This is a genomic window from Deltaproteobacteria bacterium, assembly GCA_018668695.1.
GTDB lineage: Bacteria > Myxococcota > XYA12-FULL-58-9 > XYA12-FULL-58-9 > JABJBS01 > JABJBS01.
In genome coordinates this window covers 1-46,418 of record JABJBS010000368.1, presented here as the reverse complement: position 1 = coordinate 46,418, position 46,418 = coordinate 1, and the positions used below count along the sequence as shown (strand labels likewise).

Genomic DNA, 46,418 nt, shown 5'->3' with positions numbered 1-46,418 from the left:
TTTTGAATATTTCGTATGTTTGTACGCCTGCTCCAGGGCTTAATAGTCTTGTTGAAATCGAAGACATCGAAAGCAGTGAAACGGGTGATTGCGGGCTTGCTGGCGGTCACAAGATTACCACAGGTTTGGATACAGACCCTTACGGTACTCTGAGTGATGAATCTGCCGAAACACTCATTGTTCGTAATGTTTGTAATGGTGGTCAAGGGGTGGACGGCTCCAATGGCCTCACGGCCTTGGTCACTTCAGCAATACTGGAACCAGGGGAACTGTGTCCTTACGGTGGTTACGAATTATTAACAGGATTTGATAGCGACGAGGACGGTGAACTTACGCAGGCAGACGAACCTGCGCCATCGGCCAGTCATATTTGCAACGGTGCGCCCGGCGTGAATGGTTATGCTGGCCTTGGTGTTCCGTCGGAGCTTTTACCCGGCGAAGAAGACTGTGCAAACGGCGGTTACCGCGTGGATTACGGCTGGGATGTAGACAATGACCGCGACCTTGATGAGAGCGATATTACGATTGGTTTCTATACACTGTGTAACGGCGTGGACGCCCTCGACGGCGAAGATGGACTTTCCGCAGTGGTGGAAACTGAAAACCTAGGTCCAGGTGAATCTGAAAATTGCACAACTTTTGGCGGCGTCGAGATTCGCATTGGATACGATGAAGATGGTGACCAAGTGATGGACGGTGACCCAACTCAGGTGCAAATGATTTGTCACGGTGAGAAGGGCGACGCGTCGCTTTTAGAGACGCAGACACTGGACCCTGGCGAGGCCTGTGCCAACGGCGGACATGTCGTCTACTCGGGTTTAGACACAAACGGTGAGGCCGGCTTGCAGCCAGCTGAATACCAGCATTCTTGGAACGTCTGTCACGGCGTTGATGGTATTTCCATTTTGGCCGAAATATCTGTGGAGCTCGCAGGAGATAATTGTTCCTTTGGCGGCCACAAGCTGATTTTGGCCGGTGATAATAATGGCAACGAGATTATCGATGCAGGTGAAGAGTTTGATATCTCGTATGTGTGCAATGGCGCAGATGGATTAAACGTCCTCGTGGAAACAGGTTCAATCACCAACTCTGTTCAGTGCCCACAGGGCGGCGTCGAAATCAAGACGGGTCAAGATGACAATGCTTCTGGAGATTTATCCGAAGATGAAGTCGATTCTTCCCAGTGGATTTGTGAAGGACATGACTCCCTAATCACGGCGACGCCACTTGGGGAAGATCCCGCAGTATGTTCTGCTGGCGGTGTCTTGGTTCAAGTTGGGCGCGATACAAATGGTTCTGGTTTACTAGAAAACAGCGAAATTACCGGTGAGCAGGCAATTTGTAACGGGCCTGTAGGTGTTGCGGGTTTATCGAGCCTGATTAAAACAACCCCCGTAAACGCTGAGCCGTGTTCTGTGGCCGGCTTTAAGATTGAGACCGGCTTGGATGTGAACGGAGACGGGACCTTGAACGCGGATGAGGTTTCGACCACGGACCACATTTGTCAGGGCGATGATGGTTCAAGTGCTTTGGTTAGCAATGCACCGGTGGGGCCTTCTGAACAATGTCCGCTAGGTGGTATTGAGATCACCACGGGTGTTGACGCTAACGGCAACGGTGTTGCCGATGGGGGTGAAACTCAGTCGTTTACGATTTGTAATGCTGCGCAGGGTACTCCTGGTTTGAACAGTCTAATTTTCGTGACCGAAGAGAGTCCTGGGGATCAATGTTTGACGGGCGGTCAAAAGGTTGAGACGGGTTTGGACGCCAACGGTAACGGTATCTTAGAGCAAGATGAGAACCCGACTGTGACCTATATCTGCAATGGCGCTACGGGAACGAGTACCATTGTGGATGTGGTTGAAGCTGGCGACGAATGCACGACCGGTGGCTCGAATATTTACTACGGTGTTGATGCAGATGGTAACGGAACCCTGGATGAGGCTGAATGGTCAGTCGCCACGGTTTGTAATGGCGTTCAGGGCGACACCGGAGCAGCCAGCTTGATTGTGCTTGAGGTAGACAGTCAAAACTGTGCAACCGGTGGAGTGGTCGTTCACAGTGGTGTGGATACGAATGCGAACGGCACTTTAGAGGTACCTGGTGAAGTGGTGAGTTCTCAGACCGTCTGTAATGGACCTGCGGGCATCAGTTCGTTGATGAACACCGCAGCTGAAGCTGAAGGTGCCAACTGTGCTTATGGCGGATATGCCATTTCCATCGGGCTTGACGATGGAGCCGGGGGAGCGACTGCAGGCGATGGGGCTTTGGACGCTGGCGAAGTGGATCAGGTTTTCTATGTGTGTCACGGCGAAAGCTATGACGATACTGGTGCGGGTCCTGTGATCACAATGATCACACCGTCCTCGGTTCCCTCTCAAATGGGCGGCGTCATTGTGCTCAAGGGTTCAAACTTTGCTCCGAATGCAGGCGATGCATCCTCGGTGGTGACGGCGAACGGTACGCCGTTGGTGATTCAGCAAGCCTACTCGTCTTCAACGCAGCTCTCAGTGATTGTTCCACCGATAACCTTACCAGCAGTAAGTGATCGGCAAGCAGGCGATGCCATTGGCGGCGTTCCGTTGATTGTAACCGTTGAGAATGACGACGGACAATCTGACTCTGGAGTGGCTTATTATGCTGAGGCGGAATGCTTTGATGACGGCAGTAATTTTTGTGCAGAGGGTTATGTTTGTTCAGAGAATGTCTCAATTGACAACAGCAATGGTGGGCAACCAACTGAGGGAAATTGTGTGTGGGCATGCGATTCCGATTTTATTTTGGAAGAAACCGAAACTTGTTTGAATGTTAGCAAAGGTTGGGATCTTAACTGCGGCCTCGGAACCAGTTGCTTGGGTGTAAGCCGTGCTCATGCGAGATTTACCTTTGGTTATCAAGGATTGTTGATGAGCGGCGGTGATGGTGGTGGGGACGACCTCATTTTCATTACTTATTCTAATGATGGTGACTTTTTAAGGCGCTCAGTTTGTACTTCAAGCACTTGTCTGAACTCGGCGCCTGATAGACGCAGAGGCCACGGTTTTGGGAGCAGTAACAATCTCTCAGGGTATCTACTTTTCGGTGGTCAGGCTGTGGAATCAGGAAGTCTCTCTGACGAACTTTGGACACTCGATACCGACTATACGCAGTGGACACAGCTATGTGGCGGCAACAGCGGCTGCAGTGGTCCTTCGGCGAGAAAAGACTTTGTATTTGTTTCGTTCATCCCGGAGCCGCGAGAGAACATGATCTTTGCTGGGCCAACGACTCCTGAGCCAGTGAATGCGATGGTCTTCGGCGGTGAAGACGCCAATGGCAACAAACTCAGTGACCATTGGCTTTGGACGCGACCTCTCGATGCCAACGCGGCGTCATGGCAACAACTGGAATGCCAAGGAACCTGCCCGAGTGCTCGTGCAGGGGCAGCATTTTTCGGAATGAATTCATCAACCTTTTATATGTTTGGTGGCCAGCTTGAGGATGGCTCCTACAGTGATGAGTTCTGGAATTACAGTGAGGACGGCTGGCAACTACTTTGCGGTGGTAACTCTGGTTGCACGGGTGCTCCCGGTGTACGCGATGCCGGCATGTCAGCAGGTAGCTCAGAATCAGGAGCCCCGCTCTTTTATATCATGGGCGGCCAAGGTACCAACGGCCCATCAGATGCTCTTTGGCGCTTGGAGATGAACCCATCCACAGAAGCTTGGCTCTGGTCTCACGAGTGTGGGAGCGGCACGGGTTGCTCCGGGCCAAGCGCGAATGTTGGCAATATGCTTCTGGGGTCTGGCGACGGCGGAATATTCATGTTCGGCGGTGAAACCGGTGGTGAAGTGACGGATAGGGTCTGGGTTTATAACGCAGACCGGGTAGACGGTAGAGACCATACCTGCGCCAGCTTTGGCTATGTCGGTGGTACCCTCGGCTGCACCAGCGGCTGCGTATTTGATGATTCTCAATGTGTGCCTCAGCCTTCTTGCGGAGATGGTATGGTTCAGGCTTCAGCCGGTGAGGAGTGCGACGGAGGTGTGTCGCCCAACGCTGACCAGTGCCAAAACTTCGGTTTGGGAAGCGGCTCCGTGACGTGTGGAAACGATTGTCGTTTTGATTATTCGCAATGTGCTTATGGGTACCGTTGCGGCAATCATGAAAAAGACCATCCGGAGGAAGCCTGTGATGGCTCCGAGGATATGATCAGTTGCCGGTCTGTATGGGAGGGCATCGCAGGTGGTGCTCGCTTGGGTATGGACAACATGAGCAATTCGCCAGGCTGTGAGGATAACTGCCGGCTTCGTATGGACTTCTGCCAGCAAAATCCTTGTGGCAATGGTAACATCGATACCTCCTATATTTCGGGTAATCATAGCGTGCCTCAAGTTGTTTATTCTGAAGCTTGCGACCCGGGTATTCCCCTTTCGCCTTCGCCCAATTTCCGTGGTATGACGTGCGAGGATTTTGGCATGGCGGGCTCGACTCTCAGCTGCACCTCTCAGTGTGAAATCGATTTAAAAAATTGCCTACCATACGCCTCAAGTTGCTTGAACGGTTCGACGGATGCAGGGTCTGAAACAGATACAGATTGCGGTGGAAGTTGCGTCTCTTGTATCAATGGAAAAACCTGTAGCGGTGACTCTGATTGCCAGTCTGGACGTTGTGCTGAAAACATTTGTACAGCGAACACGTGCAACGATAGTTTGAAAAATGGCAAGGAGACCGATGTAGACTGCGGTGGCCCGGATTGCGGCGGCTGTATTAAGAGTCAGGCTTGCTGGATTGATGAAGATTGCAGTGTGTGCACGACAGCTGCTTGTACAGCCACTTACTCAAATCAGAACAACTTCCGTGCGACGCTTTGCGAAGAGCAGGTTTGTAAACTGAGTAACGAAACATCAACCTGTAGCTCCAACGGGGATTGCGTGTCTGGAATCTGTGATCTTCAGAATTCAGGTCGGTGTCTTGCCTATATACAAGACGATATGTGTGAATCAGGTGACCATGAAATCAGCCTTGGCGATGGTATGTATGAATGTGCCGATCCAAGTGCTGATGTATGCAACGGTCAGCCAGATACAAGCCATTGTTTCTTTGTTTCGGGTGACAGCGGTTTAAATGGTAAATGTTATGACGGCTCCTGTCTTGCAACCTGCGACGAGTCGGCAAACTGTGAAAACGCGAATTCTGTCTGTCTGCCAACGGGTAATATTGGCGCGGAGTCAACGGCTTATGTGTGTGTCGCCAACGATACATTTCCGATTGATAACCAATGCCCTACAGGCAGTCATGAAGTCGACCTCGGTGAAGAAGGTTACCGTTGTGTGCCGCCAAGTAACTACTCATGCGGCGGCTCGAATGATGGAGAAGGCTGCAGTTATGATTGGGCTGGGATGTTCTTGAACGGTATCTGTGTAAATGGAGGCTGCATGGCAACTTGTGGTAGCCAGGGTCTAGAGAACTTCTACAGTGCTGGTAACAGAGAGGTGTGCACGAATGCCAACAGCGTTTGCCAGCCATTTGGTATCATCGCTGATACACAAACAATTGGTGTATGTTTGCCTACACCGCTTACATGTTCCGTTGTAGGAGCAACCACTTCTCCGGATGCATCCTGCCCAGCCACTAGCTTTGGATGTGGTAGCGCCGGCCAATGTATGGTGCCATCTAAGAGTGCTTGCGAGACCATTGAGGAAGGGCAGCAAGTATTTGCCCCTACGGGTACTGCATGTACCGTGGATTCCGATTTAGATGGGGTTGAAGATGCAAATGAGGCTGGTCGTTGTGTGAATAATGGGGACGGCTCGATTTGTTTGCCAGATTGTTCAAGCAACAGTTGTGTTGCTTCGGATTCGACCGATAGCAACATGTCTTTTTGCCAGCATCTCGATTTGGTTGGAATGGGTGCATATACGCAATACATGACAACCGGAAGCACAGATGGTGCCCGGGCAGATTACAAGGCTTGTTTAAACCCGGACGCTGGCTGCTCGTCTGATTCAGATTGCTCGGTCTATTCTTTTGTCGGCTGTGATAGCGCTTCCAATGTTTGTTTAACTCCGAGTCTTTCGGCTTGTTCATCCGGTGATGTACCGGGTACAGCAATGCAGGGAACTCAATGTGTGCCAACCAACGAAAACGGCGCGCTGGGTTATTGTAAAGAGATGGCTGGGCCTAACGGAAACAGTGGTACCATTTGTTTACCTTCCTGTACGAATGCAGAGGGGAGTGCCGATGTGTCGATGTGCACCACGCAGAACTCTACTTGTGCAGGGATCAGTTCAGAAACAGGCACAGTTTATGTCTGTACTGCAGAAGGTGCTTAAGCTTCAAGCTGAGGCAATGGCATCGAGTTCAGACCACCGCTCGTAGACGTCTTCTAGCTCTTTTTCAAGAGATGAGAGTCTTTGGGTCACTGCGGTGACCTCGTCCGCTGGTTGCTGATAAAATGCAGGGTCTGCAATTTTCTCGTGCAGTTGTGCTTGTTCATTTTCGAGATTTTCAATTTGAACAGGCAATGCTTCCAGCTCTTTCTTCTCTTTGAAGTTAAGCTTACGGGCTTTTTCTTGTTGCGGTTTTTCCTGAGGTTTGTTCTCGGTTTTGACAACCTTTTTTTCAGATTCGACGGGTCGCTGACGAAGCCAGTCATCATAGCCGCCAACGTAATTTCGTACTTCGCCATCGTGGTCAAATACGATGGTGCTCGTGACAACGTTGTTTAAAAACTCTCGGTCGTGACTGACTAATAATAGAGTGCCTTTGAAGTTGAGCAAGAGTACTTCGAGAAGCTCCAAGGTTTCGCTATCAAGGTCATTGGTAGGCTCATCCATGACCAGCATATTGGCAGGTTGTGTAAAGAGTTTGGCGAGTAGCAAACGGTTGCGTTCACCACCAGAGAGTACGCGAACCGGTTGGCGGGCTCGGTCTGCGGAGAATAGAAAGTCTTTTAAATAGCCAATGACGTGGCGTCGTTCTCCGTCCACACCCACGGTATCGCCGCCATCACACAAGTTGTCTTGTACGGTTTTGTTCTCGTCGAGCTGGCCTCGTAGCTGATCAAAGTAGCAGACTTCGAGTTTTGTCCCTTGATGCACCTCACCTTTTTGGGGTTCTAATGACCCAAGAAGGAGTTTAATAAGTGTGGTTTTACCGCAGCCGTTGGGTCCGATGATTCCAATACGGTCACCTCGGGTGACATTCAGGGAGAAGTCTCGAACGACTTTTTGGTTATCCCATTCAAAGCTCAAGTCGACTGCTTCGATGACTTCGTGACCTGATTTCTTTTTGTCTTGAATTTTTAAATTGACATTGCCCACACGTTCTCGCCGGGCTTTACGCTCTACGCGCAGTTGCTTCAAAGCTCTAACGCGCCCTTCATTGCGAGTGCGCCTTGCTTTGATACCTTGACGAATCCAAGTTTCTTCCTTCGCGAGGACTTTGTCTTCGTTTTCCCAGGCTTTGTCTTCAGCGTGCAGGTCTGCAGCCTTTTTCTCGAGGTAGTTTTCCCAAGTTCCTTGATAGCTTTTGAGTTGTCCGCGGTCCAAATCGATGATCCGAGTGGCGAGGCTACGAAGAAAAGCTCTATCGTGAGTGACGAAGAGTAGGGATCCAGCGGCATGCATCAATTCTTTTTCTAGCCAGGTGATGGTGGATATATCGAGATGGTTGGTTGGCTCATCTAGAATAAGTAGATCTGGTTTACCCACCAGAGCCTGAGCGAGAAGGGTGCGTCTTTTTTGCCCGCCGCTCAATGTATCGAATGTGATGTCGCCTGGAAGCTGGAGTTTACCCAGTACATCTTCAACCTGCTGTTGAAGCGTCCAACCATTACATGCATCGAGAGCTTGTTGAAGGGATTCAAATTCCTCAAGTGTCTCATCACTTTGGCAGTCGGCAAGTTTATCAGTGAGCTCTTGATAGCGCGCGAGGAGGTTTGCGGTATTACCGAGGCCCTGTGCAACCACTTCATAAATGGTACCGGCGATTCCTTGCGGCACATCTTGGGGCAGGTAAGCTATCTTGGCCCCATCTTCTACTGCAATTTGGCCAGAGTCTTGAGTGAGGGTACCCGTGATGACTTTCATCAGAGTACTTTTCCCTTGGCCGTTACGCCCCACCATACTGACTCGTTCGCCTCGCTCGATGGTGAGCTCGACATCGTCTAGCACTGGAGGACCGCTGAAACCGACTGTGATATTACGTAAAGAAATAAGCGCCATAAGCCGCTCATATGGGAATTTCGGAGATTGGGGAAGTTCAACCAGGGCAGGGGGTACGATTTAGCCTAAAATAGGTAAAGTTCGTTCAGTTGCCATATCATCCATGGCGATTTGCATGGCAGTGGTCACTTTGTCGTAGATCTCATCAAGCGCTTGTGGGTTGTCCACATCCTCGGGGCTGTAGTTTTCCAGGCTGATGGGCTCGAGGTAGCGGGTCTTACACTTCGTCGGCAGTGGCATGTGCATCCAAGGTCCAAGGGTTAAGCCCCAGGGCATCGCAAACATAAGAGGCCACGTATCTGTTCGCAAAATGCGATCTAGCTTAAGAAGCTTAGCGATGAACTGACCATCGTGAAGGATAAAAAAGCCTTCGTGCCCGCCGATATAGACCACGGGGATGATGGGTACACTGTGCTTGAGAGCAAGGCGGATAAAGCCTCGGCGGTCTCCGAAGGCGATTTTATGCCGCTCTTTATAGGGCCGGAAAGCTTCACGGTTGCCACCTGGGAAGACCATCACTTTGCGGCCGGCGGCAAAGAGAGCGTTGGCGTTTTCATGGGAGGCGCGAACAATGCCCATGCGAACAGCGATACGGCTTAAGTAGGGTGTACTTACCACTGCATCGTGACCGAGTCCGTGCATGATATCCTTGCGGCCCCGGTTCAGATACCAGTGGGCGCCCACCCCGAGTGCTTCGAAAAATCCAACACCTGAGTTATGGTTTCCAACCACCAATGCAGGACCATGAGGCACTTGCTCAAGGCCCTCGACTTCCAACCGAAAGTAATAATTGGTGAAGCTCTGCATAAGGGGAGCCATCACGTCACAGAAATCCCAATCGATACTGTCGATGTTGTCAGGATCTGCAGGCGTTTTCATTACGCGGCGGAAAGCTTCGATTTGTTTTTGGGCAATCACAATGTTCAGGGCCTTAAATTTTCTCTAAATTAGCGTGTCAGATGAACTACTCCTTGTTATTCTATGCCAAGATTCACCACTTATGTGAAATGTGTTTGTAAGGATCTGTGAAAATGGCAAAAGCCTCCCTAGAATTAATTTATGCTCTACGAAAAACTGCCGTGCGTTTACGTTCAGGAGCTCCTTATCAGTGGGGGCACCTTGGATCGTGTAACTGCGGGCACTTAGCTCAAACGCTTACTCTGAAAAGCAAAGGCGAGATTCACGCCGAGGCTCTAAAGAGAGTTGGTGATTGGGGAGATGTGTCGGCCCAGTACTGCGAAACCAGCGGTCTGCCCATTGATGATATCATCGGAGCCATGCTCGATGTTGGGCTTAACCTCAATGATATTGAAAGCTTAGAGAACCTAACCGACCGTAAAGTCCTGGCGCAGCTACCTGCTCAGCAACGCAGCCTGAAGCACAACAATCGCGACGATGTGATCACATACCTCACTGTATGGGCGGACTTACTGGAGTCGCAGCTCGAAGAGCCGCCGGCGGGTGAGCCCAAAACTCAAAAGGCTCAAGTATCCAAAGAAGAAGCTGCTTAAGGCAAATGGGGGTCGACGCGAAGGCGCTTCGGGTGCTATGCGCGGTCTGTAATTTCCAATACCCATGGATTTTGCCAGATGCATGCTAATAAGCCGGAAGAGAATATGAGCGACACCACGACCCCACACTGGATCCAGAGGCTTCGAGCACGCTGGGGACTTGAAAGTGTTTTTCAGGTCTTAATGGTGCTCTTGGTATTCAGTCTGACCGGCATGAGCGTTGTTGTAGTCAAAGAACCATTCTTTCAACTCATTGGTTTAACTCAAGAAACCAGCACGTGGGTCAAGTGGACCGTCTACATCTTGGCGATCTTCCCGATTTATCAGGTCCTACTCCTGGTTTACGCTCTGCTGCTCGGGCAATTTAGCTTCTTTTGGGCTTACGAGAAGAAGACTCTCGGAAGACTCGCTCGTTTATTCAGCCGTAAATCTTAATCATTCCAAAATTCAGACGACCTTAACTGACCGTATACTTGGTTAGGCACTCACGTGTTGTCACATGGCTCTCGCGGGATTGATAGCTGTTCAAGTGATGCGGTTCAGCAGATTGTCTAACCTAAACCTGACTTAACCTGGATTTGGCAGCTGCCTTTGATTTCGCCGAAAGCTGCCGAGAGCCGAAGAAGGTAAAAACCACCAAGTGAGCCGGTACCGGACCTCTTACTTTAAAAGAACATTTGATTACGAGGGTTTATGCCTCTCGTTGGATAATTGTGCGAGCGGGGCAGTGGGCAGCGCTAAGCTTTCTTATCGCGAGTGACGCGGCTACGTGATGGTCCAAGATTTGTTCATAAACATGCCAACTGAGGCGGTGGACAATTGGTTGTATCCCCTATAGACCGGCCTTCCAAAGAGATGGACGGCGGCAATACATGTTTGCGTTGGCCGCTAAATGCGTTATCAAGAGCGCAGAAACGATGACCCTTGGGTTATGTGAATAATGTCCGGGCGAAACCCGAGATAAAGAAGGCGAGTATTATGGCCAAAGACGAAGGCAACAATGCTGAAGAAGAGCAGTCAGGATCCAGTGAAGACGCAATTGAAGTTGAAGGGCATGTTATAGAGCAGCTTCGGAACGCAACATTTCGCGTTGATCTTGGCAACGGCCACATGGCTTTGGCTCATACTTCAGGAAAGATGCGAAAGTTTCGCATCCGTATTATGCCTGGTGACCGCGTCGTGGTTGCATTGTCTCCTTACGATCTGACCCGTGGTCGAATCGTATACCGTCACAAATAGTCTATCAGTTAGGCGGTGCGGCCTTTGCCCCGTCACTTGATAAATAAGCTGTCATAAATTCGGGGTCGCTAAGACCTCGCTCAATTCCTTGGAGATTGTCATGCGGGTATTTGTTACCGGTGGTCATGGGTTCATTGGTTCCAGTGTTGTGCGCCAATTATTGGACCAAGATTACTCTGTTCGTTGTTTGGTTCGTCCTACCAGCGATACTTCCCGAATCGATGGATTGTCATGGGAGCGATTCGAGGGCGATGTTCGAGATGTTGAGTGTCTCAAAAAAGGAATGCAAGGTTGCGATGGCGTGTTACACCTAGCAAGCCCTTCATCATGGGACGACATCAACTCACCGGTGATGGAAGAAGTTGTTGTTAAGGGAACGGCCAATGTACTGGAAGCAGCCAAGCAGGCTGGTGTGAAGCGTATTGTGTTCTGTTCAAGCATCATTGCAGTAAACGGCTCTATGCAGCCGGAAATTTTCGACGAGAAAACGGCATTTCAGCTTACCGACGAGCGGTTGGTTTATGCACAATGTAAGCACCGAGCTGAGAACTTGTGCCTGGAGGCTTCTGCTGCCGGCCAAGAGGTTGTCATTGTGAACCCGGCTGAAGTGTATGGACCCAAGGATGAGGCAATGGTCACGGCCGGTAACCTCATCGATTTCGCGCAGAGCAACCCAGTCTTGGTTTGTAACGGCGGTACGAGTGTTGTCTTTGTCGATGATGTTGCTTTGGGCATCATTCGAGCACTGGAAAAGGGTCGCAGCGGCGAGCGCTATATCCTCGGCGGCGATAACCTAACAGTGCGTGAGCTGGCTGAGCTCTCTCTGCGTCTGCTTGAGAAGAAAAACAGCATCATCACGGTCCCCAACCCAGTCCTGAAGGCCATAACTTCCGTGGCCACAACTTTGAAGATTCCGCTTCCCTACAACCCCTTGGTCATTCCATATGCTACCCGTTATTGGTTCGTGGATAATCGCAAGGCTAGGGAAGAATTGGGCGTTGAATTTCGCAGCGCCGCCGATGCGCTGGTGCCGACCCTTGAGTGGCTCCGTGAGACCGGCCGACTAAGCCCAAATTGATCCTTTAGGCCTATTCCGTACTTAAGATAGCCTCCGGTGATGTAAGTCAGGACCAATTGCGCGCGACATTCGCAGTTTTTGGTCAATAAAATCATACCAGTAGACCAATTTGTCCCTCCAAAAGTTAATTGGGCATAAATCCAATACCAATCGGCTTTGATATTGACACATTGCGTGCACTGAGTTGATAGTCCGGCCTTAAGCCCGAAGACCACTATGTCTTCTGGGCACCCTTTTTGAGGGAGTTCCAACGAGAACTGGGGAGACTCAAGGATGCCAAAATCCAAGTGCGTACGTAAGGAATTTGAGCCAAATTGGACCGTAGGCCGAGCCCTGGACGAGGTGGTTTCACTCTCGAAAGGCACGGACCGCGGCTTTACCTTTATTCAGCCAGATCGTACTGAAAAGTTCTACAGTTTTAAGGACATACAGGCTGAAGCAAAGCGGCGAGCAAATCATTTACAAGCCTTGGGACTAAGCAAGGGCGATAAGCTGGCGCTTGTCATTCCTGATCCTGAAGAATTCATTCTCACATTCGTCGCAGCAACCACCGTCGGTATTGTACCAGTGCCAATGTATCCACCGCTGGGGTTCGGCAAGCTCGATAGCTACGTTGATACTGCCGAAAACATTCTAGGCGCTTCGGATGCTACTGTATTACTTACCGATAACCGAGTTCAGACCATTTTGTGGAGTTTGGTGGACAAGGTTCCAACTCTCGAGCGAATTCTTACGATTGATAAGCTAGAAGGCCCAGCTCGGAAGGATTTCCCTGAAGCCAAAGTTGAGGCGGATGACACTGTCTTTCTTCAGTTTACTTCAGGATCCACAGCGCTGCCCAAAGGCGTGGTGGTGACACACAAAACACTCGCCGCTAACCTTTATTCCATTATGGGACCGGGTCTAGAAATGGTGCCTGGTAAAGATGTCACCGTTAGCTGGCTGCCGCTTTATCACGACATGGGTTTAATAGGTATGATGCTCGCACCTCTGATTTGGGGTTGCAGTGGTGTTTTTATTCCTACTCTGACATTTGTGAAACATCCTTCAATTTGGCTAGAGACAGTGACCAAATACAAGGGAACCACTACGTTTGCACCCAACTTTGCTTACGCCATTGCGGTTCGCCGAACGACCGAGAAAAAGCTCGCAAAGCTAGACCTCAGTTCGTTGCGAATTGTGGGCTGTGGTGCTGAACCCAATCATCCCGAAACCCTCGAGAAATTTGTTAATCATTTTGCACCTGCAGGGCTCAAGCCAGAGGCAATGCTCCCTGTTTACGGCATGGCTGAGGCTACGTTGGCGATGAGCTTCTCACGTCTTCAGGACCCCATTCGAGTCGACCAAGTTGATAGCCAGCTTTACGCAGATGAGGGTCGTGCCGTAACGGTTGCTCATGCACCGGGTTCAACCATGGACTCTCCAAGCGGACAGCTTGACTATGTTACCTGTGGTTGGGCTTTAGACGGACACACCGTGAAGATTTGTTCTGAGGATGGAACTGTACTTCCGGACCGAACATTAGGCGAAGTGGTATTTGACGGACCCAGTATTGCGGCAGGTTATTATAAAAATCCAGAAGCAACAGCAGACGTCTTTAAGCCGTGGGGTCTTCGGACCGGTGATTTGGGCTACACTGTTGCGGGTGAACTTTACGTCACGGGTCGCAAAAAAGACATCATCATTCTAAACGGTCGCAACTACGATCCACAAACCATTGAGTGGGCTGTGGCAGATCTTGAGGGAATCCGAAAAGGTAACGTCATCGCGTTTTCTATTTTGGGTGAGCAGAGTGAAGACTTAATCGTTGTGGCTGAATGCCGCCCTGGGCTCGACGAAGAGAGCCTGAAACAGCAAGTTAAAGATGCGGTGCGCGGCGAATTATTTTTGAATGTTGAGGATGTTGTCCTCTTGGTTCCCGGTGGTCTATCAAAGACTTCCAGCGGAAAATTACAGCGTTCCAAAACAAGACAACATTACATCGACAAAACAATCGCCACTGGCGGCTCCCGAGCAATGGGTAGTCGAGGTGAAACAATAACCGTAGCGAGACATATGGTCCGTTCGCTTATGAGCCGCGTTAAGTACACGGTGAAAGAGCGTGCTGTAGCCATACCGGTCGTTGGCCGGATTCAAGACTCAATCACAAAAAGAATTCGACCACGCGTTTAAGCGTGGTGTAACCAAGGAAGAGACATGTCGACACAGGCAGAAGTTCAGGTTTCATATGATGTAGGTAACGAGTTTTTCCGGCTTTGGCTGGATAAGCGCATGAATTACACTTGCGGTATTTACGATGAAACCGATGACTTGGATGAAGCACAGATTGCAAAGCTTAATTTCCTTCACGACCAATCCAAAATTACGCCTGAGGGCTCAATTTTAGATATCGGTTGCGGATGGGGTGCCAATATTGAATTTTTGGCTCAGGACAAAGGCGTTAAGGACGTTCATGGAATTACGCTTAGTCCAGCACAGTTTGAAGAAATTAATGCTCGGAAGATTCCAAATGTCACTGCACATTGTGTGAACTACCTGGATTATAAGCCGGACCGCCTTTTTGACGCAGTTATCTCAATCTGCATGATTGAGCATGTGGTCACTCCTGAGCAGGCACGCGCTGGAGAGCATATCGATCTCTATCGAAATTATTTTCGTCTAGCGCATGAATGGACAAAGCCTGGGGCACACTTTGCGCTCCAGACTATTTTGCGAAACCGAGCACCTCGTAACCGTAAGGATATCCAAGACATTGGCTGGATGACTTATGAAATTTTCCCAGGAGGCATCACACCGCGTCTCGAAGATATCGTTATTGCGGTTAATCCATACTGGGAAGTGAAGCAAGTGACTACGCGACGCGTCGACTATCAGAAGACGTGTGCACATTGGCTTGAAGGCCTTAAGCGAAGCGAAGATTTCATTCGTGAAAAGTGGGGCTCGCAAGTGTTTGAAGATTACGACCGTTATCTCAGCACATGTGTTCGCGCATTCGAAATGCACTATCAGTCTCTCGCTCAGTGGCAATTGAAGCGAATCGACTAAATACCTGACGACTTGTTTAACAAATACGAACAAACGAAAAATGGAGTATCCAATGACAGCAGAAGCAAAAGTAGTATCTCTTTTTGAAAAGGCAGCCTGGGAAGTGGCGCGCAAAAAGTATGATAGCCTCAACGTTGAGCAAAAAATCAGTGAACTTGGTATTGACTCAGTGGCGATGTTGGAAGTGATTGGCTTTATTGAAGAGGAATTAGAAATTCACCTTCCAGATGAAAAGATTGCACGCGTTCAAACACTGGCAGACTTGTCAAATGTGATTCAGTCGGTAGCGCCGGATGCTTTGGTATCCGAAGCGCGAGCGAGCGCGTAAGCGTTTCAGCGAATGATTTAGAAGGCGGCCGTTGGCCGCCTTCTTCGTTTTTGCTGAGTTTATGTTTTCCAGCGAATTCCAAATAATCAACTGCATATGCATTTTGAGAGCGGTAAAATGGCGAATTCATACCCCCACGATTTAGAGAACTCGAGCGACTTAAACCCAGACCAAGATATTGCTATCGTTGGTATGGCCTGTCGCTTTGCCCAGGCGCCTAATGTGGATGCTTTTTGGCAAAATATTGTTGCGGGTAAAGAGTGTTTTAGCGAGATTCCAAAAGACCGTTGGGACAATGATGCCTTTTATTCTCCGGTGCCACGGAACCTAGATAAAACTTACGTTCAAAAAGGAGCGTTTATCGAAAACGTTCGTGACTTCGCTGCTATGCACTATGGGATTGCTCCCAAGCGTGTACAGGGAATGGACCCACAGCACCGGCTTTTGATGGATACGGCACGAGCCGCTCTACAAGACGCTGGCCTTGAACGTTTCGATTTCGAAACGGGTTTTGAAAACGGCGCGGGTTTTAATCCAGACCGAATGGGAACCTTTCTCGGTCTAAGTTCATCGGAATATCGGGATATCCTCGGTATGCGAACGATGGCCTTGGGCATGGCTTCGGGCATCTGGGGTAATAAACCAGACCAAGCGGCCTTAAAGCCACTTTTAGACTCTGTTGAAAATTTGGCGCCTCTATCTGCCTTCTCGATGCCAGGCACGCTTCTCAATATGGCAGCAGCCAGTATAGCTCATCAGTGGGGACTTGGTGGTCCCGCCTTTAGTATTGATGCTGCTTGTGCTTCTGCATTGGTCGCCGTTACCGATGCTGTGACGTATCTTCGGGCAGGTCTTTGCGATAGCGCGGTTGCAGGTGGTGCTTATCTCAATTTGACACCACTCAATCTCGTTTGTTTTTCGCGGATCGGTGCAATTTCAAAACAAGGTCGGTGCAGGCCGTTTGATGCACAAGCTGATGGATTCCTACAGGGTGATGGCTCCGGGATTATTGTTTTAAAACGCCTCTCCACCGCTCTTGAAGATGGTGACCGTGTTCATGCTGTGATTCGAGGAGTGGGCATCAATAACGATGGTAATGGGAGTCCCGGCCCTATGGCGCCGAGCCCAGCAGGGCAGCTCTCGGCCATTCAAAAAGCACACGAAGATGCGGGTTTCGATCCTGCTACGATTGAATTTGTCGAATGCCACGGTACAGCAACCCCGGTCGGTGATCCCGTCGAAGTGGGAGCACTTGAGCAGGCAATGTGCAAAGACGCGTCAGCTCCAGAGAAGGTATGGCTGTCTTCAGTTAAGGCAAATATCGGTCATACTATGAGCGCGGCAGGCATCGCAGGTTTGATTAAAGCGGTGATGGTGATGAAACACGGGGTGATACCACCTCAAGCCGCTTTTGAGAATCCTCATCCTAAGCTTGGGCTAGATGATACTCCATTCGATATCGCTCGTGAACAGACACCTTGGGTGCGCGGGAATACGCCGCGCCGCGCCGCTGTGAGTTCGTTCGGCTTTGGTGGCACCAACTGCCACGTCGTTCTGGAAGAAGCTACGCCCGCGAAGAGTCGCCCTGCTGTTTATGTCTCAGGATGGACACAAGACGTTTCGCCGGCGCATGCACTCGTTGTGACGGGACCTTCATTAGATCTTCTGGGTCAGCACGCACTTGAATTGGCGGAGGCGGTTCAGGTGGGGTTCGCTAAGCATGGGTCAATCGAAGATATCGCGGGCACGTTGAACACGACACGAAAGTTTGAACGATTTCGAGCTGTGATCGTGGCAGCAAACCGAGATGAGTTTGTTACGCAGTTACAAGAACTTTCAGCGCATGCAAGCAATGGCGTGGTTCCTGGGATTCTAGGCCCGGACCTCGTGCTGGTTGACCATGAAGCCCAAAAGAAAACTCCGAGACTTGCATGGATGTTCCCGGGACAAGGGGCTCAGCGCGTAGGCTTATTGCGTGGCCTGTATGAGCGCTCGGCTCAATTTAAAGAAACACTCGATTCATTGGCACAAGCGGTAGAGAGCATTCTGCCCAAGCCACTTCTGACTTACCTTTATCCCGAGCTAGATGGCACAAAGGAATCTTTAGAGGCAGCCGAGGATGCGCTGAAAGCCACTCAGGTTTGCCAGCCCACGATGGCGGCACTGGGTCTCGCTTTGGGACAGTTTCTAGAAAGTCTTGGCATCGATGCTGAGATCACGCTGGGTCATAGCCTTGGTGAATTTGTCGCTGCAGCATCCGGGGGAATTCTTAGTGAGAGCCAAACTCTTCAGTTTGTTGCTAAACGCGGCAAACTTATGGCTGAACTTGAGCTTAATGATTTCGGCGCGATGGCCGCTTCGATGGCTGGCCGGAGCGAGACTGAAGCAGTCATTGCTAAAATTGACGGCGTTGAGGTTGCGAATATTAATCATCCAAGACAAACGGTCATCTCTGGGACCACTGCGGCTGTGGAACGTGCGGTTGAGGAACTCAAGGCTGCCAAGATTGCGGCGAAGCTTTTACGAGTATCCCATGCATTTCATTCCCCCGTGGTTGAGGGCGTAACCGGTGATGTAGATCAGTTGATCGAGGAGCTTGAAATCCTCGGTGCGGACAAGGTTGTAGTCTCCGCGATTACTGCAAACCCCTATAATGCGGCTCAGGGTGAGGACTCCATTCAAAGTGTCTTCAGTCGGCACGCGACTGCGCCCGTAGATTTTGTAGGCTGTTTAGAAACCGCTCTTGAAGAAGGTGCGAATGTTTTTCTCGAAGTCGGCGCAGGTAAAACTCTCACATCATTTGCGAAGGGTACCCTAAGCGACCGAGCCCATGTGGTTCAACTTCATCATTCTAAACACGATGGCGAAAGAACGCTCATGCGAGCGCTGGGCCAACTTTTTAGTTTGGGTTGTGATATTCAGTGGGAGGCGTTGTATCCAAGCGAAACGAACACATTGGTGACGCTGCCCGAGACGCTTCTCGAAAAAGAACCCTATTGGGTGGTTCAGGAAAAGGTCATCGCGCTTCGCCCAGCCAATGTGACCGAAGACGATCTGGCTGCTCCGGCTGCTGAATCTAAGGCAACGGGAGAACAGGCGCAGCTTGTCGAATTGTTTCGGGAGCAAGCAAGTATCTTAGCGACGCATGCCGAAATTCTAGCACAGCAAACAGCGATTCTTTCCGGCGGTACCGGCGAAGTTGATTTCGCAGCTGCACGGCAGAACCTAAACAAGGTTGCGGTAACGCCTAACCAGGAATCAATCGTTGAAACCGAGCCAGTTGCCAAGCAAGCTGCGCCGGTAACAACGGAGCTTAACGAGTGGGCCTTGGATGCAGTGCTTAAGATTGTCTCTGAGCTGGTGTCGGATGTAAGCGCATTTCCTGCGAGCGCTCTTAAACCAACGCAACGTTTGTCTGCAGACCTTGGTTTTGATTCACTGATGTTCGTGGAGTTGAGTTCGAAAGTCGATGCACGGTTTAAGGAGCTAGAAGGCGGTATTCCGCAGTCACTGATGAGTGAGCAGACCTCGATTGAAGACATTGCAGCGCATCTTACTCAGGTTCTGAATCAATCAGATTCAGCGGGTGATGAAGTGATCAACGATGTGTTGATGCGGTATCAACCCGTGTTGTCTGCACGCCCAATTAGTTTGTTGCCGGCATCTCCAGAACGTTTGGGAGATTTGGTACTACTCACCCGCGACAGTGGTGGTGTTGCGGACGCAACAGCGCTGGTTCTTAAGGATTTTGGGTTACAGGTAGTATTGATTGATTCCATGGGAACGCCAGGGGATGCTGAAGGACCACTTAGTGAAGATATTCTTCATTGGCAGCTTAACCCGACGAGTGTTGATGCACTTTTTGAGACGCTCGGTAAGCACCAATTACTGCCCGATTCTGTGCTTCACTTTGCGGGTCTTGATGCCTGCGCGAAGCTGCTGGAGTCAGGCGGTTCTAAGTCTGATCTGAGCTCATCTATTGAAGTGGCTTATAAGCTGGCTTCAGGCTTGCACAAAACTGCGCCCAATTCTGCAAAGGCATTTGTTTGCCTAACCGGGTTGGGTGGTCACTTCGGCCTTGAACCAGGCGATTACGCTGAACGTGTTTTGCAGCAATCTGGACTCGTCGGTTTTACCAAGGCGCTGGCTAAGGAATGGCCGCACGCGTTGGTTAAAGCTATCGATATTGATCCTTCCGATGCAGGTTTAGCCGAGCAAATCACTGCAGAGCTTTTTTGTGCAGATCGTGAAGTTGAGGTTGGGTTTACGGGTGGCAGAAGGCAAGTGGTTTCACTTGAGCCAGTGGCGGATGTCTCGGCAGATGGTCATACGATTGGCAAAGATGATGTCATTGTTATTACCGGTGGCGGACGCGGCCTTGGTGCGAAGACGGCTCTTCACTTCGCGAAAAAATACCAGTGCGGTTTGGTACTCACAGGGCGCTCTGATTCGAACGATGCTCAGGATATCACCAAGACATTGGCAGACATTGAATCCTTGGGTTCACGCGCTACTTATATTCGCTGGGATGTTCAGGCAGTGATGAGCGCGGATCAGCTAGACGCCGTGAAGTCGTTGGGGCCGGTGACAGGAGTGATTCATTGTGCCGGTGTCATCCGGGATAAGCGCATCGAAGATAAGACGATTTCAGATTTGCGGACGGTTTTTAACACCAAAGCTTTGGGCCTTTTGAATACGATGCAGGCCCTCGAACATGAACCTTTGCGGTTTATGGTGGGTTACTCATCATGGTCGGGACGTTTTGGGAATGTTGGACAAACTGATTACAGCGCTGCAAACGAGTGGCTGAACCGTGCTCTTACCTTTGTCGGGCGTGAACGAAAAGACCTCTGTGTGACGTCGGTGATGTGGCCGCCTTGGGAAGATTCGTCGATGGCTCAGACGATTCCCTCGCCGGTCCGTAAAGCCATGGAAAGCCAGGGCGTTCGGTTTCTACAAGACGATGAAGGATTTGAATTACTAGACGAAGTGTTGTCCAGCGGGACAAGAGGGGAAGTTCTGGTTGGGGGACGGGTGGCGTTGGAGACCAGCTCTTTGGCTACTTCGGAAGTGCTTTCCACGCTTACGCACCCATACTTGGAAGACCACCGCTTAAAAGGTGAGCCGGTCATGCCTCTTGCAGTAGCGTTAGACCAGGTTTGTCAGGTTGCTCTCGAGCTATGTGATAATGGCGTGCACGAGGTTCGAGATCTTAAACTCTACCAAGGGGTGGTGGCCAATTCTCCGGTTTTATTGGAAGGTGAAACATCCTCATCACGTCACGATGTTGATGGTGTACTGAAGGCGACGTGGGAGCTTAAGCAGACGGTAGAGGATGGTAAGAAGGCGCTCGCATATAAGGCGCAAATCGAGTCTATGGCCGATTGGCAAGAGGAGGGTGAAACCTTTGCGGTTCAACCATCGGTTCTTCCTGAATTGCCGCTCGCGCTCGAAGACTTTTATGCTGAGCATACTTTTCATGGACCGCTCTTACATGGCGTTGAGTCGATTACGGCCATGGACCAACACGGGGTGAAGGGCTTGGTGAAAACATCAAAGCCATCTGACTGGGTACCGATGTCTATACGCAGCGCCTGGGCTGTAGACCCCTTGGTTGTTGATGGGAGTTTTCAGTTGGTTGCCTATTGGATGTGGCACTTTCATAAGAAGGCAGCGTTTCCAGTAGGATTCGGACGGTTCATTCATGTAAAGCCTTTCTCGGGTGATACGATTTATTGCCACGTGGTCTCTGTTGAAGTCGGAGATTCGTCTTTCACCGGTTCGATTCGATACACCGATGCTAACGGTGATTTGTTCGCGATATTAGAAAATGTAGAAGCGCAGGTTTTTGAGTCTGCCTCCCAAGAGAGTACTTCAGAGGCCGACGACTCGGTGAGTGAAGTTCAGGATCAGCATTATAAGGTAGAAGCTTTTCCCGAGGTTCAAGCATTTGCGGAACGCCTCAAGATGACCGAAGCCATGGGCCTCCAAAACCCATTCTTCAGTGTACATGAGGGCACGGCGCGGGATGTTTCGGTTGTAGCGGGCCATGAAATGGTGAACTTTTCAAGCTACAATTATCTTGGTTACTCAGGCCACCCTCAAGTGGTGCAGGCAGCCCAAGATGCGATTGCAAGATATGGCACATCGGTATCTGCAAGCCGCGTAGCATCGGGCGAAAGACCTTTACACGGTCAGCTTGAAGAAGAACTTGCGAAACTCTTGCAGGTAGAATCGGCGCTTATTTTCTCCAGCGGACACCACACCAATGAATCGGTGATTGGTCATTTGTTTGGCGAGAAGGATTTGATTGTTCACGATTCGCTGGCCCACAACTCGATCATGCAAGGCGCGCTCTTAAGCGGTGCCAAGCGCCGGCCATTCCATCACGATGATTGGGAAGAACTCGATAAGATTCTCTCACAGCTTCGTCCCCACTTTGAAAAGTGTGTGATTGCCATCGAGGGTGTTTACTCTATGGATGGTGATATCGCGAACCTGCCGAGGTTCATTGAGATGCGTGATAAGTACAAGTGTCTTCTCTTCGTAGATGAAGCGCACAGTGCTGGTGTTCTCGGCGGGACCGGAGGCGGTATTCGTGAGCATTTTGGAACACGCGGCGATCAGGTGGATATCTGGATGGGTACGCTCTCGAAGTCTTTTGCTAGTTGCGGTGGTTATATCGGCGCAAGCGCAGCGTTGGTTGAGTACTTAAAATATACCACGCCAGGCTTTGTGTTCTCGGCGGGGATTAGCCCGGCCAACTCAGCCGCGGCTTTGGAAGCAATTCGCTTGATGAATCAGGAACCCGAGAATGTGAAGCGCTTGCAGCACAATTCGGAGTTCTTCCTGAAGGCACTTAAGGCACACGGTATCGACACGGGCTTTAGTGAAGGCTCTGCGGTTGTTCCGTGTATCGTAGGCAATTCTATGAAGTCTTTGCAGCTCTCAGAGAGCCTAAGAGTGAAGGGCATCAACGTGCAGCCAATTGTTTACCCTGCGGTGGATGAAGATGCGGCACGCTTGCGGTTTTTCCTAAGCTCTCTACACACTGAAGATCAGCTGCGGTTTACGGCCGACACCTTGGCACAAGAGCTTCGAGCCCTTGAGGTACTTGAGCCCTCAATGAGTGAGAGTCCGCGAGTCTAGTGTGTTTGATTCAGTTTGAAAAAAGAATGGAGTCGGCGTCTACGGATAACCGACCATTTTACCTTGCTTGGGATCCCAAAGCTTGAGCTTGAAGCACTCAATCATAGACTTTAACGTGAGTTGAACCCGAACAGGGTTTTGCGTTTCCGGCATATCGCGCATTACCTCAGGTAAGCGGTAAAACGGAATCGATGGGTTTAAGTGATGGATATGGTGGTAGCCGATGTTTCCGGTAAACCAGTGCATCATTGGACTTAAGTCAAAGAAGCTCGATGACTCTAAGGCAGCGCGCGTGTATTCCCAGTCTTTTCGTTCCACGATGTGGATTCCTGGGAAATTGTGCTGGGTGTAAAAGAGGTATGCTCCGCTTGCGCAGGTAATTGCCAATGGCAAGAAGATGCCGAAGAAGTATGCATTCCAGCCAAAGAAGTAGGGTACAGCAGTTGCCAAGCAGGTATGCAGAATAAGTGAGGCGAAGGAGTCCCAATTTTTCTTCGGATCCCGCACAAGTGAACTGACAAGCATGCCAAGGACAAACACCGTAAAAATACCAAAGAGAATCGTCAGAGGATGGCGGCTGAATTTGTACTTCAGCTTTTGCATCGGCGTCATCATGTTCCACATGCGTGTGGTGACCATCATGTAGGAACCGATATGCGAACCGGCAATCTTAGCGGTATGCGCGTGATGATAGTTATGCGTCTCTTTCCAAACAGTCCGGGGCGTCATTTGGTAGAGGCCGTGCAGAGAGAAGAGGAGCTTCGCGCTTTTACTACGGCTCAAAAGAGCTCCGTGAACATGGTCATGGTAGAGAATAAATGCGCGTACGAAAATCATCCCAGCAATAATGGCGGCAGCTGTTTGGGCCGGCCAAGTCGGTAGAATCGCTGCGAGTAGGCTGCAAGTCGCCCAGAGCCCAAAAGTGGATAAGGTATACCACCAGCTCTTAGCTTTATCTTCTTTCGCGTATTTTCGGGTAGCGCTGATCAGGTCCCGCCCTGTTCTGGTTTCGCCGCTCATCCGGAAACTGTCCTCGTTAAATCGGTTGCAACAAAGGGCAAGAATGGCCCCTTCGAATGCTCGGCTTATAGCCTAGGGGTCTTGAATTGGAAAGTAGATAGCAGACCAATTTTAATTGATTGCTGACAACTGGGACACTTGATGATACCACCTCGGCCAGTATGATCCTGGACACAATGGAGAGAGACCATGGGTAACCTCGAGTGGAGTTTGATTGGATTGGTTTTGGTTTGGCTATTGGCCAATGCGAAATCTTCGCGACCAGATGGTGACGTGGTCACCAAGATTCATCCCTACCGTAAAATGCTGGGTTACATCATGCCGTCACGAAACGGATCCGTGGTGTATTATGATGAATACGTCAACGTGGAGGATCTTCTTGGCTACCTCGAAAAAGCCAAAGGCAAATTCAACGCCAACATGACTCATTGTTTGGTTGCTGCCTGCGCGGTGGCGATGGCTGAAAACCCGAAGATGAATCAGTTTGTTTCGGGGCGTCGCCTTTACAAGCGAAAAGGGGCTTACCTTACCTTCAGTATGAAGCGTGAGAAGCTGAATAAAGAAGCGAAGCTGTCGGCCGTTAAGATGAAGATGGACCAAGGCGAGACTTTTAAAGATCTGTGTGATCGGGTGAACGGCCAAATCAAGGTCGAGCGCTCAGGCAAGAAAACTTACGCTGATAAAGAACTTGGTTTGTTTGCACTGATTCCGCGCGCGGTTCTTGAGGCGGCGGTACGAATGTTTTTCAAGCTCGACTATTACAACCTTTTGCCAAAGAGCTTCATTGAAAACGATGGCATGTTTACGAGTATTTTTATTGCCAACTTAGGCAGTCTGAATATGCGTGCAGGTTTTCACCACTTGTTTGAGTGGGGCAATTGCCCGCTCTTTATGATGGTTGGCCGCGTTGAAGAGAAGCCAGTGGTTGTAGACGGTGAAGTGAAGGTACAAAAGCAACTTCATATTCGCTGGACTTACGACGAGCGAATTGATGATGGCCTTACGGCGAGTTACGGAATGGCAACAGTGAATCGTGTGCTTGAGAACCCATATGAATGGCTTGGCTGTTTGGCTGACGACGGTTCAGATGAGCGTCGTTTAAAGCCACGCTCGGCGTAGATTCAAACAAGTTTGACCGGTTTAGGGTACTTCCACTTCCTCAGGTGAACGCGTTCTAAAGCGCGCATCGACCACATCCACCAATTCGTAAAAATCAGTGTAGAAACGCTCATCCGATTTCCCGCTTGCGAAGTCGACCCAGAAGTTTCCTTTGTCGCAAATACCGGACTCACACTTTCCGTCTGGAAAGATAGTGATGAATTTAGCCCATTTTGAGACGCCCACACTTTGCGACTCCACCATGTTGGATAGCATGATGAGTGACGCTCCTAGAAGATCCCTGTGTTTTTGACCTTGCCCGTGAAGAAAGAAAAATACGGGGTATGTCTCGTCTGCATTTTCTGGGTCGAAGTATCCTGGTGGCAAGAGATAGCTAAATTCCTTCGTTTTGCCGAGTGTGGCGCTTTCGTAGCTATCGCTATTTGCGTAGGCCGGATCGCCAATTGGGTTGGACGGTTTCGTGGAGAGGTTGGCGTTGGGCCACTGCTGCTGAGCAATACTCATGGCAGACAACATCCGGTCGATGACCTGGTTCGCTGTGCCAACATGGTTACCATCACCTTGCGCGATATCGAATGCAGAAGCTTCAAGATTTCCGTACCGGATATAAGTGTACTGGTTCACTTTTTCTGCTGGGACCATAGATGGGTCAAAGTCTTCGCCGTCTTGAGCCAGCTCGCTGAACTCGTTGTAGGTGCTTGAGTAGTCTTGGGGAACTTTGGTTTTTAAATGTGCAAAAAACGCGTTGCTGCCGACAGCCGTATTGAGAAAATCGCGAATGCCCGCATCCATATAAATATTGAGTCTTCCAAGTTCATCGGCAGTGAGCTGGTTTAGAAGGTGGCGCGGGTCGTAAGCGATGGAGTGCTCGACTGCCTGTGATTGACTAAAGGCATCATCGTCTTCGCCGTGGTCACCGGTATCTGCAACGCCGTCGAGACCAAAGTCAGCAAAGGGTTCGCCGCCATCATACTGGTAATTATTTTCGGTTCCGCTGGGGTTACGAAAGTAGTCGTAGTTGTCGCCTGCAGGATCAGGGTTGGTAATGGCGTCGTAGCCTTCTTCTAGATCGTCTGGAAGTGCGTCTGTGCCAAAGTCGTCGAAACGCTCACGGGCGTTCACAATAACGGGTTCGCTGTAATCACGGACACCGTTACCGTTGTAGTCTACAGCCAGTAGACCTGGCATGGAGTACCAGCGATTGCTTTCTGGAGTGATGCGACCAAGTTTACCCTCAAGCGTTGCGTTGTCGTCGCTCTCTTCACCTTCACAAAAAGTGATAACGGGGAAGGTGCCTTCTGGATTGAATTCGGCATTGAAGTAGTTTTCTAGAACGACTGGATTTGCGCATTTTTCTTCATGGGATTGCGCGAGCCATTCTTCAGTGACACCGGGAGCTGCCCAGGCCACATCGGCATTGGTTTCGTAGAGTGTGTTGCCAAAGCCTTTTTGAATATCCAAGAGCGCCTGCATCAAGCTAATGCGGTTAAACGAACCACCTCGGCCGCCGTTGGGACCACGCCACCAATTGTTGTAGTCCGAAATAAATTCCATGGGTCTGTCCATGTCTTGGGTGACGATGTCTGCTGGCACCATGGCTCGCTCTGCGAGGAGGTTGGCTCCCGGCTGCTCCGAGTAGATTCCACAGTAGGTCTCTTCGCTGTTGAGGCTTTTACCCGCCTCGAGAAACTCGGTCATGGTTTCGTAGCTGCAAAATCCGCCCAACCAGCTTCTCTGAATCATTCGGTTCATGGAAGTCTGGTCGATAAGGGGTGCGCCAAGGATACCGATGGAGTCCCATTTCTCGGGTTGGGAGAGGGCGAGGTAAGCTGCTGCTCCGCCGCCCATGCTGACTCCAGCAATCGATTTATAAGTGTAATGACGGGTGTTGGTGATTTCTGGTGTCTGAATTTCTTCAGCAGAACAGCCCATAAGCATTGCGAACGCAACTAAAGTCGATACGGTTTTCATATATGTCCCCCCGGACAATCTGGCAGTCGATGTAAGCCCAGGTACCCCCGGAGCCCACATTGGTCTTTTGAAAGCGTACCTTAAGCGCCCGGTTCACGATCCGACAAGTGTAAAATGAGGTAAGCGGGGTTTTTTCAGGCGTCTTCGGCCCCAAGATCGCCTGGATTGATGGACTCACCGAGTTTGGGGAACCAATCCTGGTCTTTTTCTGATTTTGGTATGACCAAAGCCTCGCCATCGAAGCGGGTACGGCGGCCAGGCAGAATGAAGGCGTGAAAGCTATATTGAAATATAGAGGCTTGATTGAGGGACGGGTGCATATGGGGCACAACATCACGGTCATGAATCTCGCGCAGTAAGCTCCAATGGAGGCCTGGCTTGATATGGTGGATGGTGTGAAAACCATTGTTGAAGGTAAACCAGCCGAAGGTTTTTCCAACAAAGTTGCGGCTGTGGTTGAACTCTGAATCTTCGTCGCAACCATCGTGCTGCAAAAAGTTAATACTGACGATTCCCCAGGCAGCCCAAATATGTGGAACGAACCAGTAGACGAGGAATTTACGCCAATCTAAGACGAGCAGGGTAGCCGATACGGTGTAGAAGACGGCGCTCTCCAGCATGAACTGACGGTACCAGCGTGGCCGGCGATTCTTCATCATCTTTGAGAATTGGAAGTCGTTGGAGACAATTGCGGGGATAACCGCGGGAAAAAAGAACAAGAGATTCAGAAAATTCCAAGAGAACCGAACCTTGGTTGTTCTCATGATGTCTTTAGGCTTTTGCGTATAGCGGTGGTGGCTCAAATTATGCCCCGAAACATAAGAGCTTACAGGGTTGCCGTAGGTTAAACTCAGGATGATTTGAAACCAGCTATTCATTTTCTTGTTCTTGAAAATGGGGCAGTGAATCGTGTTGTGGGTGATGATTGCGCAAAACCACGACCAGATGCAGGTGGCGATAAAGAGGGGAACGGCTATCCAGGGATTGGTGGGCACCGTGATCCATTGGAAAATCAGTAGGAAGAAATAAAAGCCTACAAACCCCAGCGTGCGGCGGTCCGCTTTATAACGCAGCTTAAACATATTTTACCCCGGATTAAATTGGTCCTGAATATTAGACCACGACTTAACACGGTGCATTGTCATCGGTAAAGTGAAAGAAGTGGGTTCTTTTCTGAAAGATGGGGCAGTGGTTCCACTCTAAGAAACATGACATGATATCTCTCAAAATAGTCATCGATGGTTCTACCCTCGAAGAAAGGAACAGTTTAAATGAAAAAAATTGGAGTCTTATTGGGGGTGTTGTTCTTAAGTGCGTGTGCTACGGCCACCTATCCGACCAATGTACCAATTACCCAAGCAGTGACCGTCTTTGGTAATATTGGGCCTCTGGCGTCGCAAGAGGGTTACCAGGTTCAGTCCAATGGAGATCGGCTGCACATTGCTTTCGATACGGCCACAGAGATTCAATACGTGGCGGATCCAGAGTTTACGGGAGGGCCGAATATTCTAATTGGTGTCATGGTTCAGGATGGCAAGGTTCCAGAGCATGAAGTAGGTGCACGCATGCAGGCTGCGTCTCAGAAGGCTTACGAATGGCTCAAAAAAGCAACAGCGGTTGCAGCTCCGGCTCCGGCTTCCGCTCCCGCGGTGAATGTGAATATTCAGGTTTCAGCGTCGCCAGTTGTTGTGGTGCCGGGCAGTTGTCAGAAGTTACTAGATTGCCACGCTGCACTTGCAACCGTTTTTTGTCAGGCAGGTGGAGCCACTTGTCAGTTTAAAATCGAGATTTCAGGCATGGACGATGCCGCCTGTGTGGAGGCTTTACCGATGGTTCGTATGACCGTAGAGCCACTTTCGATGGGGATGCCGGGATTTTCAATGCCAGTGGCCTGTCAGTAGAACTCAGTTTTTTTAATTAAATCAGGGGCTTATGGCCCCTTTTTTTTGTTTTTATTTTACGTGCATTTGGGTGTTGAGCCTAACTCCGCTTCCTTTTATTCTGCTTCGTATGACGAAAAAGAAAATTCTGGTGGTCGATGACCAGGAAATGATGCGCAACATCATGGCAGAAATCGTAAATGCAGATGATAATCTGGAAGTTTGTGGTTTCGCCAACGATGGTATGCAGGCGGTAAAGCAGGTTGATGCATTGTCTCCCGATTTGGTTCTTCTCGATTTAGAGATGCCCGAGTGGGATGGCATGGGTTTTCTGAGGCATTATCGTTCTAATTTCCAGGGCAAAGTTGTGGTGCTCTCTGGCAAGGTCGGCGGTGCGCTTCGTCCCATTGGCGATGCTGCGAGACGGCAAGGTGCTGATGAGGTTTTAGAAAAGCCTAAGGGCGAGGGCGGTAAGCCAACGGCTGATGATACTAAGATGATTATTGAAACCATCTACAAAGTGTTGGAACTTTAACCTCTTAATCATTCTCAAATTGAAAACAAAAAAAGGCCCTCTGTCGCGACGGAATGCGGACAGAGGGCCTTTTTTAATGTTCCTGGCAGGCTACAAGCAATCTGAGTGCAGCCCCGACAGCGGGTTGATTATTGGCCCGCAGTTGCGTCGCCCCAGGAGTACTCTACCAGCGCATTGCCGGCTTGGTAGCCATAGGCGCGCATGATGAGTTCACGGTTGGTGGTGCCGTTTACACGAATCCACTCGTTGCCTTTACCGTTTGACGTCTGGTCACCATTGTAACCGCTGTAGCAATACTCAACACCTTGATAGGTTGTGCATCCTTCAGTTGCGCCGCTCAGTAGGCCGTTTGGCCAGGCAATGATTTCAGTACCAGTTGCTTGGTCGATGATTTGAACATCAACGTCCTTGTCGCTGGTAAGCTTGATGTAAACATACTCTTTACCTGCAGGGATGTTACCCACAGTCACAGTTGCTTTATCAGCAATCGGTTGATTGAACTCGCCGCTGCCTTGGTCAACACAGTCTTCTGGTGCTTCCCAGCTGTAGTTAACCAGTGCATCACCGGCTTTGTAACCGTAAGCTTTCATGATGACGTTTCGGTTGGTGGTTCCGTTTACACGAATCCACTCATGTCCGAGGTTACTTCCGTCGCCATTGTAACCGCTGTAGCAGTACTCAACGCCTTGGTAAGTTGTGCAGGATTCACCAGCACCGTTGACGAGTCCGTTTGGCCAAGCAATGATTTCAGTTCCTGTTTCTTCATCGATGATTTGAACGTCAACGTCTTCGTCGCTCAATAGTTCGATGTAAACGTCAGCTTTATCAGCAGGAATGGTGCCTACAACCACTGTGTCTCGGAATGAGATAGGCTGGTTGAATTCGCCGCTACCGCTTTCGCAAGCGCTGCCCCAGTTGAAGCCGCCGTCGCCGTTGTCGCCGCCGTTACCATTGTCACCACCGTTGCCGTTGTCTCCGCCGTTACCATTGTCGCCGCCGTTGTTGTCAGGCTGGCAGGTAGGAGCTACTCCGTTATTGTTTACACAGGTTTCGCCGCTAGCACATCCGCCGTTGTTCGTTGCACACTCATTGATGTCTGTGCATGTTGCCGCAGTTCCAGCATTGTTTGTGCAAGTGATGTAAGTTGCGCTTCCGCATCCACCGTTGTTTGTTGCACACTCATTGATGTCTGTGCATGTTGCCGCAGCGCCAGTGTTGTTTGTGCAAGTTGTGTAAGTTGCGCTTCCACATCCACCGTTGTTTGTCGCACATTCGTTGATGTCAGTGCATGTAGCAGCAGCACCAGCGTTGTTTGTACAAGTTGTGTAAGCCGCGTTTCCGCATCCACCGTTGCTTGTTGCACACTCGTTGATGTCTGTGCATGTTACTGCAGCGCCTGAGTTGTTTGCGCAAGTTGTGAATGCTGAATCACCGCATCCACCGTTGTTGGTTAAACATTCGTTAACGTCTACACACTCAGCAACGCCATTGTTGTTGTTGCAAGTAAAGAAGTCAGCGTTACATCCGCCGTTGTCTGTTTCACATGGGTCAACATTAAGAGATGCTTCAAGCAATTCTTGAACTTCTGCCCAAGTAATGCCGGTACCAGCTGTTTGTGTATTTACACGAACTCGAACATCGCTGGTTTCAGCGACGCCCTTAACTTTCACATAAACTTTGTTCCAGCCGCTGCTCACTGTTCCAGCACATACCTGCTTGGACTTGAAGTCATCAGCAGTGTTGATTGTGCCGCTGCATGCGTTGTAGCTGTCAGATGGAGCACTTCCGATACCAACGTAAAGGTCAGCATCGCCGTCACCGTTGAGTGTGAAGCTGATTTTCTGACCTGCTTCTACATCGAAGCTACCATAATCTTTCCACTCACCAGCAGTTACGGTTACGTCTTCGTTAATGTGCCATTCTGGAACAGTCGCAACTTCAAATTCATTCTTGATGGTTGGTAGCCAGAGAAAGTCAGGGTGGTCTTTCTTGGATACGCCAAACCACTCGCCGCCGATGATTTCGCCGTCAGCATTGAGCTCAAGAACGTAGTTGTAAGTGTCAGTCTTGGTGTAGTTGTCAATTGTGTTGGCGAGGTTACCGTTGTCGCTGGCCTTGCTGGCGTATGCTTCAGTAATCCAGCTTACCTTCGTTTGGATTTTACGGAATGCAACCGCATCATCGTTGAACTTGTACTCAGTTGCCAATGCACCGCCAAGTCGAGTTGCAATCGTGTACTTGAGGTCTTCGTCTGCAGGTGTTGCGTATGCGAAGACGCTTACGAATACCTGAGTCTGACCCGCGGCTGCAGTAAGGTTGCAGTTTTCAGTGCTTCCATTTGCGTAAGGACGACAATCGTAGTCAGAAGTCGTTGGCTGGCTGCCAAACTTTACATAGAGGTCAGCATCGCCGTTACCGGTCATTTCAACCGCTACAGTTTCACCTTCGACTACTGTGTATGCATCGAAGTGTGCCCATGCATCCTTTACAAGGTCACCTTCTTCTTCTTCATTACGCTGGCCTTCATAAACCTGAATCAATTCATTGGCCTGAAGTTCAGTGATTTCCTCATTTACGAGCACTTCGTATCCGCGGATAGGCTGGTTCCACACCTGATAATCAATGGTGCGGTCTTCAACGAGTGTCTCGCCCTGAATACCAATCAAGTTAGCAAGTACGAGGTGAAGCGTTCCTGGGTTGGTATCTTCACAGCCGATTGGACGACCAAATTCGTCGAATTCGATGCTGTCTTCGTCGGTCGCACCTAAATCTTGGTTACAGCGAGTTCCTACGAACTTTGACTGTGAGCCTTTGTCATAAGCGAGAGTGATGAGACCTTTGATGTCCATAACCGTGAACTCAACGCCATTCTTCGTCACGCTGTGCTCAGGCTCACGCTCCAGGATGGCTGCCGGTGCCCATGCGTGGCAAATACCGGTCCAGGTTTCCATGCAATAACCAGTGTCTTTGCCGTCGCGTTTTGCACATACCTTAGCAACACCATTTACTGCTTCACAGTCATCGTTGCTGGTACACATATCCGCTGTTGGGCGAGCATCTACACCGTAGTTTACGGACACACCGTCTTCGAGGTTTTCTTTGCCGAATGCTGCGCCAAACTTAGCCGCAGGTGACAAAGTCTCACCAACAACCTTTTGGTTGATACTGTCCTTAAAAGTGCTCCAGTAATCACTGGCCCAAGGTACCTTAGTAGCTTCGCCTGTTGTTGGGAGCTCTGCGAACTTGTAGTTGTAGCTGTTATCCAGATCCACAATTTGTGGTCGGTCAGCGTTGCTCCAGGCCATCGCGCCGGTAGCAGTCATTTGAGCTTCGTCCAGCTGAACGTCACTGAAGTCTTTTGAGCATGCGCTGAGTGTAAGTGCGGATACAGCCACTGCGATTGTAAGAATCTTAGTCGATGTCATTTTAGGTTTCCCTCGTTGTCCCAGTGAGCCAGGGGCTGGCTCGTACTCGATTGATGTTTTGCCGGTATACTGTCCCTAGATACCGACTCAGCCGAGCCTGAAAGTTCGTCCGCTTATGTGCACTTTTCGTACCACTTTGCGTCATTTCCCTAAGTGGTTGAAATGATTCAGGGGCTCCATATTTATAAACGCGCCAGTAGGTTTATGTCGGTGTATGTAGGCAGGTGTAGGATAACATACTGGCGCACCAAATTAATTTTGGCGCGTCACATTATTAAGTTATCCGAGTAATATTCGGTAAAGTTGTAAGGTTTTAACCCTCATGTTCGGAAAATAGAGGGTGAAATCGATATAATCCGAAAAGGTAAGACCAATCGGATAAGATCGGCGCCAAAATTTTAGGGTGAAAAACAAGTCGCTTAATTAACCAAGAGCGCCACCCCCGCGTAGGTAAACGCTTCCCTCCAACGCATCATTGGCGACTTAAAAGATAACGCCTTACTTCTGCCATGCCTTGAGTGAAGCTAACGCTTGGTCTCACACCTAATTCATCGCGTGCGCGCTTGCCGGGTATTCGGTGGTCACTGCCAATGAGGTTCAGGGCCTCGTGGGTCAGTAGAGGGCGGGACTTAAATCTGGCTTTGGCCCAAATGGTTTCACAAATATTCGCACCGGTCTTTGCCGCCCAGCTGGGTATGGAGCGCGGTTTCGGTGCACCCACGATTCGAGCTAGCTCCGAGAAATATGTTTTCCAGGTAACGTCGAGTTCATCGCAGGCGTTGTAGGCCCGGCCAGAGGCTGCGTCTTGTTGGAGCGCCGCGAGAATGATGTCGACCACATTGTCTACATAAACAAGTCCGGCGTTGCCGTGGCCACCATCTACCAAAGCCGGCATGCCTGCCTTTAAGAGCTCACACGCATCATTAACCCAAGGGCCGCTCTTGGGACCATAGACATTGGCGGGACGAACAATAGAGATATTCGCTCCCGACATAATTTTGTCCCAGGCAACTTGTTCTTGAGCTTGCTTGGCACGGCTGTAAACGCCGACGGGTTCACCAGGTGGGGTCTGTTCATGACAGGTATGGGTTTTTAAGTGATTACCGTAATAGACGATGCTCGAGATGAGGACGACACGTAGCTCTTGGGGTACTGCCTCAAACAGATGCCGAGTGCCGCCTACGGTAACTTTTTGGTGAAGCTCATCGGTGCCCGCATCGCCAACGACAGCGGCGAGGTGAATGGCCCCGCTGATGCCCTCCGCAGCTTTGCAAACATCCTCTTTGTTGCTGATGTCCCCGCGAATAATTTCAACTTTGTTATTAAAGGTTTGGGAAACATCTTCGTGTGGCAAAACGAAAGCGCGCACAGCGTGTCCTTGTTCCAGCAGGGCTGTGACGCATTTCTGGCCGATGAACCCAGAGGCACCGGTGACGAGGATAAGAGCGGAGTTTGACATGAATAGAATATGTCAGGCTGTTCTGGAGCGAGCAAGTAGGCGACTCGACAAGCTAAATTCCCTATGCCAGACTTCAGCTCTTGTCTCACTCATTAGGAATAGCTTCATGCTTTATAGACGGTTGTCCGCACCTACTGCCTTGTTTTTTTTAACGCTTATGATTGGCGCTTGTGGGAGTGATGAAGCTCCGGATACGAGTGAGCCCAGTTCGCCTGTTTCTGATGCGGCGGATAGTTCCGATGCAACGGACGCCTCTGATGTATCTGACGCTTCTGATGCGAGTGAGAGCAGCGATCCGAGTGAGACTGCCGAACTTCCTTGCACGGAAGCGGTCGTCGATTCATCTTATCGAGCTTGGCCAGTGGCCGATTGGGAAACCACATGCCCTGAAGTTCAGAATATCGACAGTGTGAAACTTCAAGGTGCTTACGATTATGCGTTTGCTCCGGGCCGTAATACGCAATCGGTGGTGGTTATTCGCAATGGAGCCATTGTTGCAGAATGGTATGCAGATGGAAAAACCAAAGACGACCATGTAACGAGCTGGTCTGTGGCCAAAAGCTTTTTGAGTGCAGTGGTTGGCATCGCGGTCTCAAGAGGCGACTTACCGAGTATTGATGAGCCTTTGGCGACCTATATCCCTGAGTTTCAAGGCACAGACAAAGAATCCATCACCTTCCGGCATGCGCTGCAGATGCGGTCGGGTCTTCAAGAGCACATGCCCGACAATATCTACATCCAAACCGATCAGCTCGCGTATGGCATTGAGCGAGATGTAGCAGAGGCACCGGGTGGCACTTGGGCCTATCAAAATGGCGACTCGATGCTTGTTTCACGAGGCTTAGAGGCTGCGCTTGGCTCGCCTTTTATCGATTACGCCAGTGAGGTCTTACTTGAACCTCTTGGAATTGATGCAAAATGGTGGACCGACTCGGTGGGTAATGCGTTGGGCTATTGTTGCCTAGATGCCACGGCCCGAGACTTTGCCCGTTTCGGACTGCTCTTTTCAAGAAGTGGTGATTGGGCAGGGAGTGAAGTGGTACCGGCTGCCTGGATTGCTGAATCCACGACGCCCGTCGGCACTGATATGGCTTACGGGCTCCACTGGTGGTCCTTCGATAACGGACTTTATTACGCAGCCCTGGGCGCTCGTAATCAGTCGATTTGGGTGTTTCCGTATTTTGATCTGGTGATTTTGCGCAATGGGATTTATGACAAGCGCGGAGACCCGGAAGATTACAGGGTGATTGGTGGAAGTTATCACGATACACCTGAGCCGTCAGAGTGGGATGATAGTGACTTTCTAGCACCAATTTTTGAAGCGATTAACGATAACCCTTTGAATAAATAAGAGGTACTGCGTGGAAGATTCAGCAGCGGTTGAGGTCCCTTGGGAACAACTTGAAAAAGATATTCTCCATAAGTTGGTGGAGGAATTCGTTTCTCGAGAGGGTACAGAATACGGCGAGACTGAAGTTGGCTTATCGACGAAGGTGAATCAGGTCGTTGAGCAATTGAAGGCGAAAAAGGCAACGATTACCTTCGACCCTGAAACCCAGACCACCCATATTATCTCCAAAGAGTAAGCGCTTAGCTTGTCAGCCTCCTGTGCTACTAAAAGCACATGTCCACAGATGCAGCCGAATATGTTGATCCCGATGAATTGCTCACGCCAACTGGTGTGTTGGGGCATTATTTTGGCTATTCGGAGTTTCGCACAGGGCAAGAAGAAGCCATCGATGCGGTGATGGCCGGGCATGATGCTCTGGTGCTGCTTCCTACCGGTGGTGGTAAATCACTTTGCTTTCAAGTGCCGGGGATCACCATGCGTTGCCTTGGGTATGGCCCAACCATCGTGGTCTCCCCATTGATTGCTTTGATGGAAGACCAGGTCGAAGCACTCAACGGGCGCGGGATTCCCGCTGCGGCGGTGCATAGCCAGAAGTCCGATGGGGTGAACCGGGATGTCCTGAGCCAGTTTGTGGCTGGAGAAATCGATTTCCTCTACGTTTCCCCGGAGCGCGCCTCCTTAAAGAGTTTTCATAGCGCAGCGAAGATGGCGCAGCCTGCTTTGATTGCTGTGGATGAAGCGCATTGTATTAGCCAGTGGGGCCATGATTTTCGTCCAGAGTACACACAGCTCGATGCTCTGCGCGCTGAAGTAGAAGCGCCGATGATTGCGCTCACGGCAACCGCCACCTCCACGGTCATGGAGGAAATCATCAAGCATCTCCATCTGGACGAGCCCCATGTCGTTCGCGGAGATTTTCGACGGCCCAACCTCAGCTTTCGAGTGAAGCCGCTTTCGCGTGATATCGAACGCATGGAATCTTTGATTCACAGTCTTACCGATATGGGTTTCCGCAGCCATGGTGCTGGCCGGTGTATTGTTTACTGCGCGACTCGTAAAAAGGTAGATGCTGTGCACAGCGCATTGAAGGGCGCCGGGTTTCCTGTGGCTTCCTATCACGCTGGGCGCACCGACAAGGCGCGGGCCATGGCGCATAAGTCTTATGAGCTTGGGCGAACGCCCATTCTGGTAGCGACGAATGCTTTTGGTATGGGCATAGATAATCCAGATGTTCGCCTGATTGTTCACTTTCAAACTCCGGGATCTCTTGAGGCCTATTACCAAGAGGCGGGCAGAGCAGGCCGAGATGGTTTACCCGGTGAGTGTCATCTTTATTTTGGTGTCAGCGATTTAATGACTCAGCGCCAGATTGGTCGCAGCAGCAGCCATGCCCTCAACAAGCGCAAGGCAAGTGCCTTAGAAGCCATTGAGTCTTACGCTCGCTCTGAAGAGTGTCGTCAGCAAGTCATCTGTGAGTATTTCACAGGGCAAAAACCTAAAGAGCCATGCGGTTCTTGCGATGTTTGTACGGATTCAGGAAGTGTTGTTGATGCTTTCGAGCAGTTTGAAGAGCGCAGCGGTGGGCGGAAAAAAGAAAAGCCAGAGCCCGTTGGTCATGACGATAAAGACATCATTCTTAATGCAGCGGCAGGTTTAACGCGCCCGGTGGGCAAAACCAACCTCGCTAAAGCGCTGCGTGGAAGCCGTGCAAAAACACTACGCAAGGGTGGCCTCTTAAAGCTTGAGCAACACGGGGCCCTCCATCATCACTCAGAGGTTTCCTTGGTGGCGGCCATTGAAGAGCTGCTGAAATCTGGCGGCCTTGAGGAGCGCGGGCGCAAGTACCCCACGGTATGGCTTAAAGGGCGCCCTATTCGTGAGAAAAAGAATTCGGTAACAGGAACTGGGCGTGTTTCGTCTAGGCGTAAGCTCGGCTCAACGTTAGCACGGCAGCTCACCAATTACCGAACTAGGCAGGCCAGAGCGCTTGGCTGGAAGGCCTACATGGTGTTTCAAAAGAAGGTCATCGATGCCATTGCAGAAGCTAAGCCCCGTACCTTGTATGAGTTAGAGTATATTCGTGGGCTGGGTCCGGCGAAGATAAGCCGATTTGGGCAAGACATTATCGACATGGTCGACCGCTACAGCGAAGACTAAGTTTCTGCTTAACCCTCGATTCCCTGTAGCATAAATCCCAAAATAGGATGACACTTACGCTCGCATGCGCTGTAGAATGTTCGCTCGATACGTGGGTGAACCGGCGGAGAGTTGCCCCACCAAAACTCTGCGAGCCCGAGCGGCTTGAGTGAGTGGGTGGATGCATATTGCAGAAGCTTGGGCGCGCAGCAGTCTCCCATTCCTGTAGGTGGTCTTTTATCTTGATTCCATACATCAAGTTGCTTGCGTGACTCGCCCCGAACATTCACGAGTGTGTAGGCTGCATGAATGACATCGGTGATATGCCAGCTTAGTTCTTTGCGTTTGAATTTCAGATCTAAAATAGCTTGTTCCCGGCCCGGTGCAGGAGAGCGAGATTCAAGCTCTTTGATTTGGTCCGTGAGTACTTTCACCTTGGCTTCAGTTTCCAGTCTGAGTTCATCAAAAAGGTGAACCTGTGAGGTGGGTGGGACGAAGCCGGGAAGAGACCAAGCACCTTCATACATACCGGAGAAGGCGCGTAGAACACCGGTGTGACCATCGCGTGTTTCACAAACCAGAACGCCAAACATTTTCCCAATTTTGGGCGCATAAAGACAATCGGTGGAGAAGGGCTCTACTGCGCCGCGCAGATTATCAAGCTCGCCCATCAGGCGCTGAGCTTCTGCAATGGCTCTTCTATTGGGAGAGATATTTAGAAATTCTCCAGTATCAGGACAAACCCCGCCGTAGGAGACGTCCGGTATTTCTCCTTGATAGGATTCAGTATCGGGGTGCAGGGCTAAAAGGAGCGGCGGATTCATACCGCTCCCTTACGGGTTTGTTGTGGTGGAGTCGACCCTAAATCAGCTTCGATTAAGGGATAACCTTAATGTTGCCAACCATATCTGCGTGGTTTCCACACTGGTAGTTGTAGTACCCGGGTTCAGTGAACGTTACGGTGGAGGTTTCGCTGCCCGCGACCAAATCACCTTGTCCTGGCTCGGAGCATGCAGCCACGACCGGGTGGGTGCTGGTTACGCCAATACTCACGCTTTGACCCACCTGGGCGATGATGCACTTGGGTGTGTAGGAGCTAAATGGATTGACTTGGATGGCAATGGGACCATCTTGAGCGGTCATGTCTTCGTAGTCACTTTCTGCGCACTCTGCCCAGTCAGCCGCGCAGGTCGGGTCGGGTGGGCATTCGCCGGTACCTTCGCCGGAGCAGTCAGCATTGCATTCGCCGCAGGCTAGAACGTCGCCATCGTCGCAGGATTCAAACTGAGGGCAGAACTCTCCATCGCCGCAGGTCGCGCCGCCGCCGACGTTGGTGCAATCGGCGTTACATGTGCCACAGGCATCGGTGTAACCGTCGTCGCAGATTTCTCCTGCTTCAACGACGCCGTTACCGCAACTGGCAACGCAATCGTTATCGTCGTTGGCGTTGCATCCTGCCGCGCAGCAGCCATCATCACTGATACAAGCGGTGATGAGTTCATTGGAGCATGCCATGTCGCAGGTTTCTGGGCTGCCGGTTTGTAAATCAGCAGTACAGGCATCTGTGTCGGCGCACTCTAGAGGGCAGTCACCGTCACAGGTTTCGCCGGCTTCGATGACGCCGTTGCCGCATTCAGCCTCAGGCTCTTCTTCTTCGCATTCGACCCCGGTACCTTCGTCGCTGCAATCTGCGTTGCAAGCCCCACAATCTTGAGCATCGCTGTCGTCGCATACTTCGTCTTCATCGATGACGCCGTCGCCGCAAGCTGCAAGTAGACAGTTGGTTCGGCATGCGTCTGGTTCTGTATCGGAGTTAAGCTCGCCCTGATCGCAGGTCTCGCCGGCTGCCGCATTCACAATGCCGTCACCGCAGCTAGAAACACTGCAGTCTTCGTTGCATGTTTCCGATTCTTCGCCATCATCGCAGGCTTCTCCGGCAGCTTCGTTTGCATTGCCATCGCCGCATACAACATTGGTGCAGTCGTCATCGCATGTCGCAGATTCACCCTGAGTGTCGCATTCTTCATCGCCATTGACTCCGCCATTGCCGCACTCTGGGCAATCGTCGGCATCGTCGAATACTGAGTCGTAGTTCTCTGAGCAGTAGTCATCGCAGTATTGGTCGTTGAGCCATCCGCATGGATCATCAGCGCCGCAGGTACATTCTGAGTATTTCGCATTTTCCGGCCCGCAGTCGCCGCCGCAAGGTCCATCACCAGTTCCGCCTGTACCACCAGTTCCGCCCGTACCTGGATCGGGTGTAGGCGCTTCACCACAATCACCACCATCGTATTCCAGATCGGCGCATGCGTATTCAGAGTCGCAAGTGCCGTCGCCAATTTTTTCTAGAACAACACACTCGCCGTAACAGTCCGATGCGCATTCTTCATCTGCGTTGCAGCCTGTGAGCATCATGAGTGCAGAGCCGACCAGAATAAATAAATTGATTATGGATTTCATATTTTTCTCCCCCCAAGAATCAAAGCCCAGAACCAATAACATTTTGCTTCAGGCTTAATCAATATGGTGCCAAGTCATGCCCGGTTAATCGAGTATGTTGTGGGCTTCCCGTAAAAGTTTTTCAGTTTCGGTCCATGAAATACAGCCATCGGTAATACTCTGACCGTAGGTGAGCTCGCCGCCCAGAGACTGCTTGCCTTCTACGAGATGACTTTCAAGCATCACCCCGAGAATACTGGGTTGTCCTTCATTGACCTGTTTGAGGACCTCGCGAAAAACGGCAGGTTGTTTGCTGTAGTCTTTTTCACTGTTGGCGTGGCTGCAATCAATCATGATGCTGCGAGGCTGCGCGTTGGTTTCCTCGAGGCGTACCTTGGCAAAAGCTACGTGTGCTTTTGAATAGTTGGACTGGCCGCCTCCGCCGCGAAGTACCAAGTGAATATTTGGGTTGCCGCGGGTTCGCACAATACAGGTCTGGCCATTGTTATCGATGCCGAGGAAGGCTTGGCCGTGGGCTGCTGAAGCCATAGCGTCAATGGCAACTTGGAGCGCTCCATCTGTGGCGTTTTTAAAGCCTACGGGCATGGATAGCCCACTTGCCATTTGGCGATGTGTTTGGCTTTCGGTGGTGCGGGCACCAATGGCGGCCCATGCGACGAGATCTGAGGTATATTGCGGTACAATGGGATCGAGAAATTCGGTGGCGCAGGGCAGTCCGAGTTCATTGATTTTGAGTAGAATTTCACGAGCGCCTCGAAGCCCTCGGTTCATATCATGACTTTCATCACAGCCCGGGTCGTAGATATAGCCTTTCCATCCAACCGTGGTTCTTGGCTTTTCGAAGTATACGCGCATCACGACGATGATTTGGTCAGCGAGTTCTTCTTTGAGCGCCGCAAGACTCTTGGCGTATTCTAGAGCACTTTCAGGATCATGGATGGAGCAGGGGCCTGAAATGACGACCATCCGTTTATCCTGGCCAGCGAGTGCTTCATTGAGTTCGTGACGGCCTTGTAAAACCGTTTTACTCGCAAGGTCGGAAAGTGGGAACTCTTTAGCCGCTTCAGCGGGCGTGATGAGTGTCTCAAATCCGGATACTCGGACGTTTCTTGTCTCTGGTGTGCTCTTGGAAGTCATTGAGGGAGGGTAATGGGCCTTAGCAGGCTTGGCAAGCTTTTCTGTGGCCAGCAGCGGACTTCGCTCTTATGGGGAGTCTGGAGCGAGGTCTTTGAGAACCTGAAAGAGCTCTTTGACGAGTTTCGGTGGCTTTTCTGCCGCCTGCTCTTTTTGAGCGCGTCGCACCAGTTGCCGGATGGCTTGCCGGTCTGCTTGGGGACAGACTTCCATCAGGCCTTGGAGCGCTGAGTCTCCCTCGCTCAGCAGCTTCGTGCGCCAATATTCGCAGCGCTTGAGCATCATTTCCCAGCTGGCCTGGGTAAGCTTGAGGCTGCCCAGGCTTTCTTCGATATCGTCAAGATCTGCGCCGCGCATGAGCTTGGCAATAAACCGAACCTGACGATTGCGAGATTTTGAGGGCTTCATGTTGCGGGCGATTGAGAGCTCGTCGCGGACACGCTCATCAAGTGGAATGCCCGGTAATTCATGAGCCCCGAGGTCCATCAAGCGCCAGGCCATTTTCTCAATCGTATCTGCTTCGAGGGTTTTCTCGCGCTTGAGTACCTTGCTGTCCCGTTGAGCATCGGGATCGACCTCTTCCTCGGTTCCGAAGGCGTCATAGTCGTATTCGTTTTCTTCCTCATTCATGGCCAAACTCCTCAGGCGGTCCATGGAGGCCCAGGGCTCTCTTGTCAAGCACCTAGAGGTGGATCTCGCAGACAAGACTACCGACTTGGTTGTATTTAAGCGATTGGGCATGAGTAGATCTGATTTCGCCACGGTTATGAAATGGTTTTTGGCAATACACTCAATTTCAATTGCGACGCAGGGCTCTCCGGTTTACGTTAACTTCCAGGACAAATCACCGAAATTGTCGAGATAACGAGCTTTGTCTGCGAACTACCGTTTGAAACCGAAAATGAGTCTTACGAGACTTCAGGAGTTGTTATGCCAAGCCTGGGAACCTTTTTTAAGCGTCACCTTGTGATTGCTTTACTTGCGGCCACTGCTTTTACCGCGGGTGGTTGTGGGGATGACGAGCCGGATACGATTCCGGCGGTGATTGTTACGGTCAGCGGTGACTCCAATCTTTTAGTAGGTGAAACGACGACGGTTAGAGCGTTGGTCAGTCCTGCCGATGCGACAGATCAAACTGTGACTTGGTCAAGCAGCGATACTGCGGTGGCTACTGTCGATAGTGCCGGTGTGGTGAGAGGCATCTCGGCTGGTGCGGTTGCAATTACGGCCAAGGCTAACGATGGCAGCGGTGTGACCGGCACCCATGGTATCACGGTAAGCGATGCACCGATTGCCATCAGCGGGATCAGCATTACAGGGCCTGATACGATGCAAATATCGACAAAGGTGACTTTAGAAGTAGCCGTGACGCCGATTAACGCAACCGACACCAGCCTGAACTGGTCGAGCAGCAATGAAGCGGTTGCCACGGTTGATGCTGATGGAGAAGTGACCGGTGTGGGCGCGGGTGTGGTTGCGATTTCAGCTATGGCCAATGATGGCAGCGGCGTTACCGCCACCCATGCGATGAGCGTAAGCGACGAAGCGATTTTGGTGACTGAAATCAGTGTTACGGGTGCAGGCAGTGTGGATATTGGAAACAGTGTTGCGCTAAGTGCAGAGGTCACTCCTGCCAACGCGAGTGATACAACACTAACATGGTCAAGCAGTGACCCAGCCGTGGCTACGGTAGACAGCACGGGTCTTGTTTTGGGTGTAAGCGCCGGTGTCGTTGCGATTACGGCAAGCGCCAACGACTCAAGTGGTGTGAGCGGCGCTCACGGATTTACTGTCACCGAATTGCCTATCGTTGTTACGAACTTGGAAATCACTGGTCCGGGTAGCTTAGAGGTTGGCAGCAGTGCCGTGCTTACGGTAACAGCAACACCTGAAAATGCTGCAGATACCAGCGTAACATGGTCGAGCAGTGATTCATCGGTTGTAAGTGTTGATGGCGCAGGCTCTGTCATGGCGGTAGCCGAGGGCAGTGCTACCATTACGGCCACGGCCAACGATGGCAGCGGTGTTTCGACTGGCCATGTCATAACGACAACAGCAGCTCCTGTATTGGTCACAAGCATAACGTTAAGCGGTGCAAGCAGTTTAGAAGTTACGGGCAGCACGGTTATTTCGGCAGATATTCAGCCATCGAGCGCAACGAACAACAGCGTAACATGGTCCAGCAGTAATACGGCCATAGCAACAGTAAGCAGCAATGGAACTGTTTCCGGTGTTGGTGCCGGGTCAGTTACCATTATGGCTACGGCCAATGATTCCAGTGGTGTGGTTGGTAACCATGCCTTGACCGTCACCGCGCCGGTGAGCAATTCGGTAGAGGATTTTGATATTACGATCACTCAGGATGGGGCCAGTCCAGGTTGGGGTACCGTGACCATTCTCCTAACCTACACGGGTACGCCATCTCTCAATATGAGAAATGCAAAAATCACGTTTACCAGCCCATTTTCCCTCTCGTCGGTTTGGGGAGGGGCTGTGAGTGAGTCAACCAGTGGCCCAACATTTTCAGCTTCGAGCTCTGCTTCAGATGGTCAGTACAGTGTTGAGGTTATTTACGAGCTTGGTGAGGATGACTGGGTCGATTCGACCTTAGACAACGGTCAGTCGTTTCAGCTTAAATTTAGCCCCGCGGAGCTTGTTGAGCTTTCTGCTTATGCGGTTGTTTCAGTTGAGGCAGAGCCAGTTGCTGGCGCCGGTGGTGCTGGTTCTTTACCTCCCGTACTCGCAGATCCGGTGGACTTATATGTGCCTGGTTGGGGCAATTGCTTGGCCATGGGAACTGTATCCAATGGTTCGAACACAATTAACCAGGCCTTGGCGGATTCTATGGCCAGCGTAATCTATAAATACGCGGGACCTGGCGGCAACGGTGACCGAGGCCAAATCGTTGAGCCATCGCAAACGGTAGCGACCATTGCGCAGGCACGATCGGTTGAAGAACTGACCGGAAATACACGGACGGTTCTTCCCGTTATGGTCGTTTATACAGCGGAAGCAAGCGGCGGCGGTGCTGCGGAATTTGACATTATTTACACAGGTGAAGCAGAGGCAGGTGTTACGCCGACTCCAAATTCAGAAAACTTGAAGAAGCATTATATCAACTTGATTCGTATTGCGAAAACGCTTCAAGCCGCGAAAGACGACGCTCACCCATCACCAGGTTCCATTGTCTTGAACCCCGACTTGATGGGTGCTTGGCAGCAAAACGAAGAAACTCAGTTCAACACAAACTATCGCAATGAAGATGGCACTTTTCGAACCATTGTTATTAAGCAAGCGATTCAAGATGCGATTGATTGGGTACAGGCCAACGATGGTGCCACTGCGTTTGACCCTGCATCGATACCCAGTAGCATCTTAGAAGACGTTACTGGATTTGTGCAGTCGCAAAACTTTTTGATTCGTCAGTATGCTCCAGATGTAACATTTGGTTGGCAGATCAACCTCTGGGCTCCAGGTTCATCGCTGTGGATTCACAATCGATATTCAGGTCAGCAAGAGCTGTGGGAAACTGTATCAAGCACCGTGACGAGTTTCTTCGACACTTTGGGAGTGTACTCGGGTGATTGGGCCCCTGATTTCGTGACCTTTGATAAGTATGAGCGAGACGGTTTGGGCAACCAGGCACGTGGCGTGGGCTACGCTTACAACAGTTTGGATTGGGACAATTATTTGGCGTTTGTAAAACAAGTTACTGACCACTACGAAAAGCCTGCATTACTTTGGCAGATCCCGGGCGGTCACATGCCAACCACCGGTGAGTCGTTAACCAACTACGATGTGAATGCGCATGGTGGAACGGGCGGTCCATACTTTATGGGCGATAAGCTCATTGGAACCGATACCACGCAAATTGATAGCGCGCTCTTGGCCACGGAGTTGCCAGAGGTTCTCTATAATGGAGCAACGAATGTACAAGAGCTTCTCAATGAAGACCCAACTTTTGATTGGGGTAAGCAGAGGCTTCGACAAGCAGCTGCTAGCAACGCATTTGCGATTCTTTGGGGAGGCGGCAGCACAACTTCTGTTGTGGACATTGGCACAAGCGGCGACGACGACGGCTGGTTGGTCGAGAGGATCCAAGCTTATTACAATTACGGATGCATGAAGATTACCAATGGTCCAGCCACGGGCGGCGGCGATACCGGGGTAGGCACCGAAATCAGCGGTAATACCGAACTGGATACCAAGCTCATCGGTGAAGCAGTAAACACGACCTTTAATACTGAAGTGTTCTTGGCTGAGCAGTCCGATACCACATGGGCACCTTCATCGGTTTACCGCTGGGAAGATTTTCTCGTGGCACTTAAGAAAATGCATATCGAAGGTATTGGTGCTGACTATAAGTATTGGTTGGGCGGTACGGCTGACGAAGAGGCTGACGCTGTGAAGCGTGCTCACTATGGCCTTGTGAATATCGCGGCTTTCCTAGCCCAAGGTATGAAGGAAACCATTAAGTATGATGCCTGTGACGAAAACAATTGGTCTTATCCCGAGCACTGGGAAGGGGACACTTATTATCCAATGACCAGTGCCTGTGGTCAGCTTGGTCAGGATTATGAAGGTTATGGTTTGGACGGCGACGGCAATGAGCGCATTGAGTCTTGTCCTAAAACACCGAAAGCAGAAATTACGGCAGTGACCAATGCTCGTTGGTACGGAGCACCGGGACCTCTTTTCGCAGCTCCTGATTCTGCGATGATTTATGCGGGCGTCTCTACGGATGGCAGCAGCGGTTACTGGAATCACAACGGCTCACAGTGCACTGAAATCCCGGAAACATCGGGTGCCGGTCAAGCTTATCAGCGACAAGCTTGCCAAGCTTATGCGGGTCAAAAAGCCGGTGGTTATGTGTTTGATGGCTCTGCGGGTTCACTTGAAGGATGTGTCTGGTGGGGCCGAGGTGTTATTCAAACAACCGGTCGCTACAATTTCGGTCTTTTGAATCACTACTTGGGGCGTTCTCATTTAGATATTACAGACGCTGCGGTTCGGACTAACTTTCCTATTCCATCGGAACTTCTCTACCCAGACCTTGATTTCTGTACCAACCCCGAGCTTGTGTGCACCTCTACGAAGCACCCTGAGCTTAAGTGGATTGCTGGCCTTTTCTATTGGATGAGCGAAGTACAAACTTACAGCGAAAGTGGCTGGGTTTATGAAGACGAACTCAAAAGCTATGTGGATGGCGGGTTCAGCGGTAATGCATTTATCGACTCAGTCTCCGGCATCGTCAACCGGGGTTGCCATAACCCACCTTGTGGCACGGGACCTCTCGATGGCGGTCTTGAGCGGCGCGAGAACTTTGAAAAGGTTCTACAGGCGATGGGCTTGATGGAATAATTCGAGCGAC

General features: G+C 50.7%; 27 protein-coding genes. 16 read left to right on the top strand and 11 right to left on the bottom strand.

From position 1 onward, the window contains the following. The coding region (locus tag HOK28_21480; protein MBT6435680.1) for an IPT/TIG domain-containing protein at positions 1–6,314 on the top strand (6,314 nt) is incomplete at its 5' end. Between the two features lie 3 nt (positions 6,315–6,317). Here the strand turns inward: HOK28_21480 and HOK28_21475 are convergent. Together HOK28_21475 and HOK28_21470 are read right to left on the bottom strand one after the other, a co-directional pair. After that, positions 6,318–8,207, bottom strand: a complete 1,890-nt coding sequence (locus HOK28_21475; GenBank protein ID MBT6435679.1) for an ATP-binding cassette domain-containing protein — start codon at positions 8,205–8,207, stop codon at positions 6,318–6,320. Between the two features lie 60 nt (positions 8,208–8,267). Next, positions 8,268–9,086, bottom strand: coding sequence for an acyltransferase family protein (locus tag HOK28_21470; GenBank protein ID MBT6435678.1), 819 nt, complete (start codon positions 9,084–9,086; stop codon positions 8,268–8,270). A gap of 152 nt (positions 9,087–9,238) precedes the next feature. On the opposite strand from HOK28_21470, the gene HOK28_21465 reads away from it, so the two are divergent. The 8 genes from HOK28_21465 (at position 9,239) to HOK28_21430 (ending at position 22,557) form a co-directional block, all read left to right on the top strand. After that, positions 9,239–9,718, top strand: a complete 480-nt coding sequence (locus HOK28_21465) for a hypothetical protein (protein ID MBT6435677.1) — start codon at positions 9,239–9,241, stop codon at positions 9,716–9,718. Positions 9,719–9,823: 105 nt separating this feature from the next. Continuing rightward, the gene (locus tag HOK28_21460) at positions 9,824–10,153 is read left to right on the top strand and encodes a hypothetical protein (GenBank protein ID MBT6435676.1); all 330 of its coding nucleotides are present in this window, start codon (positions 9,824–9,826) and stop codon (positions 10,151–10,153) included. A gap of 543 nt (positions 10,154–10,696) precedes the next feature. Then, positions 10,697–10,957: a translation initiation factor IF-1 gene (gene infA / locus HOK28_21455; protein MBT6435675.1), complete on the top strand. Its 261-nt coding sequence runs from the start codon at positions 10,697–10,699 to the stop codon at positions 10,955–10,957. A gap of 100 nt (positions 10,958–11,057) precedes the next feature. Further along, positions 11,058–12,035 (top strand): NAD-dependent epimerase/dehydratase family protein, encoded by a 978-nt coding sequence (locus HOK28_21450; GenBank protein MBT6435674.1) that lies wholly within the window; start codon positions 11,058–11,060, stop codon positions 12,033–12,035. Between the two features lie 273 nt (positions 12,036–12,308). Then, positions 12,309–14,207, top strand: a complete 1,899-nt coding sequence (locus HOK28_21445) for a fatty acyl-AMP ligase (protein MBT6435673.1) — start codon at positions 12,309–12,311, stop codon at positions 14,205–14,207. 24 nt (positions 14,208–14,231) lie between these two features. Continuing rightward, positions 14,232–15,080 carry a class I SAM-dependent methyltransferase gene (locus HOK28_21440; GenBank protein MBT6435672.1) on the top strand — a complete coding sequence of 283 codons (849 nt, stop codon included), beginning with the start codon at positions 14,232–14,234 and terminating at the stop codon, positions 15,078–15,080. A 52-nt stretch (positions 15,081–15,132) separates the two neighbouring features. Next, complete coding sequence (locus HOK28_21435; protein MBT6435671.1) at positions 15,133–15,408, top strand: acyl carrier protein; 276 nt, start codon at positions 15,133–15,135, stop codon at positions 15,406–15,408. Between the two features lie 117 nt (positions 15,409–15,525). Further along, positions 15,526–22,557: an aminotransferase class I/II-fold pyridoxal phosphate-dependent enzyme gene (locus HOK28_21430; GenBank protein MBT6435670.1), complete on the top strand. Its 7,032-nt coding sequence runs from the start codon at positions 15,526–15,528 to the stop codon at positions 22,555–22,557. A 39-nt stretch (positions 22,558–22,596) separates the two neighbouring features. On the opposite strand, the gene HOK28_21425 is transcribed toward HOK28_21430, so the two are convergent. Beyond that, positions 22,597–23,577: a fatty acid desaturase gene (locus HOK28_21425; GenBank protein MBT6435669.1), complete on the bottom strand. Its 981-nt coding sequence runs from the start codon at positions 23,575–23,577 to the stop codon at positions 22,597–22,599. A gap of 189 nt (positions 23,578–23,766) precedes the next feature. Between HOK28_21425 and HOK28_21420 the strand changes: the two genes are divergently transcribed. After that, positions 23,767–24,696, top strand: a complete 930-nt coding sequence (locus HOK28_21420; GenBank protein ID MBT6435668.1) for a hypothetical protein — start codon at positions 23,767–23,769, stop codon at positions 24,694–24,696. Between the two features lie 21 nt (positions 24,697–24,717). On the opposite strand, the gene HOK28_21415 is transcribed toward HOK28_21420, so the two are convergent. Together HOK28_21415 and HOK28_21410 are read right to left on the bottom strand one after the other, a co-directional pair. After that, positions 24,718–26,667: a hypothetical protein gene (locus tag HOK28_21415; protein MBT6435667.1), complete on the bottom strand. Its 1,950-nt coding sequence runs from the start codon at positions 26,665–26,667 to the stop codon at positions 24,718–24,720. A gap of 134 nt (positions 26,668–26,801) precedes the next feature. Then, a complete protein-coding gene (locus tag HOK28_21410) occupies positions 26,802–27,749 on the bottom strand; it encodes a fatty acid desaturase (GenBank protein MBT6435666.1) in 948 nt (315 codons plus the stop codon). 189 nt (positions 27,750–27,938) lie between these two features. On the opposite strand from HOK28_21410, the gene HOK28_21405 reads away from it, so the two are divergent. Further along, positions 27,939–28,568 (top strand): hypothetical protein, encoded by a 630-nt coding sequence (locus HOK28_21405; protein ID MBT6435665.1) that lies wholly within the window; start codon positions 27,939–27,941, stop codon positions 28,566–28,568. 109 nt (positions 28,569–28,677) lie between these two features. Continuing rightward, positions 28,678–29,082, top strand: coding sequence for a response regulator (locus HOK28_21400; protein MBT6435664.1), 405 nt, complete (start codon positions 28,678–28,680; stop codon positions 29,080–29,082). Positions 29,083–29,210: 128 nt separating this feature from the next. On the opposite strand, the gene HOK28_21395 is transcribed toward HOK28_21400, so the two are convergent. Together HOK28_21395 and HOK28_21390 are read right to left on the bottom strand one after the other, a co-directional pair. Continuing rightward, entirely contained in the window at positions 29,211–32,507 is a 3,297-nt protein-coding gene (locus HOK28_21395) for a hypothetical protein (GenBank protein ID MBT6435663.1), read from the bottom strand. 472 nt (positions 32,508–32,979) lie between these two features. After that, positions 32,980–33,966, bottom strand: coding sequence for an NAD-dependent epimerase/dehydratase family protein (locus HOK28_21390; GenBank protein MBT6435662.1), 987 nt, complete (start codon positions 33,964–33,966; stop codon positions 32,980–32,982). Positions 33,967–34,072: 106 nt separating this feature from the next. Here HOK28_21390 and HOK28_21385 point away from each other — a divergent pair, with 106 nt between their 5' ends. Genes HOK28_21385 through HOK28_21375 form a run of 3 tightly spaced genes read left to right on the top strand, consistent with a single transcriptional unit; the run spans position 34,073 to position 37,474 of the window. Beyond that, a complete protein-coding gene (locus tag HOK28_21385; GenBank protein MBT6435661.1) occupies positions 34,073–35,317 on the top strand; it encodes a serine hydrolase in 1,245 nt (414 codons plus the stop codon). A gap of 10 nt (positions 35,318–35,327) precedes the next feature. Further along, positions 35,328–35,552, top strand: a complete 225-nt coding sequence (locus tag HOK28_21380) for a YheU family protein (GenBank protein ID MBT6435660.1) — start codon at positions 35,328–35,330, stop codon at positions 35,550–35,552. Positions 35,553–35,590: 38 nt separating this feature from the next. After that, positions 35,591–37,474, top strand: a complete 1,884-nt coding sequence (locus HOK28_21375; protein MBT6435659.1) for an ATP-dependent DNA helicase RecQ — start codon at positions 35,591–35,593, stop codon at positions 37,472–37,474. 8 nt (positions 37,475–37,482) lie between these two features. On the opposite strand, the gene HOK28_21370 is transcribed toward HOK28_21375, so the two are convergent. From HOK28_21370 to HOK28_21355, 4 genes are all read right to left on the bottom strand, one after another. After that, positions 37,483–38,277, bottom strand: a complete 795-nt coding sequence (locus HOK28_21370; protein MBT6435658.1) for a hypothetical protein — start codon at positions 38,275–38,277, stop codon at positions 37,483–37,485. Positions 38,278–38,329: 52 nt separating this feature from the next. Further along, the gene (locus HOK28_21365) at positions 38,330–39,913 is read right to left on the bottom strand and encodes a hypothetical protein (GenBank protein MBT6435657.1); all 1,584 of its coding nucleotides are present in this window, start codon (positions 39,911–39,913) and stop codon (positions 38,330–38,332) included. 84 nt (positions 39,914–39,997) lie between these two features. Beyond that, positions 39,998–41,050, bottom strand: a complete 1,053-nt coding sequence (locus HOK28_21360; GenBank protein ID MBT6435656.1) for a 3-deoxy-7-phosphoheptulonate synthase — start codon at positions 41,048–41,050, stop codon at positions 39,998–40,000. 66 nt (positions 41,051–41,116) lie between these two features. Next, entirely contained in the window at positions 41,117–41,677 is a 561-nt protein-coding gene (locus tag HOK28_21355; GenBank protein ID MBT6435655.1) for a DUF615 domain-containing protein, read from the bottom strand. A gap of 300 nt (positions 41,678–41,977) precedes the next feature. Here HOK28_21355 and HOK28_21350 point away from each other — a divergent pair, with 300 nt between their 5' ends. Continuing rightward, complete coding sequence (locus HOK28_21350) at positions 41,978–46,408, top strand: hypothetical protein (GenBank protein MBT6435654.1); 4,431 nt, start codon at positions 41,978–41,980, stop codon at positions 46,406–46,408. Positions 46,409–46,418: the final 10 nt, after the last annotated feature.

Excerpts from the sequence above, each read along its gene's own strand:
- HOK28_21370 (MBT6435658.1), bottom strand. The coding sequence starts at position 38,277 with ATGAATCCGCCGCTCCTTTTAGCCCTGCACCCCGATACTGAATCCTAT.
- HOK28_21405 (MBT6435665.1), top strand. The coding sequence starts at position 27,939 with ATGAAAAAAATTGGAGTCTTATTGGGGGTGTTGTTCTTAAGTGCGTGT.
- HOK28_21415 (MBT6435667.1), bottom strand. The coding sequence starts at position 26,667 with ATGAAAACCGTATCGACTTTAGTTGCGTTCGCAATGCTTATGGGCTGT.
- HOK28_21375 (MBT6435659.1), top strand. The coding sequence starts at position 35,591 with ATGTCCACAGATGCAGCCGAATATGTTGATCCCGATGAATTGCTCACG.
- HOK28_21360 (MBT6435656.1), bottom strand. The coding sequence starts at position 41,050 with ATGACTTCCAAGAGCACACCAGAGACAAGAAACGTCCGAGTATCCGGA.
- HOK28_21435 (MBT6435671.1), top strand. The coding sequence starts at position 15,133 with ATGACAGCAGAAGCAAAAGTAGTATCTCTTTTTGAAAAGGCAGCCTGG.
- HOK28_21365 (MBT6435657.1), bottom strand. The coding sequence starts at position 39,913 with ATGAAATCCATAATCAATTTATTTATTCTGGTCGGCTCTGCACTCATG.
- HOK28_21355 (MBT6435655.1), bottom strand. The coding sequence starts at position 41,677 with ATGAATGAGGAAGAAAACGAATACGACTATGACGCCTTCGGAACCGAG.
- HOK28_21445 (MBT6435673.1), top strand. The coding sequence starts at position 12,309 with ATGCCAAAATCCAAGTGCGTACGTAAGGAATTTGAGCCAAATTGGACC.
- HOK28_21440 (MBT6435672.1), top strand. The coding sequence starts at position 14,232 with ATGTCGACACAGGCAGAAGTTCAGGTTTCATATGATGTAGGTAACGAG.
- HOK28_21430 (MBT6435670.1), top strand. The coding sequence starts at position 15,526 with ATGGCGAATTCATACCCCCACGATTTAGAGAACTCGAGCGACTTAAAC.
- HOK28_21400 (MBT6435664.1), top strand. The coding sequence starts at position 28,678 with ATGACGAAAAAGAAAATTCTGGTGGTCGATGACCAGGAAATGATGCGC.
- HOK28_21395 (MBT6435663.1), bottom strand. The coding sequence starts at position 32,507 with ATGACATCGACTAAGATTCTTACAATCGCAGTGGCTGTATCCGCACTT.
- HOK28_21420 (MBT6435668.1), top strand. The coding sequence starts at position 23,767 with ATGGGTAACCTCGAGTGGAGTTTGATTGGATTGGTTTTGGTTTGGCTA.
- HOK28_21350 (MBT6435654.1), top strand. The coding sequence starts at position 41,978 with ATGCCAAGCCTGGGAACCTTTTTTAAGCGTCACCTTGTGATTGCTTTA.
- HOK28_21465 (MBT6435677.1), top strand. The coding sequence starts at position 9,239 with ATGGCAAAAGCCTCCCTAGAATTAATTTATGCTCTACGAAAAACTGCC.
- HOK28_21425 (MBT6435669.1), bottom strand. The coding sequence starts at position 23,577 with ATGAGCGGCGAAACCAGAACAGGGCGGGACCTGATCAGCGCTACCCGA.
- HOK28_21385 (MBT6435661.1), top strand. The coding sequence starts at position 34,073 with ATGCTTTATAGACGGTTGTCCGCACCTACTGCCTTGTTTTTTTTAACG.
- HOK28_21475 (MBT6435679.1), bottom strand. The coding sequence starts at position 8,207 with ATGGCGCTTATTTCTTTACGTAATATCACAGTCGGTTTCAGCGGTCCT.
- HOK28_21450 (MBT6435674.1), top strand. The coding sequence starts at position 11,058 with ATGCGGGTATTTGTTACCGGTGGTCATGGGTTCATTGGTTCCAGTGTT.
- HOK28_21470 (MBT6435678.1), bottom strand. The coding sequence starts at position 9,086 with ATGAAAACGCCTGCAGATCCTGACAACATCGACAGTATCGATTGGGAT.
- HOK28_21390 (MBT6435662.1), bottom strand. The coding sequence starts at position 33,966 with ATGTCAAACTCCGCTCTTATCCTCGTCACCGGTGCCTCTGGGTTCATC.
- infA (MBT6435675.1), top strand. The coding sequence starts at position 10,697 with ATGGCCAAAGACGAAGGCAACAATGCTGAAGAAGAGCAGTCAGGATCC.
- HOK28_21410 (MBT6435666.1), bottom strand. The coding sequence starts at position 27,749 with ATGTTTAAGCTGCGTTATAAAGCGGACCGCCGCACGCTGGGGTTTGTA.
- HOK28_21460 (MBT6435676.1), top strand. The coding sequence starts at position 9,824 with ATGAGCGACACCACGACCCCACACTGGATCCAGAGGCTTCGAGCACGC.